This is a genomic window from Alteromonas halophila, assembly GCF_014651815.1.
GTDB classification, from domain to species: domain Bacteria; phylum Pseudomonadota; class Gammaproteobacteria; order Enterobacterales; family Alteromonadaceae; genus Alteromonas; species Alteromonas halophila.
The window spans coordinates 173,015-230,685 of the sequence record NZ_BMXP01000005.1; the positions used below are offsets into that span (position 1 = coordinate 173,015).

48 protein-coding genes (1 of these 48 cut by a window edge) are annotated in these 57,671 nt (G+C 49.1%); 35 read left to right on the forward strand and 13 right to left on the reverse strand.

What is annotated here, in order from left to right; translation table 11 throughout:
* The 21 genes from IE054_RS11605 to rmf form a co-directional block, all read left to right on the forward strand.
* Nucleotides 1-884, forward strand: the 3' portion of a protein-coding gene (locus tag IE054_RS11605; RefSeq protein ID WP_189406693.1) for a pyridoxal-phosphate-dependent aminotransferase family protein. 196 nt of this gene lie to the left of the window's left edge; 884 of the gene's 1,080 nt are visible here — the last part of the coding sequence; its start codon lies off the left edge, out of view; the stop codon is at nucleotides 882-884.
* 218 nt (nucleotides 885-1,102) lie between these two features.
* The gene (locus IE054_RS11610; RefSeq protein ID WP_189406613.1) at nucleotides 1,103-1,777 is read left to right on the forward strand and encodes an SIMPL domain-containing protein; all 675 of its coding nucleotides are present in this window, start codon (nucleotides 1,103-1,105) and stop codon (nucleotides 1,775-1,777) included.
* Between the two features lie 17 nt (nucleotides 1,778-1,794).
* Nucleotides 1,795-2,256 (forward strand): free L-methionine (R)-S-oxide reductase MsrC, encoded by a 462-nt coding sequence (gene msrC / locus IE054_RS11615; protein WP_229805112.1) that lies wholly within the window; start codon nucleotides 1,795-1,797, stop codon nucleotides 2,254-2,256.
* Entirely contained in the window at nucleotides 2,253-2,552 is a 300-nt protein-coding gene (locus IE054_RS11620) for a hypothetical protein (protein WP_189406614.1), read from the forward strand. Before msrC ends, IE054_RS11620 begins: the two co-directional genes overlap by 4 nt.
* Nucleotides 2,553-2,561: 9 nt before the next feature.
* Nucleotides 2,562-3,218 (forward strand): RNA chaperone ProQ, encoded by a 657-nt coding sequence (gene proQ, locus IE054_RS11625; protein WP_189406615.1) that lies wholly within the window; start codon nucleotides 2,562-2,564, stop codon nucleotides 3,216-3,218.
* A 1-nt stretch (nucleotide 3,219) separates the two neighbouring features.
* Nucleotides 3,220-5,259, forward strand: a complete 2,040-nt coding sequence (prc, locus tag IE054_RS11630) for a carboxy terminal-processing peptidase (RefSeq protein WP_189406616.1) — start codon at nucleotides 3,220-3,222, stop codon at nucleotides 5,257-5,259.
* 81 nt (nucleotides 5,260-5,340) lie between these two features.
* A complete protein-coding gene (locus IE054_RS11635) occupies nucleotides 5,341-6,675 on the forward strand; it encodes a sodium-dependent transporter (RefSeq protein ID WP_189406617.1) in 1,335 nt (444 codons plus the stop codon).
* Nucleotides 6,676-6,701: 26 nt separating this feature from the next.
* The gene (gene nhaC, locus IE054_RS11640; protein WP_189406618.1) at nucleotides 6,702-8,174 is read left to right on the forward strand and encodes a Na+/H+ antiporter NhaC; all 1,473 of its coding nucleotides are present in this window, start codon (nucleotides 6,702-6,704) and stop codon (nucleotides 8,172-8,174) included.
* A gap of 15 nt (nucleotides 8,175-8,189) precedes the next feature.
* Complete coding sequence (gene pepN, locus IE054_RS11645) at nucleotides 8,190-10,790, forward strand: aminopeptidase N (protein ID WP_189406619.1); 2,601 nt, start codon at nucleotides 8,190-8,192, stop codon at nucleotides 10,788-10,790.
* Nucleotides 10,768-11,010 (forward strand): DUF2835 family protein, encoded by a 243-nt coding sequence (locus IE054_RS11650; RefSeq protein ID WP_189406620.1) that lies wholly within the window; start codon nucleotides 10,768-10,770, stop codon nucleotides 11,008-11,010. Before pepN ends, IE054_RS11650 begins: the two co-directional genes overlap by 23 nt.
* Before the next feature lie 189 nt (nucleotides 11,011-11,199).
* Nucleotides 11,200-13,263, forward strand: coding sequence for a DUF1302 domain-containing protein (locus tag IE054_RS11655; RefSeq protein WP_189406621.1), 2,064 nt, complete (start codon nucleotides 11,200-11,202; stop codon nucleotides 13,261-13,263).
* Between the two features lie 15 nt (nucleotides 13,264-13,278).
* Complete coding sequence (locus IE054_RS11660) at nucleotides 13,279-14,646, forward strand: DUF1329 domain-containing protein (protein ID WP_189406622.1); 1,368 nt, start codon at nucleotides 13,279-13,281, stop codon at nucleotides 14,644-14,646.
* Between the two features lie 169 nt (nucleotides 14,647-14,815).
* Nucleotides 14,816-15,856, forward strand: a complete 1,041-nt coding sequence (locus IE054_RS11665) for a WD40/YVTN/BNR-like repeat-containing protein (RefSeq protein WP_189406623.1) — start codon at nucleotides 14,816-14,818, stop codon at nucleotides 15,854-15,856.
* Between the two features lie 11 nt (nucleotides 15,857-15,867).
* The gene (locus IE054_RS11670; protein WP_189406624.1) at nucleotides 15,868-18,177 is read left to right on the forward strand and encodes an efflux RND transporter permease subunit; all 2,310 of its coding nucleotides are present in this window, start codon (nucleotides 15,868-15,870) and stop codon (nucleotides 18,175-18,177) included.
* A 412-nt stretch (nucleotides 18,178-18,589) separates the two neighbouring features.
* Nucleotides 18,590-23,425, forward strand: coding sequence for an NAD-glutamate dehydrogenase (locus IE054_RS11675; RefSeq protein ID WP_189406625.1), 4,836 nt, complete (start codon nucleotides 18,590-18,592; stop codon nucleotides 23,423-23,425).
* Nucleotides 23,426-23,558: 133 nt separating this feature from the next.
* The gene (pyrD, locus tag IE054_RS11680; RefSeq protein ID WP_189406695.1) at nucleotides 23,559-24,566 is read left to right on the forward strand and encodes a quinone-dependent dihydroorotate dehydrogenase; all 1,008 of its coding nucleotides are present in this window, start codon (nucleotides 23,559-23,561) and stop codon (nucleotides 24,564-24,566) included.
* Nucleotides 24,567-24,596: 30 nt separating this feature from the next.
* A complete protein-coding gene (gene rlmKL / locus IE054_RS11685) occupies nucleotides 24,597-26,696 on the forward strand; it encodes a bifunctional 23S rRNA (guanine(2069)-N(7))-methyltransferase RlmK/23S rRNA (guanine(2445)-N(2))-methyltransferase RlmL (protein ID WP_189406626.1) in 2,100 nt (699 codons plus the stop codon).
* A complete protein-coding gene (locus IE054_RS11690) occupies nucleotides 26,693-26,926 on the forward strand; it encodes a glutaredoxin family protein (RefSeq protein ID WP_189406627.1) in 234 nt (77 codons plus the stop codon). The genes rlmKL and IE054_RS11690 overlap by 4 nt, the downstream gene beginning before the upstream one ends.
* Nucleotides 26,923-28,854, forward strand: a complete 1,932-nt coding sequence (gene uup, locus IE054_RS11695; protein ID WP_189406628.1) for an ATP-binding cassette ATPase Uup — start codon at nucleotides 26,923-26,925, stop codon at nucleotides 28,852-28,854. The genes IE054_RS11690 and uup overlap by 4 nt, the downstream gene beginning before the upstream one ends.
* A 12-nt stretch (nucleotides 28,855-28,866) precedes the next feature.
* Entirely contained in the window at nucleotides 28,867-30,579 is a 1,713-nt protein-coding gene (locus IE054_RS11700) for a DUF3466 family protein (RefSeq protein ID WP_189406629.1), read from the forward strand.
* A 257-nt stretch (nucleotides 30,580-30,836) separates the two neighbouring features.
* Nucleotides 30,837-31,013, forward strand: a complete 177-nt coding sequence (gene rmf, locus IE054_RS11705; protein WP_189406630.1) for a ribosome modulation factor — start codon at nucleotides 30,837-30,839, stop codon at nucleotides 31,011-31,013.
* 59 nt (nucleotides 31,014-31,072) lie between these two features.
* Here the strand turns inward: rmf and fabA are convergent, their stop codons facing one another.
* Nucleotides 31,073-31,591, reverse strand: coding sequence for a bifunctional 3-hydroxydecanoyl-ACP dehydratase/trans-2-decenoyl-ACP isomerase (fabA, locus tag IE054_RS11710; RefSeq protein ID WP_189406631.1), 519 nt, complete (start codon nucleotides 31,589-31,591; stop codon nucleotides 31,073-31,075).
* Between the two features lie 195 nt (nucleotides 31,592-31,786).
* Here fabA and IE054_RS11715 point away from each other — a divergent pair, with 195 nt between their 5' ends.
* Nucleotides 31,787-32,059 (forward strand): hypothetical protein, encoded by a 273-nt coding sequence (locus tag IE054_RS11715; RefSeq protein ID WP_189406632.1) that lies wholly within the window; start codon nucleotides 31,787-31,789, stop codon nucleotides 32,057-32,059.
* 32 nt (nucleotides 32,060-32,091) lie between these two features.
* Here the strand turns inward: IE054_RS11715 and IE054_RS11720 are convergent, their stop codons facing one another.
* Complete coding sequence (locus IE054_RS11720) at nucleotides 32,092-33,366, reverse strand: DASH family cryptochrome (RefSeq protein ID WP_189406633.1); 1,275 nt, start codon at nucleotides 33,364-33,366, stop codon at nucleotides 32,092-32,094.
* A gap of 78 nt (nucleotides 33,367-33,444) precedes the next feature.
* Here IE054_RS11720 and IE054_RS11725 point away from each other — a divergent pair, with 78 nt between their 5' ends.
* The 4 genes from IE054_RS11725 to IE054_RS11740 all read left to right on the forward strand — a co-directional run bounded on the left by IE054_RS11725 (nucleotide 33,445) and on the right by IE054_RS11740 (nucleotide 37,777).
* A complete protein-coding gene (locus IE054_RS11725) occupies nucleotides 33,445-34,869 on the forward strand; it encodes a cryptochrome/photolyase family protein (RefSeq protein WP_189406634.1) in 1,425 nt (474 codons plus the stop codon).
* Between the two features lie 3 nt (nucleotides 34,870-34,872).
* Entirely contained in the window at nucleotides 34,873-36,411 is a 1,539-nt protein-coding gene (locus IE054_RS11730) for a cryptochrome/photolyase family protein (RefSeq protein ID WP_189406635.1), read from the forward strand.
* Nucleotides 36,398-36,538 carry a DUF2256 domain-containing protein gene (locus IE054_RS11735; RefSeq protein WP_189406636.1) on the forward strand — a complete coding sequence of 47 codons (141 nt, stop codon included), beginning with the start codon at nucleotides 36,398-36,400 and terminating at the stop codon, nucleotides 36,536-36,538. Before IE054_RS11730 ends, IE054_RS11735 begins: the two co-directional genes overlap by 14 nt.
* Nucleotides 36,539-36,691: 153 nt before the next feature.
* Nucleotides 36,692-37,777, forward strand: a complete 1,086-nt coding sequence (locus tag IE054_RS11740) for a zinc-binding metallopeptidase family protein (protein ID WP_189406637.1) — start codon at nucleotides 36,692-36,694, stop codon at nucleotides 37,775-37,777.
* On the opposite strand, the gene IE054_RS11745 is transcribed toward IE054_RS11740, so the two are convergent.
* A complete protein-coding gene (locus IE054_RS11745; protein WP_229805113.1) occupies nucleotides 37,740-38,519 on the reverse strand; it encodes a proteasome-type protease in 780 nt (259 codons plus the stop codon). The two genes, IE054_RS11740 and IE054_RS11745, sit on opposite strands and share 38 nt — an antisense overlap.
* 111 nt (nucleotides 38,520-38,630) lie before the next feature.
* Here IE054_RS11745 and IE054_RS11750 point away from each other — a divergent pair, with 111 nt between their 5' ends.
* The gene (locus tag IE054_RS11750; protein WP_189406638.1) at nucleotides 38,631-40,079 is read left to right on the forward strand and encodes a circularly permuted type 2 ATP-grasp protein; all 1,449 of its coding nucleotides are present in this window, start codon (nucleotides 38,631-38,633) and stop codon (nucleotides 40,077-40,079) included.
* A 3-nt stretch (nucleotides 40,080-40,082) separates the two neighbouring features.
* Nucleotides 40,083-41,003 carry an alpha-E domain-containing protein gene (locus IE054_RS11755; RefSeq protein ID WP_189406639.1) on the forward strand — a complete coding sequence of 307 codons (921 nt, stop codon included), beginning with the start codon at nucleotides 40,083-40,085 and terminating at the stop codon, nucleotides 41,001-41,003.
* 163 nt (nucleotides 41,004-41,166) lie between these two features.
* Here IE054_RS11755 and IE054_RS11760 read toward each other — a convergent pair whose 3' ends face one another.
* Both IE054_RS11760 and IE054_RS11765 read right to left on the reverse strand, forming a co-directional pair.
* A complete protein-coding gene (locus IE054_RS11760) occupies nucleotides 41,167-41,556 on the reverse strand; it encodes a hypothetical protein (RefSeq protein WP_189406640.1) in 390 nt (129 codons plus the stop codon).
* Nucleotides 41,546-41,998 carry a hypothetical protein gene (locus tag IE054_RS11765; protein ID WP_189406641.1) on the reverse strand — a complete coding sequence of 151 codons (453 nt, stop codon included), beginning with the start codon at nucleotides 41,996-41,998 and terminating at the stop codon, nucleotides 41,546-41,548. Before IE054_RS11765 ends, IE054_RS11760 begins: the two co-directional genes overlap by 11 nt.
* A 270-nt stretch (nucleotides 41,999-42,268) precedes the next feature.
* Between IE054_RS11765 and IE054_RS11770 the strand changes: the two genes are divergently transcribed.
* Both IE054_RS11770 and IE054_RS11775 read left to right on the forward strand, forming a co-directional pair.
* Nucleotides 42,269-42,982, forward strand: a complete 714-nt coding sequence (locus IE054_RS11770) for a hypothetical protein (RefSeq protein ID WP_189406642.1) — start codon at nucleotides 42,269-42,271, stop codon at nucleotides 42,980-42,982.
* A gap of 1,018 nt (nucleotides 42,983-44,000) precedes the next feature.
* A complete protein-coding gene (locus tag IE054_RS11775) occupies nucleotides 44,001-44,357 on the forward strand; it encodes a hypothetical protein (protein ID WP_189406643.1) in 357 nt (118 codons plus the stop codon).
* On the opposite strand, the gene IE054_RS11780 is transcribed toward IE054_RS11775, so the two are convergent.
* From IE054_RS11780 to IE054_RS11800, 5 genes are all read right to left on the reverse strand, one after another.
* The gene (locus IE054_RS11780) at nucleotides 44,354-44,722 is read right to left on the reverse strand and encodes a diacylglycerol kinase (protein ID WP_189406644.1); all 369 of its coding nucleotides are present in this window, start codon (nucleotides 44,720-44,722) and stop codon (nucleotides 44,354-44,356) included. The genes IE054_RS11775 and IE054_RS11780 overlap by 4 nt on opposite strands.
* 273 nt (nucleotides 44,723-44,995) lie before the next feature.
* Nucleotides 44,996-47,005 carry an asparagine synthase (glutamine-hydrolyzing) gene (gene asnB / locus IE054_RS11785; RefSeq protein ID WP_189406645.1) on the reverse strand — a complete coding sequence of 670 codons (2,010 nt, stop codon included), beginning with the start codon at nucleotides 47,003-47,005 and terminating at the stop codon, nucleotides 44,996-44,998.
* An 18-nt stretch (nucleotides 47,006-47,023) separates the two neighbouring features.
* A complete protein-coding gene (locus IE054_RS11790; RefSeq protein ID WP_189406646.1) occupies nucleotides 47,024-48,091 on the reverse strand; it encodes an aspartate/ornithine carbamoyltransferase family protein in 1,068 nt (355 codons plus the stop codon).
* Between the two features lie 109 nt (nucleotides 48,092-48,200).
* Entirely contained in the window at nucleotides 48,201-49,625 is a 1,425-nt protein-coding gene (locus IE054_RS11795) for a sodium:solute symporter family transporter (RefSeq protein WP_189406647.1), read from the reverse strand.
* The gene (locus IE054_RS11800; protein WP_189406648.1) at nucleotides 49,618-50,037 is read right to left on the reverse strand and encodes a hypothetical protein; all 420 of its coding nucleotides are present in this window, start codon (nucleotides 50,035-50,037) and stop codon (nucleotides 49,618-49,620) included. The genes IE054_RS11795 and IE054_RS11800 overlap by 8 nt, the downstream gene beginning before the upstream one ends.
* A 140-nt stretch (nucleotides 50,038-50,177) precedes the next feature.
* Here IE054_RS11800 and IE054_RS11805 point away from each other — a divergent pair, with 140 nt between their 5' ends.
* Nucleotides 50,178-51,416, forward strand: coding sequence for a Zn-dependent hydrolase (locus tag IE054_RS11805; RefSeq protein ID WP_189406649.1), 1,239 nt, complete (start codon nucleotides 50,178-50,180; stop codon nucleotides 51,414-51,416).
* Here IE054_RS11805 and IE054_RS11810 read toward each other — a convergent pair whose 3' ends face one another.
* On the reverse strand, nucleotides 51,417-51,845 hold the full coding sequence (locus IE054_RS11810; RefSeq protein WP_189406650.1) for a universal stress protein: 429 nt from the start codon (nucleotides 51,843-51,845) through the stop codon (nucleotides 51,417-51,419).
* A 99-nt stretch (nucleotides 51,846-51,944) separates the two neighbouring features.
* On the opposite strand from IE054_RS11810, the gene IE054_RS11815 reads away from it, so the two are divergent.
* Nucleotides 51,945-52,460 carry a c-type cytochrome gene (locus tag IE054_RS11815; RefSeq protein ID WP_308428282.1) on the forward strand — a complete coding sequence of 172 codons (516 nt, stop codon included), beginning with the start codon at nucleotides 51,945-51,947 and terminating at the stop codon, nucleotides 52,458-52,460.
* Between the two features lie 59 nt (nucleotides 52,461-52,519).
* Here IE054_RS11815 and IE054_RS11820 read toward each other — a convergent pair whose 3' ends face one another.
* On the reverse strand, nucleotides 52,520-54,160 hold the full coding sequence (locus tag IE054_RS11820; RefSeq protein WP_444541876.1) for an FMN-binding glutamate synthase family protein: 1,641 nt from the start codon (nucleotides 54,158-54,160) through the stop codon (nucleotides 52,520-52,522).
* Nucleotides 54,161-54,478: 318 nt separating this feature from the next.
* On the opposite strand from IE054_RS11820, the gene IE054_RS11825 reads away from it, so the two are divergent.
* From IE054_RS11825 to bfr (IE054_RS11835), 3 genes are all read left to right on the forward strand, one after another.
* Complete coding sequence (locus IE054_RS11825) at nucleotides 54,479-56,059, forward strand: cation:proton antiporter domain-containing protein (RefSeq protein ID WP_189406652.1); 1,581 nt, start codon at nucleotides 54,479-54,481, stop codon at nucleotides 56,057-56,059.
* A 138-nt stretch (nucleotides 56,060-56,197) separates the two neighbouring features.
* A complete protein-coding gene (bfr, locus tag IE054_RS11830) occupies nucleotides 56,198-56,677 on the forward strand; it encodes a bacterioferritin (protein WP_189406653.1) in 480 nt (159 codons plus the stop codon).
* Nucleotides 56,674-57,141: a bacterioferritin gene (gene bfr / locus IE054_RS11835; protein WP_189406654.1), complete on the forward strand. Its 468-nt coding sequence runs from the start codon at nucleotides 56,674-56,676 to the stop codon at nucleotides 57,139-57,141. The genes bfr (IE054_RS11830) and bfr (IE054_RS11835) overlap by 4 nt, the downstream gene beginning before the upstream one ends.
* On the opposite strand, the gene IE054_RS11840 is transcribed toward bfr (IE054_RS11835), so the two are convergent.
* On the reverse strand, nucleotides 57,138-57,626 hold the full coding sequence (locus tag IE054_RS11840) for a hypothetical protein (protein ID WP_189406655.1): 489 nt from the start codon (nucleotides 57,624-57,626) through the stop codon (nucleotides 57,138-57,140). The genes bfr (IE054_RS11835) and IE054_RS11840 overlap by 4 nt on opposite strands.
* Nucleotides 57,627-57,671 lie beyond the last annotated feature (45 nt).

Consider the following 57,671-nt stretch of genomic DNA (forward strand, 5'->3'; position numbering starts at 1 on the left):
CCAACCTCGTAGAGCCCGGTGACAAAGTTGCAGTTTGTGTAAACGGCGTATTTGGTAAACGCATGGTAGAAAACGTGGTGCGCTGCGGTGGTGAAGCCGTTGTTATTGAAGATGACTGGGGGCAGCAGACTGATCTGGATAAGGTTGATGCCGCACTTAGTGCAGACCCTGCGATAAAAATCCTTGCGTTTGTGCATGCAGAGACGTCAACCGGTGTACGCAACGATGCACAGGCATTGTGCCAGCTGGCAAAAAAATATAAGTGCCTGAGTCTGGTTGATGCCGTGACATCCCTTGGCGGCATTGAAGTTGATGTTGATGGCTGGGGTATTGATGCTATTTATTCTGGCTCGCAGAAGTGCCTGAGTTGTGTGCCAGGCTTATCGCCTGTGTCATTCAGCCCAAAAGCCGTAGAGGTGATTCAGGCACGCACGCATCCCGTGCAAAGCTGGTTTTTGGATATGAACCTGATTGTTGGTTACTGGGGCAAAGGCGGTAAGCGGGCTTATCACCACACGGCGCCGGTAAACAGTTTATATGCACTGCACGAGTCTTTGCTGATGCTGCATGAAGAAGGGCTGGAAAATGCGTGGCAACGACACGCAGATGGCCATCGGCAGCTGGCGCAGGGGCTTTCTTCGCTGGGGCTCGATATGGCTGTAGACGAAGCCTTCCGGCTGCCACAGTTAAATGTGGTGCGCATACCTGACGGTGTAGATGATGCAGATGTCAGAGGCCGGTTGCTTAACGAGTTTAACCTGGAAATAGGTGCGGGGCTGGGCGAGTTTGCCGGCAATGTGTGGCGCATTGGCCTGATGGGACATGCCTGCAAAGCCCGTAATATTGATCATTGTGTCGCCAGCCTTGGGAAAGTCATAAACTGATTGGCTAAGGCGCATTAACCCACCGGTCCAGGTTTGCGGTGATCACAGCGCGTGCCAATGTAACGTCTCTGATCACCGTGACCTTCGAAACATCTTCCCAGGTCAAGCTCCTGCAATGCCAGCCTTTTTTCACGCGTGTTAATCTTAAGTTCATCTACGCTGTGTAATCATAATGTCAGACTTTTTTTGCATTCTTCTTTAGAAAATGGGTTAGCTAAATGAAACAAATATTATTCGTTGTTATTTCTCTGGTTTTTAGTATCAGCGCAACTGCGCAGCAGCAAACGGTTATTGAGGTCAATGGGCAGGGGGCGGTGAACACGGTCCCCGACGGCTTTGTGCTTGAGGTTGTGCTGGAGGAAAAAGGTGAAACGGTGTCTAAACTAAATCAGGCACTTCAGCACGAACTTACGCAGGTTGTCGATTTTCTCCTTGAGCAGGGTGTAGAAAAAGCCCATATTCAGTCCATGCAGGTAAGGTTGCAGCCCAACTACGTCTCAACGCCAAATGGCAGAGAGCCGCAGGGGTTTGTGCTTGCCAGAGAGGTACGTATCACTCAGCAGTCGATTACTACGTTCGATGCAATTATCGATGGTATTTTACAGCGCGGGGTTGATCGGATTAACAAATTCCGGTTTACCTCCAGCGAAGAGGCAAGCGCGTATGAACGCGCATTGGTGCTGGCAGTAAAAGACGCAAAGTCACGTGCGGCGCTGATGGCCAAAGAGCTGGGCGTCACTCTTGGCGAGGTGGTTGCAATCTCTGAAAGGGGTGGCAATATGCCCGCACCTGTGATGCGCGCAGAAATGATGATGAAAGATTCATCACCATCTATGCCGGGTCAGACCCAGACAAGCGCGCAAGTCAACGTGCGGTTTGCAATTAACCAATAGTGAAAAAAGAGGCAGTATTGAAACAACAGGATTATAAAACGCTCATCGGTCAGGCTCAGAGCCTTATCACCGGTGAGCACGATCTCATCGCGAATATGGCGAATATCAGTGCGTTACTGTTTAACCAGCTTGAACATGTCAACTGGGCGGGCTTTTATTTATTTAAAGAAGAGCAACTGGTGCTGGGGCCGTTTCAGGGGCAGCCCGCCTGTATCCGTATTCCCATGGGACAAGGGGTCTGTGGTACGGCCGCTGCGCAACGGCAGACGCAGGTCGTTGCCGATGTTCATGCTTTTGCCGGGCATATTGCGTGTGATGCCGCGTCAAATTCAGAAATTGTTATTCCACTGATTAAGGACAACGCACTGATTGGCGTGCTGGATATTGACAGCCCTGAGTTCGGTCGCTTCGACGATGAGGATAAAGCAGGTCTGACTGCAATTTGTGACGCCCTTATTACAAGCATACAACCATCATGAAGCACAGCGTTGACATCCACGTGGTGCTGGCTACCATCAATGACATGGAGGATTTTCATGATGATCCCGAAGAGGCCAGCGAACGTTTGAATTTTATCCTGCACGCTATTTATGATCGTGCTGATGACGATATTGAAACCTTACGTCTTGAAAAACTTCTGCATTTTGCCTGGGAAACCTGGCACGAAGACCAGAGTTTATCGGAAATTGATGATGACGAATTGCTCGACTGGGTTGACCACGCGCTGGCAACTTGGGATGATGCGGATAATAATGATCATCCAGACCAACCTTAGATAGCATTAATGGAATCACCACAGAAGTTTAATAATAGTAAGGAAGTCATTGCCTTTCTTGCAGAATCATTCCCTCACTGTTTCTCAGTTGAAGGTGACGCCCGCCCGTTAAAAATCGGTATTTTTCAGGATTTGGCGGCGCGCCTTGAAGACGATGAGCGTGTAAGCAAGACAATGCTTCGTTCGACACTTCGTCACTATACGAACAGCTGGCGCTACCTGTACAGTATCAAAGAGGGCGAATATCGTGTCGACCTGGACGGCAACAATGACGAGGTCATTGAAAAAGAACATGCCGAACATGCGAAGCAACAACTGGAAGAAAGTAAAGCGAAAGCCGCTGAAAAGCGCAAAGCGCGACAGCAGCAGGCTAAAGCAGAAGGAAAGGACGGCGCGAGGCGAAGCAACAATAAACCCGCGGGCCGTAAGCCGTCTAAAAACGGAACTAAATCGCAAAATAACAGACCAAGTAAGACACCGCCTCCTAAATTGACAGAAGCGGACATAACGCGTGGTACACAAGTAACAGTTAAGCTGGGCAAAGCACCAATGCCTGCTGTTATCACTGATGTCGCCAAAGATGGTATCCATGTACAGCTCGACACTGGCATGGTTGTTAAAGTCAATTCAGAGGCTTTACGTTTGGCACGTTCCAAGAGGTCGTAATATGAAAGATATCCTTCGAGTTTCCATAGCAAGTGCGTTTTTAACCGTTGGGGTCGGCGCTGGCGCTGTGACTACAACGCCGGATGTTGAGGATCTTCCGATTCTGCAACAGGAAACACAGCACAGTGTTGCTGCTAAACGCGTGAGTGCACTGTTTACCCGTGCACACTACAAGGAAATTGCGTTGGATGATGTATTGTCGGCAAAAGTCTACGAGCGTTATCTCGACGCGCTGGACCACGGCAAACAAATTTTTCTGTTGTCAGATGTCGTGGCGTTCGAACAGTATCGCGATAAATTCGATGACGCACTTGAACGGGGCAATCTGAGTATTGCTTATCAGATGTACAACAAAAGTGCAGAGCGACGCATAGAGCGCTATGACTATGCGTTATCGCTGCTTGACGAACCGTTCGACTTTGAGAAAGAAGGCGACAAATTTTATTACGACCGTGAAGATGCTGAATGGGCAGAGTCGAAAGCTGAGCTCGATGAACTCTGGCGTCAGCGCGTAAAATATGACGCGCTGAACCTTATCCTGGCAGATAAAACCTGGGATGAGGCGAAAGAACTGCTTGAGAAGCGCTACAATCGTGCTATCAAGCGTTTAAAGCAGGCGCAGAGTGAAGACGTTTTCCAGACGGTGATGAATTCGTTTGCCCGCAGCATTGAGGCACATACCAGTTACCTTTCGCCACGTAATGCCGATCGTTTCCAGATGGAAATGAACCTGGAGTTTGAGGGGATTGGCGCTGTGTTACAAAGCGAAGAGGACTACACGGTCATCAAGAGTATTGTACCTGGCGGTCCTGCCGATAAATCCGGCGCGCTGAAACCCGAAGACAAGATCATCGGTGTGGCTCAGGAAGATGAAGAGTTTGTCGATGTGGTCGGCTGGCGGCTTGATGAAGTTGTTGAACTTATTAAAGGACCGAAAGGCAGTACCGTTAAGCTCCAGATTCAGAAAGGAACGACCGAGAGTAAATCCATGTCGGTGGTTAAACTGGACCGCGATAAGATTAAACTGGAAGACCGTGCTGCAAAATCTGAAGTGTATACGCCAGAGAGCGGACCGCACCAGGGTGAGAAGCTGGGTATTATTAAGATCCCCAGCTTTTATAACAACCTGCATGGCGATGTGAAAAAAGAAATCGACGCGCTGAAAGCGCAGGATGTACGCGGCATTATCGTTGATTTGCGCGGCAATGGCGGCGGTTCGTTGACCGAGGCGACGTTATTATCTGGTCTTTTCATCGAGAAAGGTCCTGTTGTACAAATTCGCTATGGAGCCGGAAAAGTGAGTGTTAATCGTGACACTGACGGCGAAGTATCCTATAACGGCCCGCTGACTGTTTTAGTGGACCGTTACAGTGCCTCGGCCTCTGAGATTTTTGCAGCGGCGATGCAGGATTATAACCGGGCGCTGATCATTGGTGAGCAAACCTTTGGTAAAGGCACGGTTCAGCAACATCGAGGGCTTGGCAGGATTTACGACCTTTATGATAACCCACTGGGCAGCGTGCAATTTACTATTGCCAAGTTCTACCGTATTGACGGTGGTAGCACGCAGCATCGTGGCGTTGTGCCGGATATCCTTTACCCTTCGGCCATAGAACCGGAAGAGTGGGGCGAAAGTCAGGAAGAGAATGCCTTACCCTGGGACAGTATTAACCGCGCAAACTATACGACGTTTGGTGACAGCCAGTCGGCTGTAGATGTGCTGACAGCCAAACACAATAAGCGGATCATGCAGGATCCTGAGTTTGGTTACATTCAGGAAGACATCAAGGAATACAAGAAGGAAAAGGATAAGAAATTTGTATCGCTGGTAAAATCCCAGCGTCTTGAAGAAAAGAAAGAGGCTGAACAGGAAGAGCTTTCGCGTACCAATGAGCGGCTTGCCCGACTGGGTATGGAGAAAGTTGAAACTATGGACGATTTACCAGAGGATCTGGAAGATTTAGATCCGTTTCTGGATGAAGCAGCCAATATTACATACGATATGATCGAAACCGGGAAGTACGCGATTTCGCGAAACTAACCCCAAAAAGAACAGGGGGCTGGCTTTTCGCCAGCCCTTTTTTTATATCTATAATCAAAATAATAAGAAAAGGGACCACACATGGCAATTCGAGGTGAATTCTCCTCCCGTCTGGGCTTTGTGCTTGCCGCCGCAGGCTCAGCGGTAGGGCTTGGAAATATCTGGGGCTTTCCTACAAAAGTCGCGAGTAACGGCGGCGCAGCGTTTGTATTGGTGTACCTGCTGCTGGCGTTTGTGCTCGCATATCCCGTACTCATGGCCGAACTCATTATAGGCCGTTCAACTCGTTCAAATATGGTCGATGCGTTAGGTAAAATTTCGGGAAGCTGGGTTGGCCGGGCAACCGGTATCTGGGGTTGTATCACGGTGTCTCTTATTCTGGCCTTTTATGCCATTGTAGGCGGCTGGATGCTCGTACACTTCGCTGAATCGGCAACAAGCCTGGTTGGGTTATCCGCGGCGTCAGACTGGCTGCTTTCCCCATCCTTGCCCCGGGATATTGTATTCACGGCCGGATTTCTGGTGCTGACCTCGTTCATTGTCATCGGAGGCGTTAAAGCAGGCATAGAAAAGTGGTCGGTCCGGCTGATGCCAACGCTGGTGTTACTTATCATCGCACTGATTATCTATGTGAGCTTTCAGCCGGGCGCAGTAGAAGGCTGGAGCGCGTATCTGGTCCCAGACTTTTCGCGTATTCTGGATCCTGATTTACTTATAAGTGCTATGGGGCAGGCCTTTTTCTCCATGTCACTGGGGGTAGGGACGATGCTGGTTTATGGCTCGTATCTGAGTAAGCAGGAAAACCTGCCTGGAATTGGTGCATCCGTTGCACTTGTGGACATTGGCGTTGCTGTAATTGCAGGTATGCTGATCATCCCGTCCATGTACGTGGCATTAAACAACGGTGTAGAAATCTTTACAGCGGACGGCAGTTTAATTGAAGGAGATACCCTTATCTTCACGGTTTTGCCTGCGCTTTTTGATACTATCGGTGGGGTTGGACTCATCGTTGCATTTACCTTTTTTGCACTCATGGTAATTGCCGCCGTGACGTCATCTATTTCAATGCTTGAAGTGCCGGTAGCCTACCTGGTTGAAAGTAAAAATCTGGCAAGGAAGAAGGCCGTTATGGTGATGACCACCGTGATCTTCGCTGCCAGTTGCATTATTTTAGTTAACTTCTCCACCCTGTTTGGCTTTGTTATCTCGCTCACCACGCAGTACAGCCAGCCATTACTTGGCCTCGCTCTGTGTATTTTTGCGGGCTGGGTATGGCGGCGTGACGCTATTTTGCAAGAGCTTAAAGAAGGTGACCCTTATGCCGAAGATACCCTGTTCTGGCGTATCTGGCCCTGGTACGTGCGTTTCGTATGTCCGGTGGTCATTGCAGTGATGTTTTATCGCTCAGTAATCTAATTAAGTAGACGGAAACAATAATAACAATGCAAAACGAAACAAAAACACCGTCCTTACTGGACGCCACGATACCCATTGTCATATTGATCATTATGATGGGCGGAGCCGTGTATCTGTTTGGTGACGGCTCTTCCTATGGGCCTAATCAGATTGCGCTACTGCTGTCGATGGGGATTGCTGCCATTATCGGCCTGAAAAACGGTCACAAGTGGAAAGAAATCGAAAAGGGGATTGTTGACGGTATTTCCATGGCGCTGGGGGCATGCCTGATATTGCTGGCGGTAGGAGCGCTGATTGGCACCTGGATGCTGGCAGGAACAGTACCAACGCTAATCTATTTCGGTCTTGAACTGCTTAATCCGTCGTTCTTTTATGCCGCGGCCTGTCTTATTTGTGCCGTAGTGGCAATGAGTATCGGCAGTTCCTGGACCACAGCAGCAACGGTGGGTGTCGCGCTAATGGGCGTTGCTTCAGGTATGGATATGTCGGCCGCAATCACAGCCGGCGCGGTGGTCTCCGGCGCGTACTTTGGCGATAAAATATCCCCGCTATCAGAGACAACAAACCTTGCACCCGCCGTCGCAGGCACCGACTTATTTGAACATATTCGTTATATGCTGTGGACGACGGTTCCCAGCTTTATTCTTGCTCTGATTTTATTCACAGTGCTGGGTTTCAGCGAAGACGGCACTGCCAAAGCAGAGCGTATCGAGCAAATGCAGACCCTGCTTGGCGCGTCGTTTAATCTTGACTGGTATTTGCTGGTCCCGTTGGTGGTGTTACTGACGCTGGCCGTTAAAAAAATGCCGGCCTTTCCGGCCGTATCCATAGGCGCGCTGCTTGGTGGCGTCTGGGCGCTGCTGTTTCAAAATGATGTTGTGTTATCAATGATTACCGAGGGTGACTCAAGCACCATTGGGGCATTAAAAGTTGTCTGGACAGCGCTGTTCGATGGCGTCAGTTTCTCTACCCCTGATGCAAACTTAAATGATCTGCTGTCCCGTGGCGGTATGTCATCGATGCTGAATACCATATGGCTGATTATCTGTGCCATGTCATTTGGCGCGGTACTGGAGCGGGTTGGACTGTTAAGCCGCGCTGTGAATGCTATTTTAAAAGGCGCGCATTCCGCCGGCGCTATGGTCAGCCGCACGGTGCTTACCTGTATCGGCACAAATCTGGTAACTGCTGATCAGTACATGGCGATTGTAATGCCTGGGCGTATGTACAAAGAAGAGTTTAAAAAGCGCAACCTTGACCAGCTTAACCTGTCCCGAAGCCTGGAAGACGGCGGGACACTGACGTCACCCCTCATCCCGTGGAACACATGCGGTGCCTATATGCATGGGGTACTGATGGTCCATCCTTTTGAATATATCTTTTATGCGTTTTTCAACGTATTAAATCCCATTCTTGCCATTATTTACGCGTACCTTGGCATTAAAATTCTGAAGCTGACGCCTCCCCAGTATCAGACTGACGGAGAGCGAAACGCGTAGCCATTTGGAGGTTGTATGTCTGTAACTGTTAAACGCCGCGCGGATTATTTACCGCCGGCTTTTACTGTTTCCTCAGTATCTTTGGAGTTCTTCCTGCACCCGGAAAAGACCCGGGTCTGCAGTTCCTTAACCGTAAGCAGAAACGGTAACCACAATAAGCCACTCGAGCTTGATGGTGAGCAACTGACATTGTTGTCGGTAGCCGTTGACGGTAACGCCGTTGAACCTGACCATTGTGATCACTCATCGCTTCATCTGTCAGATCTGCCCGATGCATTTACATTGCAAATTGAGACAGAAATAAACCCGTCTGAAAACCATGCGCTGGAAGGATTATATTTATCTAACGGCGTGTACTGCACACAATGTGAGGCCGAAGGCTTCCGCCGTATTACTTATTTCCTGGACCGCCCAGACGTGCTGGCAGAATATCGGGTAACGGTGCACGGTGAAAAGCAGGCGTTCCCAACCCTGTTGTCAAATGGTAACCCGGTGGAGAAAGGCGAAAATGATGACGGTACTCACTGGGTAACCTGGCACGATCCACATCCTAAACCCAGTTACCTGTTTGCCCTGGTTGCCGGTGATTTCGACTTGCTGACCGACACCTTCACAACCATGAGTGGCAAAGACGTGGCCCTCGAATTATATGTCGATAAAGGTAAAAAAGGCCGCGGCGAATTTGCACTTGATTCGCTTAAACGGGCGATGAAGTGGGATGAACAGACATTTGGACTGGAGTACGACCTCGATATCTATATGATTGTCGCGGTCGATTTCTTCAACATGGGGGCCATGGAAAATAAAGGCCTGAATATTTTTAACAGTAAATTTGTGCTGGCCGACAATGACAGCGCCACCGATGATGACTTTTTCAATGTCGAGTCGGTCATTGCCCACGAATACTTTCACAACTGGACCGGTAACCGGGTTACCTGCCGGGACTGGTTCCAGCTAAGCCTGAAAGAAGGCTTAACGGTATTCCGTGATCAGCAGTTTTCTGCCGATATGACATCACCGCTCAGCAACCGCATTAAGCAGGTGAGGGTGATGCGTGAACATCAGTTTGCAGAAGATGCCAGCGCCATGAGCCACCCAATCCGCCCGGATGAAGTCATGGAGATGAATAACTTCTATACCGTGACAGTCTACGACAAAGGGGCGGAGGTGATTCGTATGTTGCATACTCTGCTGGGTCAGCAGACGTTCCGCCGTGGTATTGATGAGTATTTCCGTCGTCATGATGGGCAGGCGGTGACCTGTGATGATTTTGTTGCGGCAATGCAGGCTGTCACAGACCGGGACTTATCGCAGTTTTCCCGCTGGTATAGCCAGTCCGGCACCCCTGAAATTACCGTTAACCGGCAGTATGATGACGCCACCGGTGCGCATACCATAACGTTATCACAGCGCACACCGGCTACCGCTGATCAAAAAGACAAGCAACCATTACTGTTGCCTGTCGCCATTGAGCTTATTGATGACGAGGGTAACAGTCTTGCTGATGATGAGGGCCTGATTGAAAAGGGCATGCTGATCCTGGATGCTGAAGCAGTGACACTCACCGTTACGGGTGCAAAAGGCCAGCTGACACCAGTACTACTGGGCAATTTCTCCGCGCCCGCCAGAGTCCATAATGATCTGTGTGTCAGTGAGCAGCTTAAAGTTGTACGTCATGCTAAGGACAGCTTTAATCGCTGGGATGCAATGCAGAGCCTGTATGACTTCTGTATCAGTGAGATTGAGGCTGGCCGGACACTGGATGACAGTGTCTGGCGTGGACTGCGTACGGTGATTGCCAGCGAAGCCAACAATATGGAATTGTTAGGGGAGTGTCTGGTAATACCTACAGTTGAGACCTTGTGTCAAAGCCGTAACGAGGTTGACGTGCAGGCGCTGATTGCAGCACGCAAAGCCTTCTGCCAGCAATTTGCTGAGCAACTTGAAGAGGCGCTGCTGTCTGTATTTGATGCAAACCATACTGACAGTTACCGTTATGTACAAAGTGATATCAACACGCGACGTTGTCGCAATGTTATTCTGGCGCATCTGGCCAGGCTGCCGGATCACGCTGCCAAGGCCCGGCAACAGTACAATGCATCAGACAATATGACCGATACGCTGGGCGCGCTGAAAGCGGCGCAGTACACGGATCAGTCTAATTTCTTACTGATGATGGGCGACTTTGAAGAAACCTGGCACAACGACCCTCTGGTACTGGATAAGTGGTTTGCACTGCATGCCACGCAGGCGCGAAGTGATATCCTTGCGCAGTTATCAATGCTACGTGAACACCCGCAATTCAGCGCCAATAATCCCAACCGGGTACGTGCGGTCATCGGTAGTTTTGCATTCTTCAACAACGAATGTTTTCACGCCCGCGATGGTAGTGGTTATAAATATGTAACAGATTACCTGATGGTATTGGATGACAGCAATCCACAGGTCGCTGCGCGCATCGTAACGCCGCTAACGCAATGGCAACGCTACGCCGATCCGTACCGGTCATTAATGAAAGCGCAATTAAGCCGCCTTCTTACCAAGAAAAACCTGAGCAAGGACTTGTTTGAGAAAGTGAGTAAGAGTCTTGCCTATGACAACGCCAGCAGCGACTGACACTGTCTATTATTTCTCAGTCCGCGTCTCGTACATTCAGTGCGAGGCGCTTTACCAGAGCCCGCCGCCTCCAGTCGTTTTAACCGATGACCGGGGCGTGCGGGTACAGGTCCCTGCCGTCTGCATGCGCCAGTTTGTCACGAGCACCGGAATCCGGGGGCGATTTCGCCTGATCGTCGACAAAAGCCATAAAATCCGTTCCTTTGAGCGCGTCACCTAATCTACAGCGAATTCTACAATATGTGTGACATCGCGCTGATTAACTCGTTGATACCCCAAGTGTTATAGAAATTGTTAACTGGTAGGATTAGTTCTTGCGATTCTGACAAAATGATGTAATGATTTTGTTAACTCAACTTGGTTGGTATTTTTGTCGTGCGTCCTGCGCCGACTCGGGAGTATTAAAACTATGATAAACAGGCACCGTGCATTTAAGAAGTCACCTGTAGCTGCCGGCGTTATCGCGCTTCTCAGCGCCGCCAGCTTGCCAGCGCATTCAGCGAGCTGGGATTTTGGGGATGTCAGCGTTTCACTGGATTCGACGTTTACACTGGCCACCAGTATTCGTACTGAGAACCGTGATTATGACCTTATTGGTAACAGCAACCACCCGCAGTTTGACTGGTCAGGGTACAATGCAGCAACCAATGTCATTTATCCCAGTACAGATGTTTGGGCACTCTCTGACGGTAATTATTCGACCAACGGAGACTTAGGCAATCTGGCCCATGACCCGGGCGAAGCGTTTTCTACACAGATCTCCGGTACACACGAACTGGATGTAAACTTTGGTGATTACGGATTCTTTGCACGGGGGTTCTGGTTTTACGATTTTGAGCAGCAAAATGGCGATCGCCCTTATTCAAATCCGATAACCGGTCAGCAATATGATCTGTGTCAGGATCCGGAAGCTGAAGATTTATTGTGTTCCGATATCCGCCTGTATGATGCCTTCTTCTATGGTGACTGGTGGGTAGGCGACAAGCCACTGACGGTGCGTGTCGGTCAGCAGGTAATCAGCTGGGGTGAAAGCACCTTCATTCAGCACGGTATCAACACCACAAATCCGGTCGATGTAACACGTGCCCGTGCTCCGGGTGCCGAGTTGCGGGAAGTATTCATTCCGGTAGGCATGGTCTATGCCTCACTGGGTCTGACGCAAAATGTCAGTGTTTCCGGTTATTATCAGTATGAGTGGGAGCGCAGCTGGTTGCCGGTAGCAGGCAGTTATTTTGCAACCAATGACTTTGCCGGAGAAGGCGGTCAGAGCAACAATGTTCAACTGGGTTTCTCCGGTAACCCCGATATTGATTTAGATTTTCTGCTGGCGTCACTCAATGGTATTGGTGATGCGTTACGTGCCGGCGGCGATCAGAGTCAGCTGTCACAGGCCTACCTGGCTTATCCGACCAAAGTGGCGGTACGCGGTTACTCAGATGACGCACATAATGACGCCGACGATCAGGGCCAGTTCGGTCTTCGCGTAACCTGGTTTGCAGAAATGCTGAATCAGTCTGAAATCAGCTTTTATCACATTAATTACCACAGTCAGCGCCCGCTTATTTCGGGAGTGACGTCGGATTTCACGCAGGCAGGCATCGCGTCTGATCTTGGCTACATTGCCCAAAATCAAATTACCCGCGACAATATCACTGAGCTGGGCGCGTTCACTCAGGCACAGTTCTTCTACCCTGAAGACATTAAACTTTATGGTCTGAGCTTCAACACCAACATTGGCACCACTGCGTTAGCCGGTGAATTTGCGTACCGCGTTGACGAACCACTGCAAATTGATGATGTTGAACTGTTGTATATGGGTATGCCTGAGCAACTGGCGAATGCGGGGCTGCGTCCTGACCTGGCTGGTATTTCACAGTTAAATAACATTGGCCGCTCCGTCGGTCCCGGTGAGACAGCAGAGGGCTTCCTGTTCTCTGATACATGGCAGGCACAGTTCACAGTGTCTCACGTTTTTGGTCCTGCTCTGGGCTCTGACAATTTAGTATTACTCGGCGAAGCGGGTTACGTGAATATTGTCGATTTCCCGGATCCTGACATTATTCGTCTTAATGCGCCAGGTACCGCCCGAACGCCGTCTATTGAGCCAACAGCCAGCGGTAACCCGCGTTTTGGTCTGCATACGGGTTTATCTGACGGACCTGAAACTAATCCGTTTGCTACCGATGATGCCTGGGGGTATCGACTACTCGCTGTGGCTGACTTCAATAACGTTGCAGCCGGCGTCAACTTACGCGCTCGTGCAACATTCTCGCATGATGTTGAAGGTACAACACCAGATCCACTGTTCCTTTTCACAGAAGATGTTAAGTCAGCCAATATCAGCCTGACCTTTGATTATCTGAGTAAGTGGCAGGCGACGGCGTCGTACAGTACGTTCTGGGGCGGCATTGGTACGACCAACGCGCTGGCAGACCGCGACTTCATCTCCTTTAATATCAAATATGCAATCTAACTTAGTGTGGTATTTATGATTAGAAAAGTAGGAATTATTGCTGCCGCTATGTCACTGGCTCTTTACGGGGCAGGCGCTGCAGCCAAGGTTTCCGAGTCGGAAGCCAATAAACTGGGTAATGAACTAACGCCACTTGGCGCGGAAAAAGCCGCTAACGCCGATGGTAGTATCCCCGCGTGGACGGGCGGTATTACAGAAGTACCAGCCGGCTTTGAGGTTGGGGATCACCATCCGGATCCGTATCCTGATGATAAAATGCAGTTTGAAATAACCGCCGACAATTACAAAGAGTATGCAGACATGCTCTCTGAAGGGCAGAAAGCGCTGTTTGAAGCGTACCCTGATACTTTCAGAATGCCGGTTTATCCAACCCGTCGCTCTGCGTCAAACCCACAGAAAGTGTATGACGCTACCCGCACCAATGCGACCCGTGCGGAACTGCTGGATGGCGGCAATGGAATCAAGGGCGCAGCTGTCGGCATTCCATTCCCGATTCCGCAAAACGGGCTGGAAGCTATCTGGAACCATATTCTTCGTTATCGCGGCGAAGCCGTAGAGCGTAACGGTGGTCAGGCTGCGGTCACCTCCTCAGGTGACTACAACGTGATTGGTTTTGACGAGCAGCTGAAGATTAAATATGCCTCTGAAGATGCAACGCCAGAGTCGCTGCTGGAAAACAATATTCTGTTTATGTTCAAACAAAAGGTCACCGAGCCTGCACGACTGGCCGGTACCGCACTGCTTGTGCATGAAACCGTAGATCAGGTTAAGGAGCCACGCAAAGCCTGGACGTATAATACGGGGCAGCGCCGCGTGCGTCTTGCACCAAACATTGCTTATGATACCCCGGGAACTGCGGCTGACGGCCTGCGTACTACCGATGACTTCGATATGTTTAACGGTTCACCAAACCGTTACAACTGGGAGCTGAAGGGTAAAAAAGAAATGTTTGTGGCGTACAACAACTATGCGCTGCATGCAGAAAACGTAGAATATGATGAGATCCTTAAGCCGCATCACATCAACCCTGACCTGACGCGCTGGGAAAAGCACCGGGTATGGGTGGTAGAGGCCACGCTTAAAGAAGGCTTCCGTCATATTTATCAGAAACGGGTGTTCTTCATAGATGAGGACAGCTGGCAGATTCAGGTTGCGGATATGTACGATAACCGCGGCGAGCTGTATCGCGTTGGCGTAGCTTACGGCGTCAATTATTATGAAGTGCCTACGCAGTGGTCGACACTGGATGTGTACCATGATCTGAATTCCCGCCGTTATCTGGCGATTGGTCTGGACAACCAGCAGCCAATGTACGACTTCACCATAGAGCCGCGTGACGTTGAATTTACGCCACAGGCACTGCGGCGTGAAGGCATGCGCTAACGGATAGAAAAAACGGTTGGCAATGCCAACCGTTTTTGTATGCTAGGGGTGATAAGTAAATCGTAGGTTAACATTGCCGGTCCGGCCTTCATGATATTCACGTCAGGACACGCAAAATAACGATCTATCCTATCTTTCCTATTCCTTAACTCATTTTATAAGGTCAGTTATGAAAAAAGTTATTGCAGCATCTCTGGCTGCATCCTTAAGTTTCACAGCTGTAGCTGACAACGCGTTTAAGGCGCCATTGGTCAAAAAATCGTTACTGCTTGATGTCGCCGCTACTGACTATGCCGTTATTGTGGGGGAGCGTGGTCACATTCTGCTGTCTTCCGACGGCAACACCTTTGAACAGGCTACAGTCCCGACCCAATCGACACTGACCGCGACAACCATTGTCGGCGATGAAGTATGGGCAGTGGGGCATGATGCGGTAATTCTGTATTCTTCCGACCGCGGCAAATCGTGGGTGATTCAGAATTTTGAACCCGACCTGCAACGTCCTTTTTTAGATGTGCATTTTTTCGACAGCGAGCATGGCATCGCCGTTGGTGCCTACGGGCTGTTTTACCGCACTAAAGACGGCGGTCAGAACTGGTCGGCGGAGCGTCACGCCAGTTTACTGGCGCCCATAGATCTTGAATACCTGGAAAGTGTACGCGAGGAAAGTGAGGAGTTTTATCAGCAGGAGCTTAACTCTATTTTGCCGCACATCAATCGGGTTACCTTTGACGATGGGACGCTCTACCTGGCCGGTGAAGCCGGTTTACTTGCACACAGCGACGACAAAGGGCAGAGCTGGCAACGCTATGACGTAGATTACACGGGCTCTTTTTTCGATATCAAACCACTCGATGAGGAAGCGGTACTCGCCGTTGGCTTGCGCGGCAATATGTTTGTTATGCGTAACAATGATAACTGGGAATTTGTTAATACCTGCTCAACCAGCACCTTAAATTCTATTCTGGTTGCGTCTGATTCCCGTGTGGTTTCACTCGGTAACAACGGCATGCTTGTCTCAGCGACGCGCCCGCTGCCAGTCAGTGAAGTCGATCCTTATGCCAATCCACTGGATTGTACGCCGGCTGAAGGGGTGTCAAAGCGCCAGGTGGAAGATAAAGCCGCACTGGTAAATGCTGCGCAATTTAATGGCCAGACCATTGCGGTATCGGCCAGTGGCATAAAAACACTAAATTTAGAAAAAGAGTGACCATCTGACCTATGACCGAAGTAATTGAACGTTTGATTTTTTCCCAGCGCAAACTGGTCGTATTCCTGTTTGTACTGGCGACCGTGTTTCTCGGCTATCAGGCATCCAATATGCGTCTGGATGCAGGTTTCGAGAAAAACATCCCCCTCAATCATGAGTACATGCAGACGTATATGCAGTACCGCGAAGATTTTGGTGGGGCCAATAGTATTCTGGTGTCGGTTTGTGACAAAGATGGCAATATTTTCAACCAGAACTTTTTCGATACGCTGAAAAATGTCCATGACCAGTTGTTTTTCATTAACGGTGTCGACCGCTCGCTGGTTGTCTCACTCTTTTCACCTTCAACGCGTTTTACGGAAATTGTAGAAGGGGGCTTTGCTGGCGGCCCGGTCATTCCGGCCGACTTTAACTCCGCAAACCCCGACGCACTGGACCTGGTTGCGGCGAATATCGAAAAAGCCAACATCGTTGGCAGACAGGTATCCAATGATTACAGCTGTGCAATGGTGACGGCCCAGTTGCTGGAAATCGATCCTGAAACCGGAGAACCACTGGATACACTGGCACTGGCTGGCGAGCTGGAAAAACAGCTTCGTGATAAGTACGAAAGCGATCAAATCTCCATTCATATTATTGGGTTCGCCAAAATGATTGGCGATGTGGCCGACGGCGCGAAAGACGTGCTGTTTTTCTTCGCGATTGCTATCGCGATTACCGCCATCATGGTCTACTTCTTCTCACGTAGTATTATGCTCACCGTACTGCCACTGTTGTGCTCCCTGATTGCCGTGATTTGGCAATTGGGCTTGCTGACGACCCTTGGTTTTGGCATGGACCCGATGTCCATACTGGTACCCTTTTTGGTGTTTGCTATTGGCGTCAGTCATGGCGTGCAGATGATTAACGCGGTTGAGAAGCAGGCTGTGTCTGGCATGGGCGCGAAAAAGGCGTCGATGGTAGCGTTCAGACGGTTACTGGTGCCAGGCGGTATTGCCCTGTTATCCGATACAGTCGGCTTTATGACCTTGCTGGTCATTGACATTGGCATTATCCGTGAACTGGCTATTACCGCGAGTATGGGTGTGGCGGTGATTATCCTAACCAACCTGTTCCTGCTGCCGGTATTGATGAGCTTTTTGAAGCTTGATCGCGACTATGTGAAAAAGTTTGAAGGAAAGGAAAGCCATACGAGTAAATTCTGGAGCCTCATTGCAGCCTGTTCCAACAAAGGGCCGGCGACGGTTATTCTGATTGTAACCGGTGTGCTGTTTGTGTTTGGCTTTATCCAGTCTCAGCAAATGAAGATTGGCGATTTGCATGCGGGTGCGCCTGCACTGCATGAGTCTTCTCGTTACAATCAGGATACCTTCCTTATTACTGACAAGTACGAGGTCACCGTCGACTACATCTCGGTGCTGGTAGAAACCACACCTGAAGCCTGTACTTCTCATAGCGTGATGAAAGCCATTGATGATTTTCAGTGGAAGATGCGTAACGTACAGGGCGTACAGTCTGCAGTTTCTCTGGCATCCGTCGCCAAGACGGTAAACGCCGGATATAACGAAGGTAATGTGAAATGGCAGGTGTTGCCGCGCAATCAGCAAACACTGGTACAGGCCATTGCCCGGGTACCTACCTCATCGGGCTTGCTGAACGGGAACTGTTCGGTGATGCCGGTGATCCTGTTTATGCAGGACCATAAAGCCGAAACCATTTCCCGGGTTGTGGATGCTGTTAAAGACTACCGCACTGAGTATGAGACGGACGACTTGAAGTTTAGTCTCGCGTCAGGCCCAGTCGGTGTAATGGCAGCCACCAACGAAGCCGTTAAAGCAGCGCAGACACCAATGATGGCGTATGTCTTTGGTGCCGTCATTGCGCTATGTCTTATCAGCTTCCGCTCACTACGTGCAACACTGGTTGTGGTGGTGCCTCTGTATGTCGTATCCGTGCTTGCCCAGGCCTTAATGACACTGCTGGAAATCGGATTAACGGTCTCCACATTGCCAGTGATTGCACTTGGTGTTGGTATCGGGGTTGATTACGGTATTTATATACTGTCGACCAAGAGCCTGATGCTGAAGAAGGGCGCAACCGTACAGGAAGCCTATATGGCGGCGCTGAAAGAGCGGGGCAGTGCGGTGCTGTTTACTGGCATCACGCTCGCCATCGGGGTGAGTACCTGGGTCTTCTCATCACTGAAATTCCAGATGGACATGGGTATTCTGCTGACGTTTATGTTCCTGGTTAACATGCTGGGTGCCATTATCGTCCTGCCTGCGCTGTCACGTTTTCTGTGGTGGCGCCGTAGCGAGTAAGGCAAGCACACGCTGCGGTGGCCAAGGCTGCCGCCGCTGTGCATTCCGTATTCACTCAATGCAAAACGGAAAAAATATTTTGCATAGCTACGCATCGAAAAGGGCCTTTTGGCCCTTTTTTATCGCCCATTCCTGCATACTTATCTAAGCTGTTAATATTCGGTTAAAAAGGGGCTTTTAAAGCGTTCAGGTTTTAGCGAGAATATGATGCATTCCGGATGACTGATGCGCGTGATCTCAGTGCCCTACAACAGCGTTTTAACACATTAATCTCATTACCAGCGTCACAAGGTTAGCTGGTGTGAGACAAACAACACACCGCAGACCAGTGATTTGGCTATGGGGAAGGCGTCACTGAACAGGTATCATTACCGGAAATTTGTCCCTGCACTCAAAATAATAAGGTTTAAGAATGACAGTCACGTCTAAGCGACACTCAGTATTGCTTGATAATGTGTTTTCACTTATCAACAAGAAAGTGGATGCGAAGCAGAAAAGCCTGGTAACGACTTTTGGTCAGCTGCTTTATAAAAATATCTCCAGTGATGATCTTGAACACCGTAACGACAGCGATTTATATGGCGCTACGCTGAGCCTGTGGCATGCGTTAGACAACTTTGACAGTGAAAGCATGTATATTCGTGTGTTCAATCCAGAAATTGCCAAGCACGGCTGGCACTCCAGCCACACCATTGTTGAAATTATTGTCAAAGATATGCCGTTCTTGGTGGACTCGGTACGCATGGCGCTCAACCGCATGGGGATCACGGCGCATTTGTTCCTGCATTCTCCTATTGGTCTGGAACGTGACAAAGACAATAAAATCACTAACTTCGTAGAGCCTGGACAAAGTAAAAAGACCACACAAAAAGAAACCGTTCTGTTTATTGAGATTGACCGTCAGACGTCCAAAAAAGACATTGATGCGCTGACCAAAGAACTGAACTCCGTCGTCGACGAAGTATCGCTTGCCGTCAATGACTGGCAGGATATGACCGACAGCCTGCATGCTGTCATCAAAAAGCCGGACGCGATGCACTGGCCCGTGAGTGACGACCAGCAGGCACAAACCCGCAAGTTCTTGGAGTGGCTGGCTGATCATAACTTCACGCTGATGGGCTATCGCTATTACGATGTGAAAGCGATTGAAGGGGACCACCGCTGGATCCCGGATAACGACAGCAGCCTCGGTCTGATGAAAAACTCCATTAACGATAAAGAGCGGTTATTATCCAAACTGCCCTCATCGGCCAGAGAAGAAGCATTAAGCGACAATCCGTTAATTCTGACCAAAACTAATTCGCGTTCCCGCGTGCACCGTCCGGCTTACATGGACTACATCGGCGTGAAGGTGTTTAACAAAGACGGGCAGGTAGTAGGCGAGCATCGTTTCCTTGGCCTTTATTCCGCGTCTTTCTATAACCAGAGTGTGACACAGCTGCCTATTCTTCGTGAAAAAATTCAACAGGTATGTGACCTCTCAGGTTTTGAACCAGGCACCCATGCTTATAAGGCCTTTGTGAATATCGTAGAGACCTACCCCCGGGATGAATTGCTGCAGACGCCGGCACAGGAACTGGCGCAAATCGTGATGGGTATTTTTCAGATGCAGGAGCGTGGTATATCCCGGCTGTTTGTCCGCAAAGACATTTTCGGACGCTTTTTTTCCTGCATGGTGTTTGTGCCGCGGGAGCGCTATAACACGCAACTGCGCAAAGAAACACAGGCGCTGCTGAGCTCATCGCTGAATGCCGAAGGTGAAGTCGAATTTACGACCTTCTTTTCAGAGTCGGTGTACGCACGTACGCACTACATCGCCCGGGTCAAAGATAACAATGCGGAATATGACGTGAAGGAAATCGAAAATAACATTATTGAGCTGACCAAGACCTGGAACGACCGTCTGGCCGCTGCCATTACCGCGGCACATGGCGAGGCAAACGGCAAAGCACTGGAACGCAAGTACAATAACGCCTTCACGCGCAGCTACATGGAACATAATCTGCCAAGCGATGCCCTGGTGGATATCGGCAAACTTGAGCAGCTGGATGATAACCATACGCTCGACATGTTGTTTTACCGGCCGCAGGAAGAAGCATCAGACAGCGAAATAGTAAAACTTAAGCTTTTTCACCGCGCCGAGCCTATTCATTTGTCCGACGTGTTACCCATGCTGGAAAACTTTGGATTGCGTGTCGTTGACGAGAGTCCGTATAAAGTTACCTGTGCTGAGGGAGAGCGTAACTGGGTGATGGACTTCACCATGCTGCACCAGCGTATTCAGCATTTCAATATGGAACAGGCGCAGAACCTGTTTCAGGATGCCTTCGCCAAGGTCTGGTATAACACGCTGGAAGACGATGCCTTCAACCGGCTTATTCTGGGCGCCAGTCTGACCGGTCGCCGGGTTACCATTTTGCGCGCTTATGCCAAATACATGCGCCAGACCGGCAGTTCATTCAGTCGTGATTACATTGCCAATACGCTGGCCAACTACCCGGAAATTGCGCGATTACTGGTTGAGTTCTTCGACTTGCGCTTTGATCCGTCGAAAAAACGCAATCAGAAAAAGCAGGATGCGACCTTAGACGAAATAAAAGAGCAGCTCGATAACGTCAGCAACCTGGATGATGATCGTATTATCCGTCGTTATCTGGACCTGATGCAGGCTACCTTGCGCACCAACTTCTTCCAGCCTGACGAAGGCGGCAGTGAAAAGCCTTATGTGTCGTTTAAAATGCTGCCAGAACTTATTCCTGACATGCCGTTGCCGCGGCCTAAATTCGAGATTTTTGTGTACAGTCCGCGTGTCGAGGGTGTACACCTGCGTGGCGGTAAAGTTGCCCGTGGTGGCCTGCGCTGGTCTGATCGTCAGGAAGACTTCCGTACGGAAATTCTTGGCCTGGTGAAAGCGCAGCAGGTTAAAAACACCGTTATTGTGCCGGTCGGCGCGAAGGGCGGCTTTGTCTGCAAGAAGCTGCCTGTTGGACAGGGTCGTGAAGCTATGCAGGCCGAAGGTCAGGCCTGTTACCGTACGTTTATTCGCAGCCTGCTGGACATTACTGACAATATCGTAAATGGCGAAGTGGTGCCGCCCGAACATGTCGTGCGTCTGGATGAGGACGATCCGTACCTGGTCGTGGCCGCCGATAAAGGCACGGCGACTTTCTCCGATATCGCCAACTCTATCTCTGAAGAATACAACTTCTGGATGGGGGATGCCTTCGCATCAGGCGGCAGTATTGGGTATGACCATAAGAAAATGGGGATCACCGCCCGCGGCGCGTGGGAATCGGTGAAACGTCACTTCCGTGAAATCGGCGTAGATTGCCAGACGACCGACTTCACCTGTGTGGCGATTGGCGATATGGCCGGCGACGTCTTCGGTAACGGTATGCTGCTGTCCCGTCATACACGCTTAATTGGTGCCTTTAACCATATGCACATTTTCTTCGACCCCAACCCGGATACCGAAGCCAGTTACAAAGAGCGCGAACGTTTGTTTGAGAACCCGCGTCTTACCTGGGAAGACTACGATCAAAAACTGATCTCCAAAGGCGGCGGAATCTTCAGTCGCGCCTCAAAGAGCATTAAGCTGACAGCGGAAATGAAAAAGTGGCTGGGCACCCGTCAGATGACCATGACGCCCAACGAACTTATTCATAATATGCTGAAAATGTCTGTCGACCTGATTTGGAATGGCGGTATCGGCACGTATATTAAGAGCAAAAAGGAGTCGCACTCCGAGGTTGGCGATCGTGCTAACGACGACTTGCGCGTCAATGGCTGCGATGTCAACGCAAAAATTGTCGGTGAGGGCGGTAACCTTGGGCTGACCCAGTTGGGGCGCATCGAATACGCCAGCAATGGTGGCCGAGTCAATACCGACTTCATTGATAACGTGGGCGGTGTGGACTGCTCGGATAATGAAGTCAATATCAAGATCCTGCTCAATAGCCTGGTCAACAATGGCGATCTGACGCTCAAGCAGCGCAATAAGCTGCTTTACGATATGACCGATGATGTATCGAAAATTGTAATCAAGGACTGCTACCGTCAGACGCAATCGATTTCGATCACCGAATTACCAGGAGTCAGCGTACTCAAAGAGCAGACGCGGTTTATTCATGGGCTTGAGCGTGATGGTGCACTTAACCGTGAACTTGAGTTTATCCCCAGTGATGATGAAATATCCGACCGTGTGGCCTCCGGCCAGGGCCTTACACGCCCTGAACTAAGCGTGCTGATTGCGTATGGCAAAATGGTACTTAAGGACGCCCTGAATATTCCGGAAATTACGGATAATCCGTTCCATAGCAAGTTGCTGATTGAGGCTTTCCCCAAAGTGCTGCGTGAAAAATTCAGCGATCACATGCAACAGCACCCGCTGCGTAGCGAGATCATCGCCACCAAACTGACCAATAACATGGTCAACGACATGGGCCTGAATTTTGTTTTCCGCATGCAGGAAGAAACCGGTGCAACCGTGGATGAAATTGCCAATGCGTACGCGATTGTTCGTGGCATATTCAATATTGATGAGCTGTGGAAGAAAATTGAGTCGCTCGACAACACCATTTCAGCGCAACTGCAGTTAGAAATGCTGGAAGCGGCACGTCGTACCATGCGGCGTTCAGCACGCTGGTATATCCGTCACGGCAATAAATCGGCAAGCATTGAAGAGGCCATTGCCAACTATCGTGGCACGTTTGATAACCTGTCTAAGAACCTTGAACACTATCTTGTCGAAGACGAGTATGCGCAGCTTGAAAAGGCCACCAGTCGCTATATTGATAAAGGTGTACCCGGTGATATAGCTTATCAGGTGGCGAGCTTCTCCAACATGTTCTCAAGTCTGGATCTGGCCCAAATCGATGACAGTTGTGAGCACGATACTTCAGTGATTGCGAAGCTGTATTTTCAGCTCGGCTCGCGGCTTGAGCTACACTGGTTCCTCGATCAAATCAATGCACAGGCCGTCAGTAACCACTGGCAGGCACTGGCCCGGGCGTCATACCGTGAGGAACTGGACTGGCAACAGCGCTCAATTACGGCGAACCTTCTGGCATCACGTGAGACAGGCACAGACGCAGATGATATTCTGGACTCCTGGATGGACAGTAATCAGGCGCTGTTAAAACGCTGGTATCAGATGATGTCGGAGTTCAAAACCTCGGCAACCCACGAATTTGCGAAGTTTTCTGTCGCATTGCGTGAATTGATGCTTTTAAGCGTAAAGTCGAATTAGTAAAATAGCGCGTTACAGATTTAAGCCCTGTTCTGCAGGGCTTTTTTATAAGTATTGGTAAAACCGGGTGAGACGGGGCCTGCAGGCATTTCGTCGCCTGGTTTTTCTGCGAATAAAAGGCCCATTGCCGATGATGCAATCACTTGCACAAAAGCTGTTGCTTCAGTGTGAACCCGAAAAAAGCCATGACCTCACCATCAACTGGCTAAAAAAAACCCAGCACAGCCCCCTGAACTGGCTGTACAGTCAGCAAACCCGAAAGCACCCGGTAACGGTAGCGGGGATCACCTTTGATAATCCGCTGGGCCTGGCCGCTGGCCTGGATAAGAACGGAGAGTGCATTGATGCCTTTGCCAGTATGGGATTTGGCTTTGTAGAAGTTGGCACCGTTACGCCACGTCCCCAGCCAGGCAATCCGAAGCCACGCTTATTTCGCTTGCCGGAAAAGCAGGCGATTATCAATCGTATGGGCTTTAACAACAAGGGCGTGGATTACCTCATTGAACAGGTGCGTAACAGCCGCTTTAGCGGACCGGTGGGAATCAATATCGGTAAAAATAAAGACACTGAGGAACAGCACGCGCTGGATGATTACCTGACGTGTCTGAATAAGGTCTACCCATATGCCAGTTACGTGACGGTGAATATTTCATCCCCGAATACGCCCGGTTTACGCAATTTGCAGTATGGCGAGGCGCTCGACAAGCTGCTAAGGGGCTTAAAAGCTGCGCAGGAAACCCTGTGTCAGACGCACAGCAAATATGTGCCTTTATTTATCAAAATTGCCCCGGACTTAAGCGATGACGAAATTACCAGTATTGCCCGTTCGCTCATCAATACCAAAATGGATGGCGTGATAGCCACCAACACCACCCTTAGCCGTGATACGGTAACCGGCCTTAAATACAGTGATGAGGCAGGCGGCTTAAGCGGTAGTGTACTGACCGATAAAAGTCTGGATGTAACCCGCAAATTATCTGCGGCGCTGGATCGTGCCCTTCCTATTATAGGAGTAGGGGGGATTGATTCACCGCAGGCAGCCAAGGACAGGCTGGACGCCGGTGCGTCGTTGGTACAGGTTTACAGTGCCCTCATTTATCAGGGGCCGGAGCTCATCCGTCGCATTTGTCGGGAAATATAAATACGCTGAAGTCGTGTTTTACGGAGTGTTATGAATACGTTTTTTGTTACGACCAGCAAGGGGCTGGATGAGCTTTTACTCGACGAGGTTGCCCGTCTGTGCCCGTCAGCTGATGCTAAGCTGCGTGCCGGTGTGATCCAGGTACAGGGCTCGCTCAGCGATGCCTATACGCTTTGCTTATGGTCGCGGCTTGCCAATCGTGTGGTATGGGTGCTGGCCGAAGGCCCGGCGAAAGATGCAGATAGCCTGTATGCCACTGCAGACAGTATTGACTGGCCCATGCAAATGACGGTAAACCACACGTTGAGCGTACACTTTGTGGGTAGCAGCCGTGAAATCAATAATACCCAGTTCGGGGCTGTGCGGGTTAAAGACGCAATTGTTGATCAGTTTACCGAGTTAGAAGGAAAACGCCCATCAGTTGCGCGTCAGCAGCCAGACATTCCTGTGTATGCCCGACTACGTAAAGACACGGTGACCATTGGCATTGATTTGGCGGGCGCCAGTCTACATCAGCGGGCGTACCGTCAGGACACCGGCGCTGCGCCGCTTAAAGAGCATCTTGCGTGCGCCATGCTGATGCGCAGCGGCTGGGTTGATGCTCACAATGCTGCACTTGTCGATCCTATGTGTGGCTCCGGCACAATTGCTATAGAAGCCGCTTACATTGCCCGTAATATTGCACCAGGGATTAAACGAGATTACTGGGGCTTCAGTCAGTGGCTTGGTCATCAGCAGGCAACGTGGGAAACGCTGGTCAGTGACGCGCTCAGTCAACAAAAGGCCAGCGCTGGTATACCGATACAGGCCTGTGATAACAGTAAAAAAATGATCGCGATGGCGCGTAAAAATGCAGATGTCGCTGGCGTGTATCAGGACATTGCGTTTTCCGTGCAGGATGCACGAAACGTGACACCCACATCACAGCAGCCAGGGTATATTGTGTCGAATCCGCCTTATGGTGAGCGGCTGGGCGAGCTTACCGATCTTATTCCGCTCTTTTCTGAGTGGGGGAAACACCTGAAAGGTAACTGGTCAGGGTGGAAGCTCACACTGCTTACCAGTAACCGCGATCTGATGCGCGTCATGAAGCTACGGGCCAGCAAAGCCTATGCGATGAATAATGGTAAACTGGCCTGTCAGCTACTTAATTTTGCGCTGGAAAGCGAGAACCTGGCGCAGTTTGGAGCAGATGCTGACGATCATCCGTTTGCCAACCGGGTCAGAAAAAACCTTAAACGCCTCAAAGGCTGGCTAAAAAAACAGCAAACCAATTGCTATCGTATCTACGATGCCGATCTTCCCGAGTACAATGTGGCGGTTGATCGCTATGATGATTACCTGGTCGTGCAGGAATACGCGCCACCGAAAAACATTCCGGAAGAAAAAGCCCGTCGCCGTCTGCAGGAAGCGTTACTTCACCTGCCAGCCGTCACCGGAGTTTCCGCTAAAAACATTGCGCTTAAAGTACGGGCGCAGCAGAAGGGCAGTCAGCAATACGAAAAACTGGACAAAGCTCAGCAGACGCGAGAAGTGTTCGAGAATGGAGCGCGGTTTCTGGTTAACCTGACGGATTATCTGGATACCGGTCTGTTTCTTGACCACCGTATTACCCGGCAGCTTGTGCGTGAACGTGCGAAAGACAAAGATGTACTGAACCTGTTTTGCTATACCGGCAGTGTATCCGTGTTTGCTGCGCAGGGCGGCGCGCGTTCTGTGACTTCAGTGGACATGTCCAATACCTATCTTGACTGGGCAAAACAGAACTTCCGGCTTAATAAGCTTAACGGCGCCTATGCATTTATACAGGCCGACTGTACGCAATGGTTGGACGGTCACAACGGCACCTATGATCTGATGTTTATCGATCCGCCTTCCTTTTCAAATTCAAAGCGTATGCAGTCGACCTGGGATGTACAGCGTGACCATGTTGCACTTTTACAGGCCGCCTATTCGCGATTGCGTGAGAAGGGGCAAATCGTATTTTCAAATAATAAGCGGGGCTTCAAACTTGATCATAAAGCCCTGTCTGAGGCAGGCTTTGCGATTGAAGATATATCACGTAAAACCATTCCTGAAGACTTTTCGCGCAATACCGCAATCCATCAATGTTGGATCCTGACCCGATGAAACTGTACTTTTACACTGGACCAAATTGCAGCTTGTGTGATTTGGCTATCGAAGAATTAAACCTGTCAGCATGCGCTGAGCAAGTGACAATCGAGACCCGGAATATTCGTAATGATCACGACTGGTATCACCGGTATGCAGTGAGGATCCCGGTGCTTCAGCGCGCCGATAACGGGCAGGAACTTGGCTGGCCATTCAGTGCTGCAGATATTGAGGAGTTCGTGCATTGAGTTTGATGCAGCTTAAAAATATAAGCGTTATTTACGGCACCCCGCCATTGTTAGATGGGGTTGAGCTGATCGTACAGCCTGGTGAGCGGGTATGTCTGGTCGGGCGCAACGGCAGTGGTAAATCCACGCTGATGAAAGTCATCGCCGGCGATGTGATCCCGGATGACGGTCAGCGCATCATAGAGTCCAACACTGTGATTGCCCGGCTGGAGCAGGATCCGCCACAGACGACCGATGTGTCACTGTTTGATTATGTCGCCGAAGGGCTCGAGGATGTTGGTGATACGCTTAAAACCTACTTCAGGCAGACCCGGCTGGTCGCCGAAGACCCTAGTGAGAAAAACCTGAATCGGTTGCAGACGCTCCAGGAAGAACTGGAAGCCAGAGGGGCGTGGCAATTTGAGCAACAAATTGAACAAACCCTGACCATGCTCAAACTCAATGGGGACACGGCGCTGAACACATTATCCGGGGGTTGGCGGCGAAAGGCAGCGCTGGCCAGAGCGTTGGTTCGTTCACCGGATTTATTACTCCTTGATGAGCCGACTAACCACCTGGATATCGATATGATCCGCTGGCTCGAGAGCAGCCTGAAACACTATCAGGGCGCTGTGGTGTTCGTCAGCCACGATCGGGCTTTTATCCGCAGTATGGCAACCCGCATTGTGGATTTAGATCGGGGTCAGCTTACCAGCTATCCTGGCGATTATGCGCAGTATATGAAGAAAAAGCGCGAAGACCTGGAAGTAGAGGCCAGCCACAATGCAGAGTTTGATAAAAAGCTGGCACAGGAAGAGACCTGGATCCGGCAGGGCATAAAGGCCCGTCGTACCCGTAACGAGGGCCGGGTAAGGGCACTGAAAAAGCTGCGTGAACAACGTAAGGCGCGGCGTGACTCTCAGGGAAGTGCGCTGGTATCACAGAATAAAGGCGGCCGCTCCGGCAAAATGGTATTTGAAGTCTCAGACCTCAGCTATGCTATTGGCGACAAGTCGATTGTGAGTCACCTCGATTTAAACGTGTTGCGTGGTGACAAACTGGCACTGATCGGCCCCAACGGCTGTGGAAAAAGTACCCTGATTAAACTGTTACTGGGCGATCTAACTGCTGATAGTGGCCAATGCCGGCGGGGCACAAATTTGGAAGTTGCGTATTTTGATCAGCACCGCGACCAGCTGGAGCTGGATAAATCCGTGATCGATGCGGTAGGGGACGGAAAACGCGATTTAATGGTCAATGGCCATCCCCGGCATGTGATGAGTTACCTGCAGGACTATTTGTTTACGCCCGAGCGGGTTAACGCACCGGTTCACTCATTATCAGGCGGTGAGAAAAACCGCCTGATGCTGGCAAAGCTGATGCTTAAACCCAGTAACGTGCTGGTTTTGGATGAACCGACCAATGATCTGGATGTGGAAACGCTGGAAATGCTGGAAACGTTACTGGCAAATTACGAGGGCACCGTTCTGCTGGTGAGCCACGACCGTGAATTTGTCGATAATGTCGCAGATAGCTGCCTGGTGTTTGAAGGCAAGGGACAGTGCCGGGAGTTCATCGGCGGCTACACCGATATGGAAGCCTGGTATAAACAGCAACGGGAGACTGAAAAGCAGTTTCAAAAAGACAGTCGGCCCAATGAAACTAATTCACAAAGCCAGAGTCAGAAGGCAAAGGCTTCTCCCCGCAAGTCTAAAAAGTTATCATATAAAGATGATCGGGAGCTGGCAGGGTTACCCGCACAAATAGAGCAACTTGAAGCAGAGCTTGATACGCTTCAGGAAACCGTGAATCATCCTGATTTCTTTAAGCAGGACACAGACGAGACAGCTGTAACACTGTCGAAATTAAATGAAATAGAATCCACGCTATCCCAGAAGTATGCGCGCTGGGATGAACTAGAAAGCATGCTGGAAGATAATCAGCAGTAAATAGGATAGTAGATGAAACGAACTCAGCTTGCAGCAGCCATAATACTGGCTAGCGGATTTTGCACCGAGGCCCTTGGGGCGACGTACTCAGTAACGCCTTTACCTTTACGGGACATTGCTCAGAATAATTTTGCCCGTTCAATAGATAACAGCGGCAGAATGTTGTCGACTGTTCAGTCAGAATTCAATCCACCGTTCGATCTCGAGCAACTCAAAGACGATACAAGCTTTTTTTCCGGAAGTTATCCACTGGAAAATGAGGACGATGCCAGAGAAGGCATTTTCAGTGACGCTGATTATCAAACGTTATACGAGTTCCTGCTGGACACGCGTGGCAGACCACTCGGTCAGCAGCTTGCGATCTACCGGACGTATTCTGCAGATACCGTTGATGCGAGACTCGTTCCCGGACTCGATGAAGTCACCGATAAGTTCGATGACTACACGCAGTCAGTTAATAGTATCGCCCGTGACAGCCTTTATGGCGATTATATTGTAGGCAGCTCTGATGGTATAACGATTGAAGACCCTTATGAAGATGAAGACGGGAATATCGTTAATTACACCTACAACACCATGACAACGCAAGCATTCGTCGAAGTAAATGGACAAAGTAAGCGATTACCGCCTGACAACGAATTACTCGGTGGCATCGGGCAGGCTTACGCCGTCAATGACAATCTTCAGGTAGCAGGCTACAGTACCGTAAGCTTTCAGCAGAGCGTCAGGGATTTAATCGACGATTGTGAAGATCCGGATGAGCGCGCAGATCTTCCTGAGGCATACTGCAAAAGCCAGATTTACAATAACCGAAACCGGTTTTTGTTCGACTCCATCATCAACGCGACTATTTGGCAACTTGATGCAAGCGGCGACGTCATCAGCACCGAGACATTCCCCTTAATTTTCACGCCGGAAGACGATGACGATCTGCATTATTTTTCCTATGCATATGCCATTAACAACAACGGCATTGCTGTGGGTGAAAGCCTGACTGGAGAATCTGTCATCGTCACTCGTCCGGAGTCTGGACAATTGAGAGAAGATGGGCGGGTTGCTACCGTTTACAGAGACGGCCAGACCATTGAACTATTGCCGCGCGAGGAAAACCTGCAAAGTGCCGCGTTTGGGATCAATGATAATAACTGGGTAACCGGATATGTACTAAGGGCGATTAGCTCTACGGCACGTCAGCAATTGTTTGTCTATAACCTCGATACCAATGAAGCGCGTTATCCTGAAGGGTTCTTCGCTGGTTCAGGTGTGGATGCCAATGCTATCAATAATAACAATATTGTGGTGGGTAAGGCGGATGTCGAGTCGAGTAATGAAGCGGTTCGTGAAGCCCATGCTTTTATGTACAATATCGACAACGAGACATTCACAGATCTCAACGACTTAATCGCCTGTGACAGCCCGTATAGCCTGGTTGAGGCGGTCGATATCAACGATAGTAACGAGATCATCGCTAACGCCCGGTTTGAAGGTGTTAGTCGCTACATCACGGGTAATCCTATCCTGGATAGTGACGGTACTGAGATCACCGAAGATATTATTATCGCTGTTAAACTGACACCGGAGCCAAATGGCGAAATTGAACAGTGTGATGCCGATGGCGACGGTGACGTTGATGAAGATGATCCGAACTACGAGCGACAGGGCGCGGCAATCAGCGCCTGGTGGTTACTGCTACTGGGTTTGGTCGGCTTTAGACGACGCCATTAAGATTTTGTGATGACGCCACCTTCGGGTGGCGTTTTTATTTGTTTTTGTTTTAAAGACATCTTTGTTTAGAAGTAAAAAGTGTAATGAAAAATTAATATATCTGTCACATAGTTATGTGATGTCAAGCCCTTCGATTTATTTTTAACTCTTGAATGCCCTCCTTTTCTCCACTATTCAATAAGAGTGCGGTGATAAATCAGCGGCGATGCTCTGCTGCCGCAATATCAACGTACCTCAACCAGAAAAGAGGCGAATCTATGAAAAGACAAAAAAGAGATAAACTGACACGTGCCCACCACAAAGGCTATCAGGCAGGAATCAACGGTCGAGCTAAGGAGAATTGTCCCTTTCAACAAAATGACGCCAAATCTCAGTGGTTAGGAGGATGGCGCGAAGCCATGGAAGACAGACAAACGGGCTTTGCTGTCAAATAAATCTCACATAAGTTGTATCTTTTTGTAGGAGGAAAGCCCCGATTTCGGGGCTTTTATCGTTAGAAGTTCGAGGTGTCCTGAAAAAGGCCTACTTTCAGGTCTTTTGCAGTGTAGATATCACGCCCATCGACCGAAACAACACCATCAGCCAGGCCCATAAACAATTTGCGCTTCACCACACGCTTCATGGTAATGGTATAGGTTACCTTTTTAGCTGTCGGTAAAATCTGCCCGGTAAATTTCACTTCACCTACACCCAGTGCGCGGCCTTTACCGGGACCGCCACTCCAGCCCAAAAAGAAGCCGACAAGCTGCCACATAGCATCTAAACCAAGACAGCCCGGCATAACCGGATCGCCCGGGAAGTGGCAGTCAAAAAACCAGAGATCTTCCTTAATATCCAGCTCAGCAACAATTTCTCCTTTGCCATACTCGCCGCCATCTTCGTTGATAGATGCAATTCTGTCCATCATCAGCATGTTAGGGGCAGGTAACTGACTGTTGCCGGGACCGAACATTTCGCCGCGGCTACAGGCAAGCAGATCGTCACGATCAAATTGATGTTTTCTTTCTGACATTAGCTTCTCAATGATTAGAATTTCGCAGCATAATTTAGCGAACACTTGTACGCTAAACAACTCTGAACAGTACTTTATTTCATCTTCAGATGAAGAATATCCAACTTGGGTCTGTGCATCTTCCCCTGTAGACTTGAACATCACGTCGTAGATGTAAGCGTGTTACACTCAAAGCAGTTACCAAGGGTAGACTTCATGACGGAAAAAACAGATAAAATTAAGTCTGATAACCCCAGCGCGAACGCTGAGAAACAGCGGCGGTTCAGAGAAAGACAGCGTGAGGCTGGCAAAAAGCTGGTGCGAGGCTATGTCTCACCGGAAGCGATGGCATGTTATGACGAAATTCGCGACAAAACCGGCTGGAGCGACAGCGAGGTACTGTCGAACTCGTTACGTGTCCTGTTTGCTGCGTACAAGTGCGGCCAGATAAAGTTACTCAACGAGTGGCTTAAAGACCATAAACGTTAATCGCACTATGGCCCGCATCCTCCCCGTGTCGGCTATCGTTGCAGCCATGTCTGCCGAAACTGGCCATCGGCATCATACCTGTCAGCCTGACTCTCCAGATTGAATTGCCGGTGGCCGCGGGGATCGCTGCCGACGCCGGCAAGATACAGCCAGTTACCCCAGTTACTCGCCACATCAAAATCAATCAGCTGCTGTTCGAAGTACGCAGCACCATAGCGCCAGTCCTGTGCGAGCTCATGCACAAAGCAACTGGCGACCAGCTGTCTACCCCGGTTAGACATGTAGCCCGTCAGGTTTAGCTGACGCATACAGGCATCGACAATGTCGTACCCGGTTTCACCCTGACACCATTGTTTAAAGGTGTCAGGATCATGATGAGTGTCAGGTAGGGATTGCTGAATGCCCCCAAAGGAAAACCAGGCAGAGCGATGAAATTTTGCCTGCCAATGGAAAAACTCCCGCCACAACAATTCAAATTTTATCCAGTAAGTGGATGTATTTTCCTTAACTGACGCTTCGTACTGCTCTACCTCTGCGAAGACCCGGCGGGCGGACAGGGCGCCATTCGCAAGCCAGGGTGAGAACCGGGTACTGTCATTCCATTTATCCATGGTATTACGTGTTTCTTTGTACGTGGCAGGGCGGTCGGACGAAAAGTACTGATTAAGATGATCAATGCCTGCAAGTTCACCGCCGAGTGGGCGGGCCTGCGCGTGCAAAGTCGGTAATGAGTAATGACTCTCAAGATGGTACAGGTCTGGCAGCGTAGCCGGGGCAGACACAGCAGGCTCCACGCTGATGCTGTTTTCAACCTTTTTACGAAACGGCGTATACACTGACGGCATGTTGTCTAATGCGAATGGCAGCGCGTTCTGGTTGTATAGCGTGGTGCTTTGCGCGGCAAACAGTGAAAGGTGTGCATACTTCTCGTGCAGCCATGTCTCATCTGCTTGCTCATACTCGCCGCAATGGGGGGTAACACCCATTGCATCAATGTCATGGGTATGCACAAGTTCTTTGATAACATCCCGAGGCTGTCCCCAAAGGATTTGTAACTGCTGGCCTTTTTGCCTTAAGTGTTTATCCAGGTCGGCCAGGCTTTGCATTAAAAAATTGTAACGGTGTGAGCCCATTGCTTTGAGGCCATAGCCGTTGGTTTCAAACCACGCCGGATCAATAATAAAAATACAGCTTAACGTGCTGACCTTGTCCGCCAAAGACCGTAGTGCGGGGTTGTCGTGCAGCCGCAGGTCGTGCCGAAACCAAAAAAGACCACGGTTAAGCTCGCAGGGTGACTGTACTGCCATTCGCTACTCCCAGATAGATCGCATAAGCAAGTGGTACGTATAAGTCGCACATCAAGACTCATAAAAAGGAAGCGTGTCGTGTCAGTACCGACCAGCATTATGTGGTTTCGCCAGGATCTGAGAGTAAAAGATAATCCGGCGCTTAACGCCGCCTGTGACCTGGGTAAAATAGTGCCTGTGTATATTCTGGATACCTCGTCACCGGAAAACCGTAAGCCGGGGGGCGCATCTAAGTGGTGGCTTCATCAGTCTTTACAATCGCTAAATGAACGTCTCAATGGTCATTTGCAGGTTTTCAAGGGCGATCCCAACACGCTGTTGCCAGACCTGATGAACGCTTTTGGTGCTGAACACATTGTGTGGAACCGCTGTTACGAACCCTGGCAGATTAACCGCGACAAGGCATTAAAGTCAGCCTTGTCCGATCAAGGATATAAGGTACAAAGCTATAACGGCAGTTTGTTGTGGGAACCCATGACGATAAGCAAAGGGGATGGGGGCGCGTATAAAGTCTATACCCCGTATTACCGAAAAGGGTGTCTTAAAGCCACCGAGCCCCGTTTCCCTAAAGTGCCACCGGCAAGGATCACTTATGCGGACGTTAACAACCAGGGGCAGGGCATAGATGCATTGAGCCTGATGCCGGACATTAACTGGTACGATACCATTGATGCGACGTGGACGCCGGGTGAAGAGGGTGCGGCAACACGTCTGCAGCGTTTTATTGAAGACGCGGCAAAGCAGTATAAAGATGACAGAGATATTCCATCAGTTGAGGGGACGTCAAGGCTGTCCGCCCATCTTCATTTTGGCGAGATGTCGCCCAACCAGATTTGGTATGCCATTAAGGATGCCTTCGGCAACACTGACGATAAAAGTATCGATACGTTTTTGAGCGAACTTGGCTGGCGGGAATTCAGTTATTACCTGCTGTACCATTTTCCCACCATTCCCAACAAAAACTTTAACGACAAATTTAACGATTTTCCGTGGCGAAGCAGCAAGTCAGATTTGACGGCCTGGCAACAGGGCAAAACGGGGATCCCTATTGTCGATGCGGGCATGCGTCAGCTATGGCAGACCGGCTACATGCATAACCGAATCCGCATGGTAGCAGGGTCGTTTCTGGTTAAAAATTTACTGATCGACTGGCGTGAAGGTGAAAAATGGTTTTGGGACTGTCTTGTTGATGCAGACCTTGCCAGTAACAGTGCCAGCTGGCAATGGGTAGCGGGGTCTGGCGCAGATGCCGCGCCTTATTTCAGAATTTTTAATCCGGTACTGCAAGGCGAAAAATTTGATAAAGAAGGGCACTATGTCCGTGAATTCTGCCCTGAACTGAGCAAACTTCCCAACAAATACATCCATAAACCCTGGGAAGCTCCGGAGGATATACTTAATAAGGCACAGGTCTCACTTGGAGATAATTATCCTTCGCCCCTGGTTGACCTGAAGGCCACCCGGCGACGGGCGCTTGATGCATTCGACAGTATTAAGGGTTAACCAATGGGATGTTTACGCTTGATCCTGGGCGATCAACTCACTCACACCTTGCCGGTACTCACCGATGCAGTAAAAAGTAAGGACCTGGTCCTGATGGCCGAAGTGCGTGAAGAAGCGACCTACGTGCCTCATCACAAAAAAAAGATTGCGTTTTTATTCAGTGCCATGCGCCACTTTGCCGTTGAGCTTCGCGATGAAGGGTATACCGTTGATTACGTTGATTACCGAAATGAAGACAACCAGGGAAGTTTGCTTGAGCAGGTAAAATATCAGCTTAAACAGCATAATCTCAACAAGGTTGTGGTGACTGAGCCTGGTGAACATCGCCTGAAGCAAAGTATGGCGCAGTGGTCAAATGTGCTTGGCGTTGACGTTGACATACTCCCTGACAATCGTTTCCTTGCAACGCCCGACGATTTCAGTCGCTGGGCAGAGGGAAGAAAACAACTGCGCATGGAGTTTTTCTACCGGGAAATGCGCCGTAGATATTCAGTACTTATGGACGGGGATAAGCCCATTGGCGGCAAATGGAATTATGATGAACAAAATCGAAAACCTATGCCTGAAACGCACAAGGTACCATCGCCAACAACGTTTGAGCCCGATGAATTAACCAAAGAAGTACTTAAGCTTGTTGAGGACGAGTTTGATGATCACTTTGGTCAGCTCACTCCCTTTTCCATGGCAGTAACGCGCAAACAGGCTTTGCAGGTACTCAACGAGTTTATTGAAAAACGCCTGCCGGATTTTGGACAATATCAGGATGCGATGGTGGAAGGGAAACCCTGGCTGTATCATTCACACCTGTCTTTCCACATCAATTGCGGCCTTCTCACGCCTAAGGAAGTAATAATGGCAGCCGAGCAGGCTTACCACGCGGGTACAGCGCCGCTCAATTCGGCAGAGGGTTTCATCCGGCAGATCCTGGGCTGGCGGGAATATGTCAGAGGCTTCTACTGGCATTTCATGCCATCACTTAAATCAGATAACTACTTTCATCATGACCGTGCGCTTCCGGCATTTTTCTGGGATGCCCGGACCAATATGAACTGTATGCGGCAGTGTATTAAAGAAACCCGGGACCATGCATATGCGCATCATATTCAGCGCTTAATGGTGCTGGGTAACTTCTGCCTGTTAACCGGGCTGTCCCCCGCGGCTGTACAGGAATGGTATTTGTTGGTGTATGCCGATGCGTATGAATGGGTCGAATTGCCCAATGTGGCAGGCATGATCCTGTATTCAGATGGCGGTAATCTGGCCAGTAAGCCCTATGTGTCGAGTGGCAGTTACATCAATAAAATGTCGAATTACTGCAAAAACTGTGGCTACAAGGTGAGTAAAAAAACAGGCGAGGACGCTTGTCCGTTTAACTATTTATACTGGCGGTTTATTGATGCGCACAGCGAACGCTTACGGGGCAACCCTCGCATGGGAATGATTTATAAAACGTTTGACCGAATGAGTGATGACAAAATACAAACTATGCGCGATGACGGCGCCCGTTTTCTGGCGAGACTGAGCAGGAATGAAGAAGTCTGAGCTGCCGGAAAAAACCTGTCCGGTCTGTGAGCGTCCGTTTACCTGGCGAAAAAAATGGGCGCGCGACTGGCCGCAGGTCAAATATTGCTCTAAACGCTGTGCCTCGCAGCGTAACGCAAGGCGATAGCCGGTATGCTGGTCAGGCTCGTCACAGTGGCAATAGTTTGAATTACTACCTATCTTCAGAAAGGCTAATCGGGCATTCAAATGGACGTGAAGAACATGAACACACTATTGTCGATACTGTTATACTTCAGATTCTACGGGTATTAGGTGTACTGTGAGAAATTTTACATGTAGTTGTTCCAATACGGTGTACTTCGCCAATACGCAGTGTTTGTCATGTCAGCGGCCGCTGGGATTTATCAGTGAAACAGGACAACTGGCAGCCTTCGACATTGGCTTTAACGGTACCTGGTATACCGCGGGAGACGGGGAGCCGTACCGGCCCTGTGCGAATTATCATACGCATAATATCTGTAACTGGATGGTACGCGAGGATGACCCTAACCCGTTATGCCGGTCCTGCCGGTTAACCAAGGTTATTCCCGACTTGTCGAAGCCGCAGAATCTTGAGCGTTGGTTTAAGATGGAAAGTGCCAAGCGTCGTCTGCTGTATTCGCTGATGACCCTGGGCTTACCAATATGGGAGCCGGTTGAAGGCAAGCCTGAACTGGCTTTTCATTTTATGGAAGATGTGACCGATGACGAGTACGGGCAGGAGCTTACCGTTAAATCTACCGTCGTGACCGGGCACAATAACGGCACAATCACACTTAACCTGAAAGAGGCAGAAGACAGTTCACGTATAATGATGCGTGAAAAAATGAACGAACGGTACCGCACGCTGATTGGGCATTTCCGGCATGAGTCCGGGCATTTTTACTGGGACTGGCTGATTCGGGGAACCCGCGAATTGGCGTCTTTCAGGGCTTTATTCGGTGATGAGTCAATCAATTATCCGGCAGCGCTGAAACGCTATTACGACAATGGCCCGATTGATGACTGGCAAAGCTGCTGGATAAGCCCCTATGCCAGCTCACATGCCTGGGAAGACTGGGCAGAGACCTGGGCGCATTATCTGCACATTGTCGATACACTGGATACCGCTGCATATTATGGTGTCGCTGTTGCAGATAACCGCGTAACGCAACCTACCTCGTCACGGCATTGTTCCTTCTCGCAGCTATATGATGACTGGTGTCGTCTGACAACCATGCTAAACGGCCTGAATCGCAGCATGGGGCTGGATGACGCATACCCCTTTGTCATACCCGGCCCGGCACAGAAAAAACTTGAATATATACATGAGCTTATAAAGCGCAGTGTTACTTCTTCTCCCACTCAAAACGAGGCAGACGGTTAAAACTACGTTTAAGACCGTCGGTCCATTGTTTCTGAATAGATTTATACATGGGGCTGTTCATCGTCATTGACTGGTGATAGGGCTCTTCCATGGTATTGGTGGTCATGATAGCCAGCTCAACAGGCGGACCAACTGAAATATTACTGCGAATGGTTGAGTCCAGAGAAACCAATGCGCAGCGAGCGGCGTCTTCCAGTGTCGTCGTTGCGGTTATGATTCGATCCAGGATGGGTTTGCCGTATTTATTTTCTCCGATTTGCAGGTAAGGGGTATCGCTGGAAGTAGAGACAAAGTTGCCCTGCGGATAAATCATAAAAATTTCATGCGCTTTTCCGGCAATTTGCCCGCCCAGAATGAAACTGGATTCAGCACTGTTGCCACTTTTCTCCATCGCTTTTTCCCGACGCTGTTGTTCAGCCTGACTGAGCATACCTATATAATCGGCCACCTCATGAAGCTGCTTGCCACTTCGGAGGTCAAACTTTGCTTCAGGATCATCCAGATCCCGGTGCAGGGCATTAACCACGGCCTGTGACGTGGCCAGACTGCCAGATGTCAGCAGCACAAGTACACGCTCGCCGGGCCAGGTGAACCGTGTCATCTTGCTGTATGTGGCAACATAGTCAACACCTGCGTTAGTTCGGGAGTCTGAGGCAAATACCACCCCTTTATTTACTTTTACTGCCAGACAATACGTCATTATCGCATCCTGTTTTGCATCGACATCTCTGATGCACATCATGGCGTGTGATCAAAAATTGTGCAAACAGTAGCTACACATAAACTGTTGATTTTTTCATCAAACATGATTAGATGGAGTAACACAAACTGAGCATCACGCAGGACGTGTTACATGGCAATACGCTGGGGAAGTTATAAAAAAGGGCCGTTTTTCGATGAACTGATTGAAGGGCGGAATAAACCCCGGCCGGCTGCCAAAGAGCTCTGTCAGTATTTACGTTCATTAAGTGATCGTGATCTTGTGGAGTATAAGACCGCCGCCTCCACTGCCATACAAGTCATGGGCATCACTTTTACCGTTTACTCAGAAGAAGAAGGCTCCATCGACAGAGCCTGGCCTTTCGATATTATTCCACGCATTATTTCCACGCAGGAGTGGCAGAAGGTACAGGAAGGCCTTAAACAGCGTGTTCGCGCACTGAACATGTTTATTGACGATCTCTATAACGACCAGTCAATCATTAAAGACGAGGTGGTGCCGGCGTCACTGCTGGAAAATTCAAAAAATTTTTTGCCGCAGTGCAAAGGCATAAAACCTAAACATGGTGTGTGGGCACATATTTGTGGCTCCGATCTGGTACGCGATCAGAATGGGACATTTTATGTTCTGGAAGATAACTTACGGGTGCCATCCGGTGTGTCGTACATGCTGGAAAACCGTCATGTCATGAAACGCGTGTTCCCTGAGCTATTTGAGAAATACAACATTCTGCCTGTCGATAACTACGCATCCGATTTGTATAACATGCTCTGTGAATTGTCCCCACGTGACATTGAACAGCCCGAGATTGTTGTGCTGACACCAGGCATTTATAACTCTGCCTATTTTGAACATGCCTACCTGGCTCAGCAAATGGGGGCAGAGCTGGTGATTGGCAGTGATCTGGTGGTTGAGGATGACATTGTTTACATGCGGACCGTGGAAGGATTATCGCAGGTCGATGTGATTTACCGGCGTATCGATGATGCGTTTATCGACCCGGAAGCCTTTCGGGAAGACTCAATGTTAGGTGTGCCCGGTATCATGCGTGCGTGGAAAGCAGGGAATGTCTCGTTGGCCAATGCACCTGGATCTGGCGTCGCCGACGATAAGGTAGTGTATGCCTACGTTCCGGAGATTATCCGGTATTACCTGAACGAAGAGCCATTACTGCCCAATGTACCGACCTACAAATGTATGAATAAAGACGAGCGCGACCATGTGATCGCACATATCGATGAGATGGTTGTAAAACCCGCAAATGAATCGGGTGGCTACGGCATGTTAATCGGTCCACATGCAAGTAAGGCGGAACGCGAAAAATTTGTTCGCCTTATTCGCCGTGACCCGAGAAACTACGTTGCGCAGCCTATGCTGCTGCTTTCGACAGCGCCAACATTAATTGATACCAGTGCAGAGGCAAGACACCTGGACTTGCGACCATTTATTCTTTCCGGCAGTGATATTTGCGTGACTACAGGCGGTCTGACCCGTGTAGCCATGCGCAAGGGCTCGACCGTTGTGAATTCATCGCAGGGTGGGGGAAGTAAAGACACCTGGATTGTGGACATGGAGGGCTAAGCAATGTTGTCTCGTGTAGCACACCATATATATTGGATGGCCCGGTACTTAGAACGGGCAGAAAATACTGCCAGACTGATACAGGTAAATACACACCTGCTGCTAGACCTGCCAAAGAGTGTAACACTGGGCTGGGAGCCTATTGTCGATATGCTCTCATTCAGGGATACCTTTTATGAGAAATATGACACCGCCGATGAAAAAAGTGTCATACGATTCATGGTCACAGATACAAGAAATCCCGGCGCTATAATTAACTCACTGGCGGAAGCGCGTGAGAATGCCCGCATCATACGTGAAATCATCCCGTCAGAAGCCTGGGAGCATATTAATAACCTGCATATGACGGCGAAAGAAGACGGGCAGAGTGTGCTTACCCGGCGACACCGGTATGACTGCCTGAATCGTGTAATTGTCGGGAATCAGACTATTACCGGGCTGTTAGATGGCACCATGAACCGCGATGAAGGCTATGCATTTTTGGGGCTTGGCCGTCACCTTGAGCGCGCAGATATGACGACGCGTATTATTGATGTGCGTTCTGCATCACTATTGCCAGAAGTCACTGCTGAACAGTCGGCGTTTGATAATATTCAGTGGATGAGTGTGTTGAAATCACTGACAGCGTATCAGATGTACCGTCAGGAAATGCGATTGAGAATTCAACGCGCGGATATTCTGAACTTTTTGATGAAGAAAGACACCTTCCCGCGCTCGCTAACCTACAGCCTGGCACAAATTAAACAATGCACCAGTGAATTACCGAATCCGGCACCGGTCATTGATCAGGCCAACACCATTGAAAAAGAGCTGGCCGCTTTAAAAACGGCGCAGTTAAAACAGGAAAAGCTACATGAAGTCATCGATGACTTGCAGCTTGGACTGGTAAATGTACACAACGCAATAAACGACAATTATTTTTAGAAACGGATGTTACCAAGGCTAAGGCCATTGCTCGCGGATCCTGATTTGCGACGACGCACTTCAGGACTCGCTACGTGATACAGACGTGTACATATTTCCCTCCGAAGATTCGCTGTGTAACGGTGTCAGCGTGTGAAGATAAAGCAGCCTATCCAATAGAATATTACTGATAGTCGATCCGCTGCTCGTGCTGCTCGCCATCCTGTAATTTGTCATCTCTTTCTTTCATGAGTTTGTATCTCGCATCCATCTGGTTTTCTAAAAACTGAATATGACTGCGAAGCGTTTCGACATACCCCGCTAATTCCGCCATTTTAGATTCGAAATTTAGCCAGCCCTGCAGCGTCCAGCCATAGATATTAAAGTTACAGGCATCATCCTGGCTCAGGCCCGGATAATTTTGTCTGACTTCTTCAAGCGTGCTATGGCCTTCTTCGCCGGCAAACCGGAATGCCTCACAGGCATCAAGAAAATAACTGGCTTCATTGCTATTAATCACAATAACCGGGTCGGGCAGCGACATATCCGGTGCTTCAGGGACCTCAATTTTCACCGGCTCTGGTAATACGGGAATAGTTTTTACTGTAACGGTCGTTATCTGTCGCTCCGGTAATACGCTGCATGCTGTAGTCGAGACGGCTAGCAGCACGCCCACCACTGCCATAAGGATCCTGCAATGCCCACTGCTTTTCTTTGCTGCGTAAGGTAAGTATTTCCTGCTGAGCAAGCCTGGTGCGCTCATCCGCCTGATCCTTCTGTTGTGTTAATTGTGTTAACTGTTGCTGCGTTGCCGCCTGATTTGCTTCAAACGTACTGATTACGCGCTTTTGCTCGTTTACCTGATCTTTATACGTTTGTGCTAATTGCGCTTCATACTGCAGTGCTTTTTCATGCTCTGAAATCTGACTTTCAAGCTTTAGCGTCTGTACATAAAAATACCCTGTTGCCAACGCGCCTACCGCAATTGACACCAGCGTAGCCTGTAAACCAATCATCACCCCTCCTTATCGTTTGCAACCACCATTGTGCGTTATATTAAAAATAGCAGCAGTTCCGGCACTCACAGAAAAAAATCAGCAACCGTATTCAGGCATTGTCATTAAACTGTTCAGAGTCCCCACAAAAAAGGCAGCTTTTTACGTTTAATCAGCAAATGGCGCCATACCTTGAAAATCTAGTGAAATCATGGTTTAACAGTCTGTAGTAACAATTTGTTTATAAAAACAGGTAAGTTGCTGTTAACGGCAGGGAAGGGGATAGTAAAAATGATAAGAAAAAAACATATTGTTACTGCACTGGCACTGGTTGCTTGTATTGGCTGTGAACAGGCAAGCCAGAAAACCGACTCTATGGTACGTCGCGATGCCGCAGATACAGAATATCAGGCGCTGATCGATAAAGCGCAGGCACTGACCAGTCCTACAACCTTTAGTGAACCCGTCAGGCATCTAAGCGAATTAATCATTATTCAAAACCTCGTTGCCGAATCAAAAGCCGTATACAAGGACGCCAGAATTCTGCACTGGGACGACTCGGATGTGGAAGCGCTGGAGTCGCGCCTGCAGTCGATCAACCAACCTCTGGCCCTGGCCAGCCTTGATGCTTTTTCCACAGCCTTAGATATGTCACTGACTTTTAAAAAGAAAAAGACCGATGTGGAATCGTTGCCGGTGTCTGACAATACGCTTGCAAAACAGGCACTGCTGACTCATTTAAAAACCTTTAACGCAGAACTGGACGCTTGTTGTGTGGAGAAGATCACCCTGATAAACCGGTTTTTGAGTTCTGAAAAGGAAAAGTATTTCGACGTCATTAAGCTCGGTCACAATACGTTGCATTACATGGGCATGCTTATTCGCGGTGAAATTACAGAGCAAGCATTACGAAATAAAATAGCCTCACAGCGACATACCATTACTGAATTAGCTTCTTTATCTGCAGACAACCAAAGCGATGCAAAAGAACATGTGCCGGACTAATTCTGAATATTAAATATCTCGATTCGGTTTAGTTTGTCATATCTTTTCTAATTTTCTGTGGCCAGAGGTGAATCGAGATTTTAAAAAGTAAAAAGTGAAAAGTGAAAAGTGAAAAGTAGATATCATAGAAATAAAGATGTCTGAACGCTCTCAACGTAATCATCATTCACAAAACACGGTAAATTTTTCAGATGGCAATTGTCACTTGTCACTAATTTATAAGAGCGACGCTCTGTGAATTCTGCAGGGCAATACCGCTGAAAACCTCTCAGATTTTACGTAGCGCACACATAACCATACCGGGTAACGACGAAGACGCTGCAATCCCGCGAATACCAATGCTTTTATAATTTCACCTTTGCAATGCGTAGCCTTAAGGGCCGAAGGCCTTAGTTAACAGGCTATACAGCGCCCTCATCCGCCTAATACCTAATTGCGCATAATGTATATTATGTTAAATAGAGTATTCTGTTAATCAGGAATATGCTGCCTTCTTATGCTCTCTCCCCTCGTGAACCACAAGGAGTCTGGCTGTTCGTTAAGACAGTAGAAAAATCGTCACTAAATTATTTTCGAGTGACGACAAGTTATATTTTTATTCGTATATCGTTCAGTGTCATTTATATTTTCAGAAATTAACTTCAGCAGCTTTATCGATTTTGTCGACATTGTCAAAAATCAGAAAAGCACCTATAAAAAAAGATAACCGCAATCCATTTTTAATTTTTCTCAGGCTTATAGTTTTTAATTTATGAACCAGTGAAATGGCCTGCCTAATTACCAGGGCACACAGATAAGTGTGTCTCTAATTTGATTTAGCCTGCTATTAATCCGACTTTTCCTTTAAATGCGAATTTATGTCTATGTGTATGATTTTACTTGTTTAACCAGGTTACGCGTAACGGCTTTATACTGCTATCAGATAGACAAAGCCTGTTTATAATAAGTCACTTCGGAAATCCGATTGTTTACTCAATACGTAACACTCAACACATCAAAGCAAACCGTGGAGTACATAATGAGTACAGAAATAAAGCCACAACACGCCAAGCTTCTTGCAGAAATCATTGAGCAGTCGTCGCACTGGAAATTAAAACCTGAAAAGAAGCGCCCTTTTCATTCAGCATCTGACGCTTTTTCGTATGTTGAAGATCACAATGAACCGCTTTATTTGCAGGTACCGGTAGCGGGTGAAGATGGCCATTTGCTGGTAAAAGTCACCTCAAAGCAAGATGACATGGTCTTTGCCACTGTGAGTTTTGACACACCCGCACAGACGACAGTGCACCATTCGCACCTTAAGCTTATTGAAAGCTCTGTTACTGATATGCTCAATAACTGCCTTGGTGAAGGCAGAAAAGTGGCGTCGTTTTAGTTTAACGCACCAAACAACACAGTAATCCAGGTAAAAACGGCCAGAAGGATACTGACAAATACAGCGGCAGAAGCTATGTCTTTGCACTTGCCTGTCAAAGCATGGGTTTCTGTCGACACTCTGTCGGCCAGCACTTCAACTGCTGTATTCATCAGTTCTGTGATAAACACCAATACCAGGCTAAACACCAGAAAGAGAAGTTCAGTCCGGCTTATATCGATGACTAAAAGCAAAGACATCAGTCCCACAAAGACAACGGCTTCCTGACGCAGTGCGGCTTCACTCTTAAACGCCGCGAACAGCCCGTTTATTGAATTTACCGTTGCATTCCCTACCCGTTTGAGTCCTGTCCGCTTCTGCCGCATGGTGTGCTCCATATGTCATACTTGCTGCCACACGTTAAGTGTAGAAAAGCTCTGTAACAGTTGCATGACGGTATTGGAGTTACTTAAATGGTCTGTCTTTATTATTTACGTAAAACGCGTGCACAATAAATAGTTGGCAGGTTGTTGGTACCAGCGGAGAAAGGGGCTGTCATCCCCTTCCCCCTTTACTGATGGCTATTAAAGAAAAGAGGGCCGCAGAACAGGTCCTGAAGGCCATTATTGCTTTAGTAATCAGGGCGATGTCCCGTGCAGCTAGACCACCCAGTTAAGTTTTTGTGCCTGCTCATAGGCATAAGCCGGTATGTTTTGCTCTACAAAGTGATGATGCAGAATCATCACGCCAAGTGCGTGATTTAAAATCGCATCAATCTGCACTTTATCACTGGTATCCGTCTCTGCAGATTCCTGCTTTGCGACCAGTGTTTCCAGGTAATCTGCATCCAAAAGCCCTGCTTTTTCCACTTTTTCTCTGCTGGCATACTGATCCAGCAGACCACGCAGTTTTTTCCATTTTTTATCATCGGTGTGGGCAGGAGGGGCCATAAAGGCAAACTTCTCACGTTCATAAAGCGTTTCAGGAAGTACGCCTTTCATCGCTTCCCGTAAAACGTACTTCTCCTTACTGCCTTTTATCCGCATTTCAGGTGGAATTTGCGCGGCAAACTCAGCAAGCTTGTGGTCTAAAAATGGCGGGCGGGCTTCCATAGAGTTTGCCATATCCACCCGGTCCCCCCCCCAGGTCAGGATCTGCCCTTCAAGCATGGTTTTTATCCATACGTACTGCGCCTTATCTAAAGGGTGACGTTCACTTAAATACTCTGAATCAAGTTTTTCAGCAATCGCGGTGCCGGGCTCATAACCTTCCACTGCCGCGCGATGTGAAGGATGGATCAGCTGGCGGGCGTGGTCTGTGCAGCCCAGCCAGGGTTGCAGGCAGCTTGGGGTAAAACCGACTTTGTTGTTCATTTCATCCGAGACGTATTCGTCCTTGGCCAGCATTGCTCCTTTAAACAGTTCATTTGAGGTTTCCAGTGACTGACGCCATTCACTGGCCTGATTTTCGTCCAGTCCTTCCATTCCATGCAGATACATATCCTGACGAAATGCCGGGTAGCCCGCGAACAGTTCGTCAGACCCCTCGCCGGTCAGTACCACCTTGTAATTCACATGACGTACCTGCTGACTCATCATTAACTTGGCGACTGCCAGCGTGTTGTAAATAGTGCGTTCGGTATGCCAGATGGTTCTGGCAAAGTTATTGTAAAGCAGGTCCGCATTCAGCTTCAGGATTTCCTGGTCTGCTTCTACCGAGCGTGCCATTTCAGTAGCGATATCAGATTCGTCGTAGTCGGCACTGTCAAAGCTAATGGTAAAGGCTTTCAAAGGCTCCTGAGCGTACCCGGAGGCCAGGCCAAGTATAGAACAGGAGTCAATGCCGCCAGACAAGTAACACCCTACCGGCACGTCAGCATTGAGTCTAAGCTGCACAGCGTCCAGTAAGTGTTCCCGTACGCCATCTATGTAATAGTCGTCACTCTGCTTTTCCCGGCTGCCGACAACCGGAAAGTCCATATCCCAGTATTTCTGGTTTTCGATTGTAAGCCCATCATCGCCACGGGAAATTTTAAGCATATGCCCTGGCTCTACCTGCTGAATGCCTTTAAACGCGGTACTGCCTGGCACCATGACCTGAATCAGCTGATGAAACAGTCCTTTTGAGTCAAGCTCTGGCTTCACATCGGGATGCGCCAGTATTACTTTTACTTCAGAGCCAAATACCACGCCGTCTTCTGTTTGTGTCCAGTAAAGTGGTTTAATCCCAAAGCGGTCGCGCGCCAGGTAAAGGGTGTCTTCCTGCTCATCATACAGTGCAAACGCAAACTCACCGCGCAGTTGTTTGAGTGTTTCCTCCATTCCCAGATGCCGGAACAGGGTCGGCAGAATTTCTGAGTCACTTTTGCTCGTAAAGTCGATGCCTCTGGCGATAAGATCGGTACGTATGCGCTGGTAGTCATAAAATTCGCCATTGTGCACACACATAGTCTGCCCGCCATCCAGCCAGAACGGCTGGCGCCCGCGATTTTCATTCAAATCAATAATAGACAACCGGGCGTGACTCATGCCTACCCCCATATCAGCGGGGTTACAATAGCCGTAGCTGTCAGGGCCACGGTGATGCATCATAGCCGCCATATTTACCAGCGTTTGCGAATCGATAGCCATCGAAGTGTTATTTGTAAATACGCCTGCAATGCCACACATAAATAGCTTCTCCTGCTGTTACACAATATCCAAAACACGTTCAACACGACGTACCAGACAGGTCAGTAATGCCTGACGTAAAAACACTGCGCCTCTGGCCTGGGCGAAATACCAGTTGTGTGGTGTGTTATCCAGGCTGCAGCACAACTCTGCCCCACGAGCGAGAGGGTGTAAAATAATGGCGTCTTCTTTCAAGGGTGAGGTACTGTCGATATGGTACTGATTGCCATACTGGCTAAATGAATTGCCCTCCCACGCGATGGCGTTGATATAGACTACGTCTGCATCAGGCAGAACTTCATTCAGGTTTCCGCTGGTATGAATATTAACGCCCGCTTCCAGCAACTGTTCAAGCTGGCCGGGATCGAACATTTCCTCCCGTGACTTATCATTTACAATGGTGACCTGGCTGAAACACTCTGGAAACAGCGCAATTAACTTAAGCAAACTACGAACGGTGCGCATTTTTGATGGTAGACCAATGATGCACAGATTGGCTTTTTCATCCCCCTCAATGAGTGCCGGGCGCCATTTCAGAATAGTATATAAATCAGCCAGTGCCTGCGTTGGATGCTCGTCGGTACCGTTACCGGCGTTGATAATAGGAATTCTGAGTGCATTCATCATATCCCGCACAGAACCGGCATTGGTGTCACGCAGCACAACGCAGTCGCCGTAGTTATTAAACATTTCGCCCACATCGGCCAGACTTTCACCTTTTGCCAGCCCAGTCGTTGAGCGATCGGTAATCGACATAATGTCGCCGCCAAGACGATGCCATGCGCTTTCAAAAGACAAGCGGGTACGGGTGCTGGGCTCATAAAAAGCTGAAATTAAGATTTGCCCCTGTAGTGATGTACTAAAGCGATCGGGGTTAGCTTCATATTTTGCAGCAAGTCGAAACAGTTGCAGCAGGCTTTCCTGATCAAACTGATCCGCTGAGTAAATATGCCGGTTCGTAATTTTTCCAAGATGGTCGCCATCTTCCTGAATAGCACGAAGCAGGTTTTTAGGATGTGCATTTCCGTACACATCGGGGCGTTCGCGGTCAAATTGGATAACCGCTTCCAGTTCTGCTTTTACCATAACTTTTTACCTTTAACGTCGCGTATCAACCAGAGAATCAGTAAAACCGGACTGATACAACTCATCAACAAGCAGGCGTAAACCAGCACAGTCAGAACGGTCTGTGAAATCATGACTGCTCCTCCTCTTTTAGTTCACGCCATTGATATTCTTCGGTGCTGCGCCATATACCAATACGACAGCACACCAGTGACACACCGCAACTCAGCAGCGCGGCAACATAAAATCCAACGACAAAATAGCCAATAAGGCCAGCACTGGTTCCGGCGACCATGGCGATCCCTGCCCAGGTGCCGTTAAGTTTTGGTCTGAACAGGCCGTATACGATTGGCCAGATAGTTGAAGCAACAAATGCACCGGTGAAATTTAACAGCGCGCCCAATGTTGCCAGCTTGAACGCGGCCACACACCAGGTACCTACACCCAGACCAATTACTATGTAGCGATTCATTCGGAGTAACTGATCGGAACCCGCGTTGGGTCTCAGCAGCTTCTTATAGATATCCTGGGTTAACAGATCAGAGGTGGCCGCCAACAGGGAGTCCATGCTGGAGGCGAGCGCTGAAAAAACGATAATGAAAATAAATACTGCACCGATACTGCCCAACAATTTCGCCGCGACCATGGGGCCAACCATGTCAGCGCTGGGCGGAATTAAATTAAGCGACGACGCCGCCAGCGCAATAAAACCTGTAACAATGGGAATGGGTAGCCACAGCAGTCCGGCGGCAAGATAGGATTTTTTTCCAATCCCCTTGCCAAAGGCGAAGGCCCTCGACCACCAGACATTAGAATGAAAAATTTCACCAATACCAAAAAAGATATTATTAAAGAAAAACATTACAGCGGCAGGAAATAACAGGTTCAGCAGTTCGGGCTGTTGTGTTGTTAGCGTAGTATGCATGGTGCTAAACCCGACTTTATCAATACATACCCAGGCGACAATGACGACACCGGAAATAATGACCACACTTTGCACAAAATCAGTGGCGATCACGGCTTTTAATCCGCCCAGCAAGGTATACCCTACGCAGATTATCAGTATGGCGGTCATACCGGTCATGTAATCAAGTTCACTTAGCGATGACAGCAGCAAGCCCCCTGCCATGCCCAGACTTACCAGCCAGCCCAGTGCGTAACACAATGAAATGATAATAAAGGCACCCCAGGCAAAACGCCCATAGCGGGTATAGATAAAGTCACCGCTGGTAAAGCCCTCTGGCAGCAGTGTTTTAATGCGTTCGGCCAGCGGCGCGAACAACAGCAACCCCAGCGCGGCCATGCTGTAACCCAGCATGCCCCAGACCCCAAACTGATACGTTAACTGAGGTGCGACCAGTGTGGTATTACTGGTGATCCAGGTTGCCATGGCTGTTGCCGTCGCCATCGCAAAACCAACATTACGACCGGCCAGCGCATAATCTTCAATCGTGCGGTTATTTCTGCCCAGGTACCATCCCCAGGCGACCCAAACGATACCGAAGGCGATCAGAATACCAATGGCGTAGTTGCCGGAAAGCACAAAGTCAGTCATGGCTGGCAGTTCCGCGTTTCAGGGTAAAAATAAGATAGCCGAAAAGTAGCAGGCCAGCGCCAAATAACGAAAGTGCAGAGCGAAGAGAATAATGATCGACCTGCAGTGTTGAAATGGTTTTCGTTTCGTTACCGCCGGACAGTTCAATGTGATACGTGCCATCACTGAGGCCGCTGAGTGACCAACTCTGCCCTTCCACGACGGGATAAGCCGCAAACCGCTCCCCGCTGGCGTTGCGAATGACCAGTTGCTCATAACCGGCATAGTCAGATTGCCAGTCGAGGTTTACCGTTCCATCTTTGCTGATCGCATCCGGGGGTTCGACACCGTCAGCCATCACTTTCCCTGAAACAAAACAGTAACAAATTAGCACTGCCAGTGACGCCAGGCGCCACCTGTTTCCCCAAGTCATGTGCGTCCTTCTGTTTAAACTATGTCCAGCCTACTCGTTATTTGCTCTATAATCAAAAGCCAGACGTACTACTTGTTTTTTTCCCTGCTATACGGAGAGACTTAAAATTTAGTTTAAATTTCAACAGATAAGGAGAAAGCATGTCTGATTTATCGATAAATCTCGAACGCCTGAAGCGCGACCTAATCCATCTATTTGAAATTGGTTATGATGCACAAAGCAAAGGTGTTACCCGACTGGGATTTACCGAAGCTGATGTTCAGGCTAAGCAATGGCTTTGTAAACAGTTTGAAAATGAAGGCTTTTTCGCTGAAGTGGATCAAGCAGGAAATGTGGTTGGAAGAATGCAACCGGAAAAAACGGCACATGTGGTCGCCACCGGTTCACACATAGACAGTGTCATCAGCGGTGGCATGTTCGACGGTACGCTGGGGGTACTGGCGGGTCTGGAAGTACTGCGTGTAATAAAGGAAAACGACCTCAGCCTGTCTGTCCCTATCGAAGTGTATGCTTTTGCTGAGGAAGAAGGTCGTTTTGGCGGCATGATGGGGGTACAGGCGTTAATTGGTGAACTGACGCCGGAATGGATCATGACTGCCCACGACGTCAATGGCGTTAAGCTTCAGGATGAGATGCGCCGCTGCAATATGGAGCCACTGGCTGCGCTGGAAGTGCGCGCAGATCCCGGATATTTCAAAAATTACACAGAATTACACATCGAGCAGGGACCCGTGCTCGACACCATTAAAAAGCCGATAGGTGTTGTAACGTCCATTTCCGGCGTTTACAAATGGATTGTCCGTCTGATTGGTAAGTCAAATCATGCCGGCACTGCACCGATGAATATGCGCAGTGATGCCTTTATGGGTCTTGCTAATTTTGCCAATGAAATCCCGCGTATTATTGCTGAGGAAGGCTCTGATAAAAGTCGCCTGACGGTCGGCAAGGTTGACCTCAAGCCTGGCCATGCGCACACGGTCCCTGGTGAGGTTGAATTCACGCTGGTTGGACGGGACACGGACGATACGGTTATGCATGCACTGGCCGACAGTTGCAGAAAAGTGCTTTCAGCCATCGCCCGCAAGCATAATCTGATGTTTGAGTTTGAGCAGATGAGCTGGCTGGATCCCCAGCCAATGGCAGATCCGGTGATTTCATTAATTTCCAGACAGGCCGAATCACTGGACTACCCCTTCGAACTTATGCCAAGCGGTGCCGGACATGATGCCCAGCACATGGCGAAGGTAACGGATGCAGGCATGATATTTGTGCCAAGTATAAATGGTATCAGCCATGCGCCAGATGAGTGGACTCACTGGAAAGATATTGAAAAAGGCGCCAACCTGTTACTGAATACGCTGGTTCAGCAAGCCAGGTGATTACATTGTGAGTTTAACCGCCAGTACGTCTGTTTTTACGCCGTGCAGAACGGCGTTGGCGGTTGAGCCTAACAACAACTGCATGCCGCTCTGTCCGCGGGTGCCCATAACTATTAAATCTGCGCCCAGCTTTTCTGCCTGATACTGTATTTCACTTGCCGGTGAGCCGAAGGTTACATGCAGCTGGGTGTCGGGGATAGCGTATTTTTCTCCGGCAAGTGATAACGCCTGACTGGCCTGACGCCGCACTTCCTCAGAATAGTCGCGCTCCAGAAATAGTCCGTAAGGTTCGCAACTAGATTGTGGGCAGGCAACATATAACACATGGCAAGCCTGAGGGGAGCCGGCTATCTGCACGCCACGGTCAATCACCGGCGTGAAATTGGCATAAACGTCAATGGCAATGAGTACCGTTTGATAGTGTCGCATACTGTTTATCACTCTGCTTAGCTGACTCACTTATCAAGTTACCTGATACTGAATGAACAAACGTTGATTTCAATCAATTACTTAATCGTCAGCTACACTATGATCAACATCACATTCCGGCGCGGAGACAACACCATGCGACTTGCCCTGTTCTTAATGATTTCTGGCTTCACATTAACAGCTTGCCAGTGGGGTGCGGATTCTCCCCACGGGTTTAGTTTGCCAGAAGGAAATGCTGAAGCAGGTAAAGCGTTGTTCACTGAGTATGGTTGTGTCGACTGCCATGCGGTGAAAGGCATTGATGCTACTCAACGTGAAGCGTACCGCCTTAGCCAGCCAATCGTGCTTGGTGGCAAAAATACCCGGGTTAAAACCTATGCGGAACTGGTCACCAGCATCATTAATCCATCGCATAAGCTTAGCCGGCGCTATCCGGTCAGTCTGACATCCAAAGATGGCGAATCACGAATGCCTAATATGAACGATGTGCTAACGGTCTCAGATCTCATTGATATTGTGGCATTTCTGCAGCCTAAGTATGAAGTGGTGCCGTATCGCACATCTGAATACCGGTTATATCAGTTACGCATTCCCGATGAAAAAGCACGCGATTAGCGTGGTACGGGCGCAACATCCTGTATTCAGCGTATCGCGGAATAAAACAGCTGTCTCCGTTACGATACGGCCTTGGTTTTATCTTCCACATCAGCCAGTAAGCTGGCGGGCATAAAGCTGTCTTCGCTGGCCTCTTCAACATGCAGCCGGTAGGAGTCCGGCATGTCGTTGCCTAACAAACTGCCTTTTGCAATAAGCGGAAAGATCTCGTCATATCGTTTGACGCTGAAATGGTCAACACGACGGAAAATATGGGTTCGGTTAAGGCTTTCCACTGACTTATGACCAGTAGAAGACAGAATATCCATCAGCGCGTGAATGGTTTTTTTATGGAACTGATACACACGCTCGTATTTATCTTCTACAACCAGCCCCCGTGCCAGCTTAGGGTCCTGGGTCGCCACGCCCGTCGGACAGCGGTTGGTATTGCAGGACAAAGACTGTACGCAGCCCAAAGCCAGCATCATCCCCCGTGCACTGTTACACAGATCGGCGCCCAGACTCAGGGTTTTGACTAACTGGAAAGCGGTAATAATTTTGCCCGAAGCAATCAGCTTAATGTCTTCTCGCAGTTCAAAGCCCATCAGACAGTCATCGACAAACGCAAGCGCCTCGCGTAACGGAAAACCAATTGAATTGGTATATTCCAGCGGCGCAGCCCCTGTGCCTCCTTCACCGCCATCCACAGTAATAAAGTCCGGAGTAATACCCGTTACCTTCATCGCTTTACAAATAGCAATAAACTCACTTTTGCGGCCCAGCGCAAGCTTAATACCGATAGGCTTGCCATCTGATAACTCACGCAGCGTTTTGATGAATGACATTAGTTCCAGGGGGGTAGAAAATGCCTTGTGGCGAGCGGGTGAGTCAACCTGAACGCCCGCTTTAACACCACGGATTTCTGCTATTTCCGGGGTATTTTTATACGCGGGTAAAATCCCACCGTGGCCGGGTTTCGCGCCCTGAGATAACTTTATTTCTATCATTTTTACCGTCGGCTTGCGGCTTTTTTCTTTGAATAGCTCAGTATCGAAGCCACCATCGCTGGTGCGACAGCCGAAGTACCCGGTACCAATTTGCCAGACCAGATCACCACCATGTTCAAGGTGATAAGGGGTAAGCCCGCCTTCTCCGGTATTATGTGAGAACCCACCTTTTTTAGCACCTTTGTTCAGTGCCATGATGGCATTCTTAGACAGACTGCCAAAACTCATTGCGGAGATATTCAGAATACTGGCTTTATAAGGCTGTGTGCAGTGCGGCCCGCCTATAGTGACCCGCGGGTCTTCATCCATCTCCTCGACCTGCATGGCCGACAGTGAGTGACCGATCCACTCATAGCCTTCTTCGTATGTATCCACCTGAGTACCGAACGGAACTGTATCGCGGCTGTTCTTTGCGCGCTGATATACAATCGATCGAAACATTCTTGAGATAGGCGCACCGCCGGTGTCCGACTCGATAATATATTGCTGGATGTAGGGTCTGAGACGCTCAATAAACCAGCGGGCACGCCCTATGACCGGATAGTTGCGTAAGATAGCGTGATCAGACTGAAATGAATCGTACAGTGCAAGGACAAGCAAAGGAACTGTGAGCACAAGTAGCCAGTACAGGGGCGGCCAGATGAGCGCAAAAAGCAGGTTGAGCACCAAAAGTCCGGCTAGCCATACAAAAATAGATAATCGCAACGCGCACATCCTTTGAGTCGAAATAGTAATGGGATAAAACAACCCGGGCTGTCACAGCAGCCCGCTTAATGATTAACTGCTACGGTTCACTCCGAAGAATAGTTTTTTTGACTTAACCCGTTAGGTCTGCAAAAGATCGCTTTGATCAGGCACTTGGCTGTAAGCCTGAGCGGCGACAGACTTATTCGCATCTTCCCTGGGTCAGGCATTTACAAGCCATCCGTTCTATCGCATTCTTTAAATTGCCAGGAATATTTATAACTATCGTAGACCGTATTGTCGCGTTTTACGATGCATTACTTTGAAGGTTACGGATTACGTTATCCCATGGAATACGCTTTTTTACTTTTCGCTTTTGTCTGCGGCCTGTTGGTCAAACTCATCGGAATCCCACCGCTTGTCGGCTATCTCATTGCCGGTTTTTTACTAAATTTCTCGGGATACCAGATTACTGAAGAGCTGAATACGCTGGCAGATCTGGGAATTACCATTATGCTCTTCACCATCGGCCTGAAGCTAAATGTCCGCGATCTGAGCCGGCGCGAAGTCTGGGCGGGCAGTATCAGCCATATGCTGGTCTGGGTTGGCGTTATAACCTGTGGCCTCTATGTTGCTGCCAGTCTGCTGAGTATTTCAGTGCTGGCCATAGATCTTCAGAGTGCTGCACTGATTGCCTTTGCACTAAGTTTCAGCAGTACAGTGTGTGTGGTTAAAGTACTGGAAGAAGCCGGTGAGTCCAAAACCCGTCATGGCCGGCTTGCCATTGGTATTCTGGTCATGCAGGACGTGTTTGCTGTCATTTTTCTGGTGGCCGCTACCGGCGAACTGCCTAAGGTCTGGGCGCTGGGTCTGCTGGCCCTGGTTCCGCTGATGCCGCTTATTCATAAACTCATTAATAAATCAGGTCACGGCGAGTTACTGCCGCTAACGGGCTTTATTCTGGCGCTGGGTGGCTACAACCTTTTCGAGCTGGTTAACATAAAAGGCGACCTTGGCGCCCTCATATTTGGCATTATGCTGGCACGCCACCCGAAAGCCAGCGAGCTGGCCAAATCACTACTGAGCTTTAAAGATTTGTTGCTCATCGGCTTCTTCCTGACTATTGGGCTCACTGCCCTGCCAGACTTAACGATGGTGATGATTGCGCTGATCTTTACTCTGCTACTGCCACTCAAAGCCATGTTGTTTTTCGGGTTATTTGCCGGACTTCGATTGCGGGGACGCACAGCATATCTGTCCAGCCTGGTCCTTTCTAATTACAGTGAGTTTGGTCTGATTGTTGGTGCCTTAAGCGTGAGCCTTGGCTTGCTCAGCGAAAGCTGGCTTGTGGTGCTGGCGCTGTCAGTTTCATTTTCATTTGTGATCACCAGTATTTTATACCGCACGTCACACAGTCAGTATCACCGGTACAAAACCACCATCAACCGCTATGAACGGAATGAGCGTCTGAAAGAGGACCTGTATCCGGTTATCAACAAAGCTGAGTTTTTAGTGGTCGGTATGGGCCGTGTCGGCTCGGGCGCATTCCGCTCTCTGGCAAAAATTGCAGAAGGCAAGGTCTGGGGTATGGACGCGGATCGCGAAAAAATGAAGCAGATGCGCAAAGAGGGAATGCAGGTTATCTGTGGTGACGGTGAAAATGTCGACTTGTGGGATAACCTGGATATCTCTCACGTTAAACTGGTACTACTCGCGCTGCCCTCAATAGAAGATGCCATCAATATTACCCGGCAGTTAAATAATGCAGGCTATACCGGAAAGGTGGCTGCCATCGCACGTTATGAGGATGAAGTTGAACACTTACTGAATAACGGCGTAGATAAAGTATTCAATTTCTTCACAGAGGCGGGCTTAGGATTCGCCGAAGAAAGCCTGGCATATGTGCACGGTCAGGCTGCTATGGAATGACCGGTGGATTGGCCAAATACAAACAAAGGATGAAGTGATAACTGTTTTCGTTTGTATGTTATTGTTTTTATGGCATTTTTTGACACTGCTGGCCGCGTACTCTATACTTAGCCAACATTTTAAACAGGATATCAGGTAATGAAAGGCAATAAGCAAGTCGTCGCTAAACTGAATGATGTACTCACCAGTGAGTTAACCTCTATCAATCAGTACTTCCTGCACGCCCGTATGTTTAAAAACTGGGGTCTTGAAGAGTTAAACGAAAAAAATTACAAGAAATCGATCAAGGACATGAAGCAGGCCGACGAACTGATCGAACGAATCCTGTTTCTGGAAGGACTTCCTAATCTCCAGGCGTTAGGAAAGTTGTATATTGGCGAAGATACCAAAGAAATGCTTGCCTGCGATATGCGTTTTCAAACCGAGCAGTTACCCCTATTACGTGATGCTATCGCGCTGTGTGAAGACAAGCAGGATTACGTCAGCCGGGATATGCTGGAAGCGATTCTTGAGTATGAAGAAGATCATCTCGACTGGTTAGAAACGCAGGAGTACCAGATCGACAACATGGGGCTTGAAAACTATCTGCAGGCACAGGTAACGGGAGAAAATGAATGAAAGGTAGTCAGAAAATCATCGACCAGCTAAACGCCCTGCTCGCCTACGAGCTGGCTGCAATGGATCAATACTTTATCCACTCTCAAATGTACCTGGACTGGGGGCTCAACAAGCTATATGAGCGCATCGACCATGAGTTTGATGATGAACGTGGTCATGCCCAGAAACTTATTGAGCGCATGCTTTTTCTGGAAGGAACACCAGACATGACGCAGCGCACCGGCTTTAAAGTTGGCAAGGATGTGCCCGAAATGCTCGAAAGTGATCTGCGCGTTGAGTATGAGGTTGACGCTAAACTAAAAGAGGTCATTGCGTTTTGCGAGTCTGAAAAAGATTATGTCACCCGCGATATGCTGGTCGAATTGCTCGATGATACCGAAATGGATCATGCCTACTGGTTAGAACAGCAACTCGGCCTGATTAAGCGGTTAGGCCTGCAAAACTATCTTCAGGCGCAACTTTAAGCGTCAGTATTCCTTGTCGTTGAGAAAAACAGATGGGCCGGCGCAGACCGGCCTTTTATTTCAACCGTTATCTGCCATTGCATTACCGGCTCTGAGCAGCTTCCCAACATAAACCAGCCTTCCCAGGTGCGGTTATCTGTTTTGTCCAGGATAAGCGGGATTTGCCCCATAAACATATTCACGCCGGTTATTCGGGCACGCGTTATGGTTACGCTCGAAGGCAGTGTAAATGTGACAGTGATCGGTTCTTCAGTGGCTGGCGTGCGATCAAAACGCGCGGTCGCCGGTTCGCCATCTAACAGAAACTGGCACTTTGAATTAACAAAATTACACTGGAGACTCTTTATATCGCTGTTAGACTTAACGTCTGAGGTCGATAATTCCTGTTGTGCCCAAAATATACCAGCAGCAACAATTAAAATGGTGATGGGGCCAAGGATTTTTTGTAAACGTTTTGTAGCCATTTTGTATTTATAGTTTTGCATGTCGTGAAAAATTCGTGCCGCTAATTGACGTAGATCAAGATGGGG

Bases quoted from the DNA above. Each gene is read 5' to 3' on its own strand.
- pepN (WP_189406619.1), top strand. From the start codon at position 8,190: ATGTCTGTAACTGTTAAACGCCGCGCGGATTATTTACCGCCGGCTTTT.
- rmf (WP_189406630.1), top strand. From the start codon at position 30,837: ATGAAAAGACAAAAAAGAGATAAACTGACACGTGCCCACCACAAAGGC.
- rlmKL (WP_189406626.1), top strand. From the start codon at position 24,597: ATGAATACGTTTTTTGTTACGACCAGCAAGGGGCTGGATGAGCTTTTA.
- fabA (WP_189406631.1), bottom strand. From the start codon at position 31,591: ATGTCAGAAAGAAAACATCAATTTGATCGTGACGATCTGCTTGCCTGT.
- IE054_RS11635 (WP_189406617.1), top strand. From the start codon at position 5,341: ATGGCAATTCGAGGTGAATTCTCCTCCCGTCTGGGCTTTGTGCTTGCC.
- IE054_RS11715 (WP_189406632.1), top strand. From the start codon at position 31,787: ATGACGGAAAAAACAGATAAAATTAAGTCTGATAACCCCAGCGCGAAC.
- pyrD (WP_189406695.1), top strand. From the start codon at position 23,559: ATGCAATCACTTGCACAAAAGCTGTTGCTTCAGTGTGAACCCGAAAAA.
- IE054_RS11790 (WP_189406646.1), bottom strand. From the start codon at position 48,091: ATGGTAAAAGCAGAACTGGAAGCGGTTATCCAATTTGACCGCGAACGC.
- IE054_RS11745 (WP_229805113.1), bottom strand. From the start codon at position 38,519: ATGATGTGCATCAGAGATGTCGATGCAAAACAGGATGCGATAATGACG.
- IE054_RS11820 (WP_444541876.1), bottom strand. From the start codon at position 54,160: ATGTGCGCGTTGCGATTATCTATTTTTGTATGGCTAGCCGGACTTTTG.
- IE054_RS11655 (WP_189406621.1), top strand. From the start codon at position 11,200: ATGATAAACAGGCACCGTGCATTTAAGAAGTCACCTGTAGCTGCCGGC.
- IE054_RS11840 (WP_189406655.1), bottom strand. From the start codon at position 57,626: ATGCAAAACTATAAATACAAAATGGCTACAAAACGTTTACAAAAAATC.
- IE054_RS11805 (WP_189406649.1), top strand. From the start codon at position 50,178: ATGTCTGATTTATCGATAAATCTCGAACGCCTGAAGCGCGACCTAATC.
- IE054_RS11755 (WP_189406639.1), top strand. From the start codon at position 40,083: ATGTTGTCTCGTGTAGCACACCATATATATTGGATGGCCCGGTACTTA.
- IE054_RS11700 (WP_189406629.1), top strand. From the start codon at position 28,867: ATGAAACGAACTCAGCTTGCAGCAGCCATAATACTGGCTAGCGGATTT.
- IE054_RS11825 (WP_189406652.1), top strand. From the start codon at position 54,479: ATGGAATACGCTTTTTTACTTTTCGCTTTTGTCTGCGGCCTGTTGGTC.
- IE054_RS11660 (WP_189406622.1), top strand. From the start codon at position 13,279: ATGATTAGAAAAGTAGGAATTATTGCTGCCGCTATGTCACTGGCTCTT.
- IE054_RS11620 (WP_189406614.1), top strand. From the start codon at position 2,253: ATGAAGCACAGCGTTGACATCCACGTGGTGCTGGCTACCATCAATGAC.
- IE054_RS11815 (WP_308428282.1), top strand. From the start codon at position 51,945: ATGATCAACATCACATTCCGGCGCGGAGACAACACCATGCGACTTGCC.
- IE054_RS11775 (WP_189406643.1), top strand. From the start codon at position 44,001: ATGAGTACAGAAATAAAGCCACAACACGCCAAGCTTCTTGCAGAAATC.
- IE054_RS11750 (WP_189406638.1), top strand. From the start codon at position 38,631: ATGGCAATACGCTGGGGAAGTTATAAAAAAGGGCCGTTTTTCGATGAA.
- IE054_RS11650 (WP_189406620.1), top strand. From the start codon at position 10,768: ATGACAACGCCAGCAGCGACTGACACTGTCTATTATTTCTCAGTCCGC.
- IE054_RS11765 (WP_189406641.1), bottom strand. From the start codon at position 41,998: ATGATTGGTTTACAGGCTACGCTGGTGTCAATTGCGGTAGGCGCGTTG.
- IE054_RS11770 (WP_189406642.1), top strand. From the start codon at position 42,269: ATGATAAGAAAAAAACATATTGTTACTGCACTGGCACTGGTTGCTTGT.
- IE054_RS11690 (WP_189406627.1), top strand. From the start codon at position 26,693: ATGAAACTGTACTTTTACACTGGACCAAATTGCAGCTTGTGTGATTTG.
- IE054_RS11795 (WP_189406647.1), bottom strand. From the start codon at position 49,625: ATGACTGACTTTGTGCTTTCCGGCAACTACGCCATTGGTATTCTGATC.
- IE054_RS11675 (WP_189406625.1), top strand. From the start codon at position 18,590: ATGACAGTCACGTCTAAGCGACACTCAGTATTGCTTGATAATGTGTTT.
- IE054_RS11735 (WP_189406636.1), top strand. From the start codon at position 36,398: ATGAAGAAGTCTGAGCTGCCGGAAAAAACCTGTCCGGTCTGTGAGCGT.
- nhaC (WP_189406618.1), top strand. From the start codon at position 6,702: ATGCAAAACGAAACAAAAACACCGTCCTTACTGGACGCCACGATACCC.
- IE054_RS11670 (WP_189406624.1), top strand. From the start codon at position 15,868: ATGACCGAAGTAATTGAACGTTTGATTTTTTCCCAGCGCAAACTGGTC.
- IE054_RS11780 (WP_189406644.1), bottom strand. From the start codon at position 44,722: ATGCGGCAGAAGCGGACAGGACTCAAACGGGTAGGGAATGCAACGGTA.
- asnB (WP_189406645.1), bottom strand. From the start codon at position 47,005: ATGTGTGGCATTGCAGGCGTATTTACAAATAACACTTCGATGGCTATC.
- bfr (WP_189406653.1), top strand. From the start codon at position 56,198: ATGAAAGGCAATAAGCAAGTCGTCGCTAAACTGAATGATGTACTCACC.
- prc (WP_189406616.1), top strand. From the start codon at position 3,220: ATGAAAGATATCCTTCGAGTTTCCATAGCAAGTGCGTTTTTAACCGTT.
- bfr (WP_189406654.1), top strand. From the start codon at position 56,674: ATGAAAGGTAGTCAGAAAATCATCGACCAGCTAAACGCCCTGCTCGCC.
- IE054_RS11610 (WP_189406613.1), top strand. From the start codon at position 1,103: ATGAAACAAATATTATTCGTTGTTATTTCTCTGGTTTTTAGTATCAGC.
- IE054_RS11730 (WP_189406635.1), top strand. From the start codon at position 34,873: ATGGGATGTTTACGCTTGATCCTGGGCGATCAACTCACTCACACCTTG.
- proQ (WP_189406615.1), top strand. From the start codon at position 2,562: ATGGAATCACCACAGAAGTTTAATAATAGTAAGGAAGTCATTGCCTTT.
- IE054_RS11800 (WP_189406648.1), bottom strand. From the start codon at position 50,037: ATGACTTGGGGAAACAGGTGGCGCCTGGCGTCACTGGCAGTGCTAATT.
- IE054_RS11810 (WP_189406650.1), bottom strand. From the start codon at position 51,845: ATGCGACACTATCAAACGGTACTCATTGCCATTGACGTTTATGCCAAT.
- IE054_RS11720 (WP_189406633.1), bottom strand. From the start codon at position 33,366: ATGGCAGTACAGTCACCCTGCGAGCTTAACCGTGGTCTTTTTTGGTTT.
- IE054_RS11665 (WP_189406623.1), top strand. From the start codon at position 14,816: ATGAAAAAAGTTATTGCAGCATCTCTGGCTGCATCCTTAAGTTTCACA.